50 protein-coding genes, 1 tRNA gene and 2 pseudogenes (2 of these 53 only partly in view) are annotated in these 57671 nt (G+C 61.1%); 27 read left to right on the plus strand and 26 right to left on the minus strand.

What is annotated here, in order from left to right:
• Together V8P77_RS27670 and V8P77_RS27675 are read left to right on the plus strand one after the other, a co-directional pair.
• Nucleotides 1-90, plus strand: partial view of an HpcH/HpaI aldolase/citrate lyase family protein gene (locus V8P77_RS27670; protein ID WP_335915250.1) — the 3' end only. Its footprint begins 831 nt before the window's first position; the window shows 90 of its 921 coding nt (coding positions 832-921); its start codon lies off the left edge, out of view; the stop codon is at nt 88-90.
• Entirely contained in the window at nt 90-296 is a 207-nt protein-coding gene (locus V8P77_RS27675; protein ID WP_017962591.1) for a DUF1737 domain-containing protein, read from the plus strand. The genes V8P77_RS27670 and V8P77_RS27675 overlap by 1 nt, the downstream gene beginning before the upstream one ends.
• A gap of 104 nt (nt 297-400) precedes the next feature.
• Here V8P77_RS27675 and V8P77_RS27680 read toward each other — a convergent pair whose 3' ends face one another.
• Complete coding sequence (locus tag V8P77_RS27680; protein WP_003543974.1) at nt 401-838, minus strand: metallopeptidase family protein; 438 nt, start codon at nt 836-838, stop codon at nt 401-403.
• Between the two features lie 161 nt (nt 839-999).
• On the opposite strand from V8P77_RS27680, the gene V8P77_RS27685 reads away from it, so the two are divergent.
• From V8P77_RS27685 to bfr, 5 genes are all read left to right on the plus strand, one after another.
• Nucleotides 1000-1944 carry an ImuA family protein gene (locus V8P77_RS27685; protein ID WP_335915251.1) on the plus strand — a complete coding sequence of 315 codons (945 nt, stop codon included), beginning with the start codon at nt 1000-1002 and terminating at the stop codon, nt 1942-1944.
• Nucleotides 1945-1954: 10 nt separating this feature from the next.
• Entirely contained in the window at nt 1955-3400 is a 1446-nt protein-coding gene (locus tag V8P77_RS27690; RefSeq protein ID WP_335915299.1) for a Y-family DNA polymerase, read from the plus strand.
• The gene (locus V8P77_RS27695) at nt 3397-6861 is read left to right on the plus strand and encodes an error-prone DNA polymerase (protein WP_335915252.1); all 3465 of its coding nucleotides are present in this window, start codon (nt 3397-3399) and stop codon (nt 6859-6861) included. Before V8P77_RS27690 ends, V8P77_RS27695 begins: the two co-directional genes overlap by 4 nt.
• 123 nt (nt 6862-6984) lie before the next feature.
• The gene (locus tag V8P77_RS27700) at nt 6985-7383 is read left to right on the plus strand and encodes a (2Fe-2S)-binding protein (RefSeq protein ID WP_246764279.1); all 399 of its coding nucleotides are present in this window, start codon (nt 6985-6987) and stop codon (nt 7381-7383) included.
• A complete protein-coding gene (gene bfr, locus V8P77_RS27705) occupies nt 7349-7834 on the plus strand; it encodes a bacterioferritin (protein WP_003543950.1) in 486 nt (161 codons plus the stop codon). Before V8P77_RS27700 ends, bfr begins: the two co-directional genes overlap by 35 nt.
• A gap of 134 nt (nt 7835-7968) precedes the next feature.
• Here the strand turns inward: bfr and V8P77_RS27710 are convergent, their stop codons facing one another.
• The 6 genes from V8P77_RS27710 to rsfS all read right to left on the minus strand — a co-directional run bounded on the left by V8P77_RS27710 (nt 7969) and on the right by rsfS (nt 13747).
• Nucleotides 7969-8502 (minus strand): RNA pyrophosphohydrolase, encoded by a 534-nt coding sequence (locus V8P77_RS27710; RefSeq protein WP_335915254.1) that lies wholly within the window; start codon nt 8500-8502, stop codon nt 7969-7971.
• Between the two features lie 38 nt (nt 8503-8540).
• Nucleotides 8541-9737 carry a divergent polysaccharide deacetylase family protein gene (locus V8P77_RS27715; RefSeq protein ID WP_335915255.1) on the minus strand — a complete coding sequence of 399 codons (1197 nt, stop codon included), beginning with the start codon at nt 9735-9737 and terminating at the stop codon, nt 8541-8543.
• 77 nt (nt 9738-9814) lie between these two features.
• Nucleotides 9815-11137 (minus strand): S41 family peptidase, encoded by a 1323-nt coding sequence (locus V8P77_RS27720; RefSeq protein WP_335915256.1) that lies wholly within the window; start codon nt 11135-11137, stop codon nt 9815-9817.
• A complete protein-coding gene (locus V8P77_RS27725) occupies nt 11127-12530 on the minus strand; it encodes a murein hydrolase activator EnvC family protein (protein ID WP_335915257.1) in 1404 nt (467 codons plus the stop codon). The genes V8P77_RS27720 and V8P77_RS27725 overlap by 11 nt, the downstream gene beginning before the upstream one ends.
• A 172-nt stretch (nt 12531-12702) precedes the next feature.
• Nucleotides 12703-13185, minus strand: coding sequence for a 23S rRNA (pseudouridine(1915)-N(3))-methyltransferase RlmH (gene rlmH, locus V8P77_RS27730; RefSeq protein WP_335915258.1), 483 nt, complete (start codon nt 13183-13185; stop codon nt 12703-12705).
• A 118-nt stretch (nt 13186-13303) separates the two neighbouring features.
• On the minus strand, nt 13304-13747 hold the full coding sequence (gene rsfS / locus V8P77_RS27735; RefSeq protein WP_032984631.1) for a ribosome silencing factor: 444 nt from the start codon (nt 13745-13747) through the stop codon (nt 13304-13306).
• 210 nt (nt 13748-13957) lie between these two features.
• Between rsfS and V8P77_RS27740 the strand changes: the two genes are divergently transcribed.
• Nucleotides 13958-14332, plus strand: coding sequence for a winged helix-turn-helix domain-containing protein (locus tag V8P77_RS27740; protein ID WP_131708599.1), 375 nt, complete (start codon nt 13958-13960; stop codon nt 14330-14332).
• A gap of 3 nt (nt 14333-14335) precedes the next feature.
• Here V8P77_RS27740 and modC read toward each other — a convergent pair whose 3' ends face one another.
• The 7 genes from modC to obgE form a co-directional block, all read right to left on the minus strand.
• Nucleotides 14336-15403 (minus strand): molybdenum ABC transporter ATP-binding protein, encoded by a 1068-nt coding sequence (gene modC / locus V8P77_RS27745; protein ID WP_335915259.1) that lies wholly within the window; start codon nt 15401-15403, stop codon nt 14336-14338.
• A complete protein-coding gene (gene modB / locus V8P77_RS27750; protein ID WP_027668018.1) occupies nt 15400-16101 on the minus strand; it encodes a molybdate ABC transporter permease subunit in 702 nt (233 codons plus the stop codon). Before modB ends, modC begins: the two co-directional genes overlap by 4 nt.
• Nucleotides 16102-16365: 264 nt before the next feature.
• On the minus strand, nt 16366-17157 hold the full coding sequence (gene modA, locus V8P77_RS27755; protein WP_335915302.1) for a molybdate ABC transporter substrate-binding protein: 792 nt from the start codon (nt 17155-17157) through the stop codon (nt 16366-16368).
• Nucleotides 17158-17654: 497 nt separating this feature from the next.
• Entirely contained in the window at nt 17655-18317 is a 663-nt protein-coding gene (locus V8P77_RS27760; RefSeq protein ID WP_335915260.1) for a nicotinate-nucleotide adenylyltransferase, read from the minus strand.
• The gene (locus tag V8P77_RS27765; RefSeq protein ID WP_335915261.1) at nt 18292-19575 is read right to left on the minus strand and encodes a glutamate-5-semialdehyde dehydrogenase; all 1284 of its coding nucleotides are present in this window, start codon (nt 19573-19575) and stop codon (nt 18292-18294) included. The genes V8P77_RS27760 and V8P77_RS27765 overlap by 26 nt, the downstream gene beginning before the upstream one ends.
• Nucleotides 19568-20737 carry a glutamate 5-kinase gene (gene proB / locus V8P77_RS27770; RefSeq protein ID WP_335915262.1) on the minus strand — a complete coding sequence of 390 codons (1170 nt, stop codon included), beginning with the start codon at nt 20735-20737 and terminating at the stop codon, nt 19568-19570. The genes V8P77_RS27765 and proB overlap by 8 nt, the downstream gene beginning before the upstream one ends.
• Entirely contained in the window at nt 20724-21812 is a 1089-nt protein-coding gene (gene obgE / locus V8P77_RS27775; RefSeq protein WP_335915263.1) for a GTPase ObgE, read from the minus strand. The genes proB and obgE overlap by 14 nt, the downstream gene beginning before the upstream one ends.
• Nucleotides 21813-21896: 84 nt before the next feature.
• On the opposite strand from obgE, the pseudogene V8P77_RS34835 reads away from it, so the two are divergent.
• A pseudogene (locus V8P77_RS34835) lies at nt 21897-22274 on the plus strand (endonuclease/exonuclease/phosphatase family protein); the annotation flags it as partial.
• Between the two features lie 208 nt (nt 22275-22482).
• A complete protein-coding gene (locus tag V8P77_RS34840) occupies nt 22483-22764 on the plus strand; it encodes an exonuclease/endonuclease/phosphatase family protein (protein ID WP_373696480.1) in 282 nt (93 codons plus the stop codon).
• Between the two features lie 50 nt (nt 22765-22814).
• Here V8P77_RS34840 and V8P77_RS27785 read toward each other — a convergent pair whose 3' ends face one another.
• The 4 genes from V8P77_RS27785 to rplU all read right to left on the minus strand — a co-directional run bounded on the left by V8P77_RS27785 (nt 22815) and on the right by rplU (nt 24803).
• The gene (locus V8P77_RS27785; protein ID WP_335915265.1) at nt 22815-23402 is read right to left on the minus strand and encodes a GNAT family N-acetyltransferase; all 588 of its coding nucleotides are present in this window, start codon (nt 23400-23402) and stop codon (nt 22815-22817) included.
• Nucleotides 23399-24055, minus strand: coding sequence for a GNAT family N-acetyltransferase (locus tag V8P77_RS27790; RefSeq protein WP_335915267.1), 657 nt, complete (start codon nt 24053-24055; stop codon nt 23399-23401). Before V8P77_RS27790 ends, V8P77_RS27785 begins: the two co-directional genes overlap by 4 nt.
• A gap of 126 nt (nt 24056-24181) precedes the next feature.
• Entirely contained in the window at nt 24182-24451 is a 270-nt protein-coding gene (gene rpmA, locus V8P77_RS27795) for a 50S ribosomal protein L27 (protein WP_003543909.1), read from the minus strand.
• A 34-nt stretch (nt 24452-24485) separates the two neighbouring features.
• On the minus strand, nt 24486-24803 hold the full coding sequence (gene rplU, locus V8P77_RS27800) for a 50S ribosomal protein L21 (protein ID WP_003543907.1): 318 nt from the start codon (nt 24801-24803) through the stop codon (nt 24486-24488).
• 304 nt (nt 24804-25107) lie between these two features.
• On the opposite strand from rplU, the gene V8P77_RS27805 reads away from it, so the two are divergent.
• Nucleotides 25108-25197: transfer RNA gene (locus V8P77_RS27805), tRNA-Ser, on the plus strand.
• 123 nt (nt 25198-25320) lie between these two features.
• Here the strand turns inward: V8P77_RS27805 and V8P77_RS27810 are convergent.
• The 5 genes and pseudogenes from V8P77_RS27810 to V8P77_RS27830 all read right to left on the minus strand — a co-directional run bounded on the left by V8P77_RS27810 (nt 25321) and on the right by V8P77_RS27830 (nt 31283).
• Nucleotides 25321-26769 (minus strand): adenylate/guanylate cyclase domain-containing protein, encoded by a 1449-nt coding sequence (locus V8P77_RS27810; RefSeq protein WP_335915273.1) that lies wholly within the window; start codon nt 26767-26769, stop codon nt 25321-25323.
• Between the two features lie 427 nt (nt 26770-27196).
• Nucleotides 27197-27308: pseudogene (locus tag V8P77_RS27815) on the minus strand (thioredoxin); the annotation flags it as partial.
• Between the two features lie 6 nt (nt 27309-27314).
• A complete protein-coding gene (locus tag V8P77_RS27820) occupies nt 27315-28946 on the minus strand; it encodes an ArnT family glycosyltransferase (RefSeq protein WP_335915274.1) in 1632 nt (543 codons plus the stop codon).
• A 303-nt stretch (nt 28947-29249) separates the two neighbouring features.
• Nucleotides 29250-29810 (minus strand): DsbA family protein, encoded by a 561-nt coding sequence (locus V8P77_RS27825; RefSeq protein WP_335915275.1) that lies wholly within the window; start codon nt 29808-29810, stop codon nt 29250-29252.
• A 36-nt stretch (nt 29811-29846) separates the two neighbouring features.
• On the minus strand, nt 29847-31283 hold the full coding sequence (locus V8P77_RS27830; protein ID WP_335915277.1) for a DUF6880 family protein: 1437 nt from the start codon (nt 31281-31283) through the stop codon (nt 29847-29849).
• A 200-nt stretch (nt 31284-31483) separates the two neighbouring features.
• Here V8P77_RS27830 and V8P77_RS27835 point away from each other — a divergent pair, with 200 nt between their 5' ends.
• Nucleotides 31484-31738 carry a DUF2934 domain-containing protein gene (locus V8P77_RS27835; protein WP_025396445.1) on the plus strand — a complete coding sequence of 85 codons (255 nt, stop codon included), beginning with the start codon at nt 31484-31486 and terminating at the stop codon, nt 31736-31738.
• A 33-nt stretch (nt 31739-31771) separates the two neighbouring features.
• Here the strand turns inward: V8P77_RS27835 and V8P77_RS27840 are convergent, their stop codons facing one another.
• Nucleotides 31772-32341, minus strand: a complete 570-nt coding sequence (locus V8P77_RS27840) for a GNAT family N-acetyltransferase (RefSeq protein ID WP_335915278.1) — start codon at nt 32339-32341, stop codon at nt 31772-31774.
• An 88-nt stretch (nt 32342-32429) separates the two neighbouring features.
• Nucleotides 32430-33074, minus strand: a complete 645-nt coding sequence (locus tag V8P77_RS27845; protein WP_335915279.1) for a ThuA domain-containing protein — start codon at nt 33072-33074, stop codon at nt 32430-32432.
• A 237-nt stretch (nt 33075-33311) separates the two neighbouring features.
• Between V8P77_RS27845 and galE the strand changes: the two genes are divergently transcribed.
• Entirely contained in the window at nt 33312-34295 is a 984-nt protein-coding gene (gene galE, locus V8P77_RS27850; protein ID WP_335915281.1) for a UDP-glucose 4-epimerase GalE, read from the plus strand.
• Nucleotides 34273-35832, plus strand: a complete 1560-nt coding sequence (locus V8P77_RS27855) for an alkaline phosphatase family protein (RefSeq protein WP_335915282.1) — start codon at nt 34273-34275, stop codon at nt 35830-35832. Before galE ends, V8P77_RS27855 begins: the two co-directional genes overlap by 23 nt.
• A gap of 6 nt (nt 35833-35838) precedes the next feature.
• Here the strand turns inward: V8P77_RS27855 and V8P77_RS27860 are convergent, their stop codons facing one another.
• The gene (locus V8P77_RS27860; protein ID WP_335915283.1) at nt 35839-36336 is read right to left on the minus strand and encodes a DUF1993 domain-containing protein; all 498 of its coding nucleotides are present in this window, start codon (nt 36334-36336) and stop codon (nt 35839-35841) included.
• 371 nt (nt 36337-36707) lie between these two features.
• Here V8P77_RS27860 and V8P77_RS27865 point away from each other — a divergent pair, with 371 nt between their 5' ends.
• The 13 genes from V8P77_RS27865 to V8P77_RS27925 all read left to right on the plus strand — a co-directional run.
• The gene (locus V8P77_RS27865) at nt 36708-37637 is read left to right on the plus strand and encodes a sugar ABC transporter substrate-binding protein (RefSeq protein WP_335915284.1); all 930 of its coding nucleotides are present in this window, start codon (nt 36708-36710) and stop codon (nt 37635-37637) included.
• A 69-nt stretch (nt 37638-37706) separates the two neighbouring features.
• Nucleotides 37707-39248, plus strand: a complete 1542-nt coding sequence (locus V8P77_RS27870; RefSeq protein ID WP_335915285.1) for a sugar ABC transporter ATP-binding protein — start codon at nt 37707-37709, stop codon at nt 39246-39248.
• Between the two features lie 34 nt (nt 39249-39282).
• Nucleotides 39283-40308 carry an ABC transporter permease gene (locus tag V8P77_RS27875; protein ID WP_017962559.1) on the plus strand — a complete coding sequence of 342 codons (1026 nt, stop codon included), beginning with the start codon at nt 39283-39285 and terminating at the stop codon, nt 40306-40308.
• Nucleotides 40309-40556: 248 nt separating this feature from the next.
• A complete protein-coding gene (locus tag V8P77_RS27880) occupies nt 40557-41615 on the plus strand; it encodes a dipeptidase (protein ID WP_131620057.1) in 1059 nt (352 codons plus the stop codon).
• A gap of 37 nt (nt 41616-41652) precedes the next feature.
• Nucleotides 41653-43296, plus strand: a complete 1644-nt coding sequence (locus V8P77_RS27885) for an ABC transporter substrate-binding protein (protein WP_335915288.1) — start codon at nt 41653-41655, stop codon at nt 43294-43296.
• An 18-nt stretch (nt 43297-43314) separates the two neighbouring features.
• Nucleotides 43315-44382, plus strand: coding sequence for an ABC transporter permease (locus V8P77_RS27890; protein ID WP_335915289.1), 1068 nt, complete (start codon nt 43315-43317; stop codon nt 44380-44382).
• Nucleotides 44379-45314: an ABC transporter permease gene (locus V8P77_RS27895; protein ID WP_168268714.1), complete on the plus strand. Its 936-nt coding sequence runs from the start codon at nt 44379-44381 to the stop codon at nt 45312-45314. Before V8P77_RS27890 ends, V8P77_RS27895 begins: the two co-directional genes overlap by 4 nt.
• Nucleotides 45311-46144, plus strand: a complete 834-nt coding sequence (locus V8P77_RS27900) for an ABC transporter ATP-binding protein (RefSeq protein WP_335915293.1) — start codon at nt 45311-45313, stop codon at nt 46142-46144. Before V8P77_RS27895 ends, V8P77_RS27900 begins: the two co-directional genes overlap by 4 nt.
• Entirely contained in the window at nt 46141-46890 is a 750-nt protein-coding gene (locus tag V8P77_RS27905; protein WP_027668550.1) for an ABC transporter ATP-binding protein, read from the plus strand. Before V8P77_RS27900 ends, V8P77_RS27905 begins: the two co-directional genes overlap by 4 nt.
• 162 nt (nt 46891-47052) lie before the next feature.
• Nucleotides 47053-47241: a hypothetical protein gene (locus V8P77_RS27910; RefSeq protein WP_020052143.1), complete on the plus strand. Its 189-nt coding sequence runs from the start codon at nt 47053-47055 to the stop codon at nt 47239-47241.
• Nucleotides 47242-47370: 129 nt separating this feature from the next.
• Nucleotides 47371-47535, plus strand: coding sequence for a hypothetical protein (locus V8P77_RS27915; RefSeq protein ID WP_003543858.1), 165 nt, complete (start codon nt 47371-47373; stop codon nt 47533-47535).
• A gap of 648 nt (nt 47536-48183) precedes the next feature.
• Complete coding sequence (locus V8P77_RS27920; protein ID WP_335915295.1) at nt 48184-56703, plus strand: glycoside hydrolase family 94 protein; 8520 nt, start codon at nt 48184-48186, stop codon at nt 56701-56703.
• A gap of 100 nt (nt 56704-56803) precedes the next feature.
• On the plus strand, nt 56804-57671 hold the 5' portion of the coding sequence (locus tag V8P77_RS27925; protein ID WP_335915296.1) for an OpgC family protein. Its footprint extends 371 nt past the window's final position; only the first 868 of its 1239 coding nucleotides appear in the window; its start codon is at nt 56804-56806; the stop codon falls past the right edge of the window.

Raw genomic sequence — 57671 nt, forward strand, 5'->3', positions numbered from 1 at the left:
GAGCGGCTGCATCTTGTCCAGGCGGAAAGTCTGGTCCATAAAGCGCGCCTGATCGCAGCCCGCCAGGCTGCAGCACGAAAGACGATGTGATGAAACTCTACCGCTTCCTGACCGGTCCCGACGATGCTTCCTTCTGCCACAAGGTCACCGCCGCCCTCAACAAGGGCTGGTCGCTGGAGGGCTCGCCGACCTATGCCTTCAATGCCGCAACCGGTGCGATGCAGTGCGGCCAGGCCGTCGTCAAGCATGTCGAAGGCAAGGATTACGATCCCGAGATGAAACTCTCCGAGCAGTGAGGTTCAGCGCATAACCCCGAAAATTGTAATCGATTTTCGGAAAGGATTATGCGTGATTGAAAGTGATAGAGCGTCCTTAGCGCGTCCTTTGGACGCGTGGCGCTCTAGCGCTCGGCGGCTTCCTCGGCGCTTGCCTCGATCCGCTCCATGTCATCGTCGCTCAGCCCGAAATGGTGGCCGATCTCGTGGATCAGGACGTGGGTGATGATATCGCCGAGCGTCTCGTCGTTCTCAGCCCAGTAGTCGAGAATGGGACGGCGGTAGAGGCGGATGCGGTTCGGCATCTCGCCGGTTTCCACCGTGAAACGTTCGGAAATGCCCCTGCCCTCGAAAAGGCCGAGCAGATCGAAAGGGGTTTCCAGCGCCATGTCCTCGAAAACGTCGTCATCGGGGAAATCCTCAATCTCGATCGTGAGGTTGGTCGTCAGCTGGCGGAATTCATCCGGCAGATGACTATAGGCCTCCATCGCCAGCGACTCGAAGGCGCTGATCGTCGGCGCATGGCGATCCCGCCAATCATCGCTCTGGTCTATGCGGGCCATGAATATTCCTTCCTTTGCGGGCCCATATAGAACCTTTATCGCCGATTTTCGAGTGCGGAATCAAAGGCAGGAATATTTTCATAGAAAATGGCCGTTGACTCTTCATTAGCTCTCTGGAATCTATAAGAACATAACAGGAACAAGACGGATCGGAGAACGCCATGGCGCAGCACGCCCTGGCGCGCGAGCGGCTTTTTGCGCTCCGCGAAACCATCGCCAGACTGGAGGGACGGCCCGCGCCGGCGCTTGCCGCAGCGGAACGGGAAGCCCTGGCGGAAGGACGTAAGGCCCGCCAGGAGCGCACGCTGCCGCCCCTGCCGTTTGGGGTGGAGTTTCTCGACGGGGCGCTTGAAGGGGGCCTGCCGCTCGATGCGATCACCGAATTCCGTTCCGCTCTGTCTCGCGATGCCGGTGCTGCAAGCGGGCTGGCGATGGCTGTTGCCGCGCGGCTGCAAAAACAGGAAGCGGATGCCGGCCGCCTTCTGCCGTTGCTCTGGATCGGCGATGCCGTCGGCACGCTGGAGGCAGGCCGTCCCTATGCCCCCGGGCTTCGGGATTTCGGGCTGAGCCCGGAGCGGTTTCTCCATGCGGCGCCGCGCAAGCTGGACGAGGCGCTCTGGCTGGCGGAGATGGCGGTGGAAAGCGCTGCCTTCTCGGCCATCATCTTCGAAGTGCGGGGCAATCCTGCCCATTTCGGCCTGACCGAAAGCCGCCGGCTTAGTCTCAGGGCGCATGCTGCCCGCCGTCCGCTCTTTCTTGTCCGTCAGGCCGGGGCGGAGGAGGCAAGCAGTGCGGCCTTGCGTCTGCATGTCGAACCGGCCCCGTCCGCTCTGCGGCCGTTGCCGGATGGATCGAAACTTTCCGGCAGCATCGGCAATCCAATTTTCCGTCTGACGCTGGAGAAGAGCCGCAATCCGGCCCCGCTGTCCTTTCTTCTGGAGTGGAATCCCCATGAACGCGAATTTCTCCCTGTCGCCGAACCAAACCTCGTTCGTCCTCCAGCCGAACAGTCAGCGCATTCTGGCGCTCAGCTTCCCGCATCTGCCAACGGACCGCATCGCCCGCAGGCGATGGGGGCTCTCCTGGCGTTCGAAAGGGCGTCCTGAGACGCCGCCTATCGTCTGTTCCGGCAAGCTCAACAATGCCATGCGGTTGACGGCACTGGACGAGTTGGCCGAGAGGCTGGGGCTGAAGAAGGAGTTGGGCGTTGCCGAAGCGCGCGCCATGTACCCGCTGCTCGAGGTCGCGGAAGAGGATCCGGCAGCCGACCGCCGGTTGCTGGAGGCAATTGCCGACTGGTGCGACCGTTATACGCCGCTGGTGGCGTTCGACGGCAAGGACGGCCTGTTTCTCGACATTAGCGGCTGCGCCCATCTTTTCGGCGGTGAAAAGGCGCTTCTCAAGGATGTGCTGTCGCGGCTTTTTCATATGGGGTTCGATGCCCGCGGCGCGATCTCATCGTCTCCTGGTCTTTCCTGGGCCGCGTCCCGCTTCGGGCAAAGCGGCGTGATCGAGGACGAAGAGACGGAACATGTGCTGATGTCCTTGCCGGTTGCAGCCTTGCGGCTGGAAGGACAAACCGTCGATGCCCTGAAGAAGCTCGGTCTGAAATATATCGGCGACGTCATCGACGCACCGCGAGCGCCGCTGACCCGCCGGTTCGGCCCGGAGCTGCTTCTGCGTCTCGACCAGGCGCTGGGACGTGAAGAGGAGCCGGTCTCGCCCCGGCGTCCTGTTGCCAGCCTCTCGGCCGAAAGCCGGCTGATCGAGCCCATCGGGACGGAAGAGCAGATCCTTGCCGTCACCAGACAGGTCGCCTTATCGCTGCAGCCGTCGCTGGAGGCGCGGGGGGCTGGCGGGCGGGTGTTCGAACTGGTCCTGTTCCGCGTCGACGGCAGGGTCTTTCGTATCTCCGTCGGCGCTTCGCAGCCGCTTCGCGAACCAAAGTTCATCGCCGGACTTTTTTCCGAGCGATTGCAGGCGGTCTATGACGATCTCGATGCCGGCTATGGCTTCGAAATCCTGCGGTTGAATGTGTTGCGGCACGATCCCTTCAACGAGGCGCAGGGTGATTTCGAGGGCGACCGGCAGGGAGAGATCTCGCTTTCGGCCTTCGTCGACCGGGTCTCGGCCCGACTTGGTGCGGATTGCCTGCAAAGCTTCCAGCTCCGCGAGAGCCATGTTCCGGAACGCGCTGTCATCGCGGTTCCTGTGATGGAGAGCCTTCCCAGGCGGAAGGCAGCGCAGGACATCCAGCTTCCTTTCCGCGAAGAGCGCCCGCTGCGGCTCTTTGCAACGCCGGAGCCGGTCGAGACCATACTTGCCGAAGTGCCCGATGGTCCGCCGCAGATCTTCCGCTGGCGGCGGATGCAGCATCAGGTGGCAAGAAGCGAAGGGCCGGAACGGATTGCCATGGAGTGGTGGATCGATGGGGATGATACCGAGGCGCGTGACTATTTCCGCATCGAGGATGAGACCGGACATCGCTTCTGGATCTATCGGCGGGGCTTTTATGGTCAGGAGCTTGATCCTCGCTGGTTCATGCATGGCGTGTTCGCATGACAACCACGCGCGCATTCTTCGAGATCGGCACAAGGACGAATTTCTCGTTTCTTGAAGGCGCCTCCGGCCCGGAAGAGATGGTCGTACAGGCCGCTTATCTGAAGCTCGGCGGCCTCGGCATAGCGGACCGGAATTCGGTTGCTGGCGTGGTGCGGGCACATGCGCAGGCGGAGCAGCTTGAGGAGAGATACAAGAACAAGGATGCGATTTTAGCCGAGGCGAAGAAGCAAGGAAAAACGGAGGTCATCCTCGATCCTATCCGGGTTCAGCCGGGCGCCCGTCTCGTCTTTTCCGACGGAACGCCTGATATCCTTGCCTATCCGCAAAACCGGCGAGGCTGGGCAAACCTCTGCCGCCTTCTCAGCGCCGGCAATCTGAAGGAGGAAGCGGTCAAGGGAAGCTGCATTCTGACGGAAGCAGAGTTATTGGAATGGGGAGACGAGATGATGCTTGCCTTCGTTCCCGATCGCACCCTTGTCGATCATCAGACGGGTCAGTCGTCGCTGGAAGATTATCTGGAACGGTTTCGCAGACGCTTCCGCAAGGCTTTTTTTATGGCGCTGGCGCCAGCCTATGACGGCCGCGACAGGCAGGTCTTTGCGGTGCTTGCCATGCTTGCTGCCCAAAACCGTGTGCCGCTGATTGCCACCAACCAGCCGCTTTACCATCATCCCGAACGCCGGCCGCTTTCGGATGTCGTGATCGCGATCCGGGAGCACGTGCAGATAGCGCAAGCCGGATTCCTGCTGGCGCCGAATGCCGAGCGCTACCTCAAGGATTCACGTGAAATGGTCCGGATCTTCCGGGACTATCCTGGTGCGGTCGAGAACACGCGGGTTTTTTTCGACAGGCTGAGCTTTTCGCTGAAGGAACTGGAGCACAATTACCCGCCTGAAAACGATCCCGGCGAAACACCGCAGGAAACTCTCGAAAGGCTGACGAGAGCAGGAGCGACAAAACGTTATCCTGATGGCATTCCAGAGAAAGTTGCAAAGCAGATCGATTACGAACTGAAGCTTATCGGTGATAAGAATTACGCCTCCTATTTCCTAACGGTTCACAGGATCATCCAGCACGCCCGCTATACACTTAAGGTCTTGTGTCAGGGCCGCGGATCGGCGGCAAACTCGGTCATCTGCTATTGCCTGGAGATAACGGAAGTCGATCCCGAAAAGAGCACACTGCTCTTCGATCGTTTCATTTCCATGGACCGCGACGAACCGCCGGATATCGATGTCGATTTCGAGCATGACCGACGTGAAGAGGTCATCCAGTTTATTTACAAAAACTACAAAAGAGAACATGCGGGACTGACGGCGGGGGTGACCACCTACCGCACCCGTTCGGCCGGCCGCGAGGTCGCCAAGGCCTTCGGGCTTTCGGAGGATGTCCAGTCGGCGATCAGCAGCCTCGTTTGGGGCTGGTCGGAGGATAATCTCTCCGAGCGGGATGCCAAGGCGGCGGGTCTCGACATCAAGGATCCGGTGACGCGGAACGTGCTGAAATATGCCTCCGAGCTTCTCGGCTTCCCGCGCCACCTCACCCAGCATGTCGGCGGCTTCGTCATCACGCGGGACAGGCTCGACGAGGTGGTGCCGATCATGAAGACGGCGATGCCGGATCGCTACATGATCGAGTGGGACAAGGACGACCTCGACAACGTCAAGATCCTCAAGGTGGATGTGCTGGCGCTCGGCATGCTGACCTGCCTGCGAAAGGCCTTTTCGCTGCTTGAATTGCATTACGACGTGAAGAAGACGCTCGCAGACCTCGGCAACAAGGAGCATGGGAACGAAGGCGAGCCGGTCTACAACATGATGGGCCGGGCCGATACGCTCGGGGTCTTCCAGATCGAAAGCCGGGCGCAGATGAGCATGCTGCCGCGTCTCAAGCCGAGGCGCTTCTACGATCTCGTCATCGAGGTGGCGATCGTGCGGCCAGGGCCGATCCAGGGCGACATGGTGCATCCTTACCTGAAACGCCGGGAGCAGCGGGCCAAAAACATCCCGATCGAATATCCGAGCAAGGAACTGGAAGTAGTCCTTGAAAGAACCCTAGGCGTGCCGCTGTTTCAGGAACAGGCCATGCAGATCGCCATCACTGCGGCAGGATTCAAGCCGGCGGAAGCCGACAAACTTCGCAGAGCGATGGCGACATTCAAGAGAACGGGTACGATCGGCAACTTCGAAAAGCGGTTCATCGAAGGAATGGCCTCAAAGGGTTATGCCCAGGAATTCGCACAGCAGTGTTTCAACCAGATCAAGGGATTCGGCGAATACGGTTTTCCGGAAAGCCATGCCGCCTCCTTCGCGCTGCTCGTCTATGCGTCCTCATGGCTCAAGGCCTATTATCCCGACGTCTTCTGCGCGGCGATGCTGAACTCCCAGCCGATGGGCTTTTATGCGCCGGCGCAGCTGGTCCGGGATGCACGCGAGCACGGGGTAAGAATCCTGCCGGTCGATATCAATGAATCGAACTGGGATTGCGGTCTTGAAGAGGCCGCTTTCGATCGGAATGCTATCGATTTTCGGCATCATGAGATGCGCGAAATCATCAAGACCCGGCATGCGGTGCGGCTCGGCTTCCGGCAGATCAAGGGTCTCTCGACAGACGATATGGAACGGCTCGTCAGCCATCGAGGCGAAGGCTACAGCTCGGTACGCGATCTCTGGCTACGGTCCGGTCTGCAGAAATCGGTCATCGAGCGACTGGCGGATGCCGATGCGTTCCAATCTCTCAAACTGTCACGACGCGACGCGCTCTGGGCGGTGCGGGCGCTGGATGTGAGGAGTGCTGCCGAGGAGTTGCCGCTTTTCGAGCAGGTCCGTCATATCGACCTCCAGGCCGAGCCTGTAGCGAAGCTGCCGGAAATGCTGCCCGGAGAGCAGGTCATCGAGGACTATCGTTATCTCTCTTTGTCGCTGAAGGCGCACCCCGTCTCCTTCCTGCGTGAGGAGTTATGCAAGGCCGGAGTGACGCGCAATGTCGATCTGTTGAAGGTCGCGAACGGAAAGAGGGTGACGATCGCGGGCCTCGTGCTGGTGCGCCAGCGGCCGGGTTCGGCCAAAGGCGTGATCTTTATGACGCTGGAAGACGAAACGGGCGTCGCCAATGCGATCGTCTGGTCGAAAATGTTCGACAAATACCGCTCGGTCGTGATGGGCGCCCGACTGGTGAAAATCCGCGGCAGGCTGCAAAGCCAAAGCGGGGTGATCCATACCGTCGTCGAGCATATCGAGGACATGACGCCGGCGCTCGGTATCCTGCAACGCGAGGCCCGGCGTTTCGGCGTCTGCGAGCGGGCAGACGAGGTGCTGAGGCCGGGTGCCGATCAGCGGCAGAAAAAGCTTGCGAATGTGCAGGAGAGGGCCGAGCTGGAAAAGCGGATGGTTGCCACAGGCCGCCATGCTGGCGCGGCGGAAACCGCTGAGGTGATGCCGCGCGGACGCAACTTTCATTAAAAATGCATCGCACCGATCAAGACCATGCGACGCGCCGTCATTGCCTTATGGCGTCATCCTCCTGAAACCGCAGCATAATCCCGGACGATATGCATCGGGGCCTTATCCGCACACCGTTCTTTGATGCTGCGCGACTCGAATTTTTTCTTGACAGCCACCATCTTCTTTAGCAGAAAACACGATAGTCAGTGTCATGTTTGGAATGAAGACGTGCTCGTCTGCAGCTGCAATTATATAACCGATAAAGAAATCCGGGAGGTTATCACCAACCTTCTCGATGAAGACTGTTGGCAGCTTATCGTGCCTGCGAAGGTCTACCACGCTATGGAAAAACGCGGCCGCTGCTGCGGCTGTTTCCCAAACGTCGTCGACCTCATTATCCAGACAACCGAGGACTATCACGCCCGTCGCCACTCGACGGAGGCCGAAATATTTGATTTCATGTCCCGCTTGAAACAATTCCATGAGGAAAACAGGAGAGCGGACATTGAAAGGCGACAAAAAGGTCATCGAGCGGCTTAACGAGGCGTTGTTCCTCGAACTCGGTGCGGTCAACCAATACTGGGTTCATTATCGTCTTCTTGAGGACTGGGGTTACACCAAGCTCGCCAAGAAGGAGCGCGCCGAATCCATCGAAGAGATGCACCATGCCGACCGGCTTGTTGCACGCATCATCTTCCTCGAAGGCCATCCCAATCTGCAGACCCTTGCACCTCTGCGCATCGGCCAGAACGTCAAAGAAGTTCTGGAAGCCGATCTTGCCGGCGAGTACGACGCCCGCGCGGCCTACAAAAAGTCGCGCGATATCTGTCATGACGCAGGCGATTACGTTTCCATGAAACTTTTCGAGGAGCTGCTGGCGGACGAGGAAGGTCATATCGACTTCCTCGAAACACAGATCGACCTGCTCGAGAAAATCGGCGAGAGCAAATACGGCCAGCTCAACGCCGATTCCGCCAACGAAGCCGAATAATATTCGAACGAGATGCCGGCCGCCTATGGCGGCCGGTGTTCCCGATCTGACGCCGTTGAACGCGAATCGGTGCGGTCGGCATTCTTCGGAGGCATCATTGCCGAGCGCAAACGGAGGCGGTCATCCCGCCGTGATCAATCTTCCGATTGAAGTGTTTCCAAGTGCTGGAACTCGGCCACCACCTGGTCGTAGACGGCGCGCTTGAAGGGGACGATCAGCCCCGGCAGTTGCCGCATCGGCTTCCATTCCCAGGCATCAAACTCCGGCTCGTGGCCGCCAGGCGGCGGATTGATGGCGATCTCGCTGTCGTCGCCGTCGAAGCGGAAGGCGAACCAGCGCTGCGTCTGGCCGCGGAATTTCCCCTTCAGCCCGATGCCGATCAGTGCCGGCGGCAGATCATAGTTGATCCAGTCTCTCGCTTCGGCAAGCAGGGTCACCGTCTTGATGCCGGTCTCCTCGTAAAGCTCACGATAGGCTGCGTCCAATGGATCCTCGCCCTTGTCGATACCCCCCTGCGGCATCTGCCAGAGCTGCGGCGAGCCGTCATATTCGGAATTGCCGTCGGCGATGCGTCTTCCCGCCCAGACGAGGCCATCGCGGTTCAGGATCATTACGCCGACGCAGGGGCGGTAGGGCAGATCCTCGGCTTTCACGGTCGCCTGGCTCATCTTCTTCTCCGTTCCGGGATTCTTCTCAAGGATATCTTTCAGGGATTCCGGGGGTCGTTGGAAAGGGCGGCGACGCCGACGATCTCGATGCCGCGCATCGCGGCTTCCTCGCTCCATTTGGCGATGGCGTCAACGCTCTCATCGAAAGCCGAGGCGACGCCGATCGCCTGGCCGTTCTTGCGGGCGATGCGCTCGAGCTCGTCGAGCTTCTTCAGGACGGCGTTGATATCGAGCTGGCCGTCGAGCTGCAGGTCGGCGAAGGCATAGGGCAGTTCGGTTCCCTTGGCGATCGCCGCCGTCTTCGACTGCGCCGATGTGCCGTCGTCGAGAAACAGCAGCCCGCGCTTGCCGATGTCGCGCATGACAGGTTCCATGGCGGCCGGATCAGACAGGAAACGGCCGCCGAGATAATTCATGACGCCGGTATAGTTGGTGATCTCGCCCATCGCCTTGTGCAGGTTCTCGATGTTGCGGGCGGCCGGTTTCGTGGTCAGCAGCGTTTCCGGGCCCGGATCATTCGCCGGATAATCAAAGGGCTCGAGCGGCACTTGCAAAAGGATCTCGTGACCGCCGCGGCGGGCTTCCTGCATCCAGCGCTGCAGGCTGTTGCCGCTTGCGGCAAAAGCGAAAGTGATCTCTTCCGGCAATTCCGCGATGGCGCGCTGCGTTCCGGTCTGGCTGAGCCCGAGGCCGCTGACGACGATGGCGATGCGGACGCCGCGCGCGCCAGACGAGGGACGCGCATATTGATCCATCGGCCGCCGGCCATCGGGGCCGACAATCGGCAGCCTGCCAAAAGGCGTCTCTTCGAGCAGTGCTTCATTGGGCTGGGCTGCCATGCGCGGATCCTGGCCGATCTGCATGGCGTCGACCAGCACCGGCCCGTCGCCATCGCGCGGGCGGGGGCTGTATTTGGTGACGACCGAGCCGTCGCCGGTGACCGTCTGCTCGACATTGGCACCCGAGCGCGGGTCGGCGCGGGGCATACCGTCTGCCGCTTGGCCCGTGGTGGCCGTCGGCGGCTGAGGGGTATCGGCAGGGGGTGTTGCGGCTTGTTCGTCCGCCGGCGGTTTGGTGCGTTCGAACTCATCGCCGCGAAATGCCGTATAGAGGGAAAAGCCGCCTATCGCAAAAAGGCAGAGACTGGCGGCGATACGGCCGAGGCGCAGGATACCTGGGCGCCGGCTGCCGGTTTTGCGGTTGCGGCCCAAAGGCGCATGCAGGTCCGTTCCCAATTTTTCGCCCGCTCCAAAACCGGGAAACAGCAGAAAGGCTCAAGGCCGGGCGAGGTGCCCGGCCTTGAGCTGATCGATCACTTGGCGACGACGGCCTTGTCCGGGTTCGGCGGGAAGGCCGGATCGGTCTTCTTGCCGCGCAGAAGGTCGAGCGCGTAGTTCAGCTGAACGTCGTCCTTCGGGTCCGGCGGAACATAGGCAACAGAGCCTGAACCTTCGTCCGTCTCGCTCTGGCCCTTGATGTGGCCGCGCAGGCTGGATTCGCCTTCGGTCACCATCTTGCCCTGCAGTTCCTCCGGCAGCGGCTCCTCGACCTTGATGTCGGGGGTGATGCCGGTGCCCTGGATCGAGCGGCCCGACGGCGTGTAGTAGAGCGCCGTGGTCAGGCGCAGCGCGCCGTTTTCACCGAGCGGGATGATCGTCTGGACGGAGCCCTTGCCGAAGGAGCGCGTGCCGAGAACGGTGGCACGGCGCAGATCCTGAAGAGCGCCAGCGACGATTTCCGATGCGGAAGCCGAACCGCCATTGATCAGCACGATCACCGGCTTGCCATCCGTCAGGTCGCCCGGGCCGGCATTGAAGCGGCGGGTTTCATCCGGATTGCGGCCGCGGGTCGAAACGACTTCGCCACGCTGCAGCAGGGCATCGGAGACGTTGATCGCCTGGTCGAGCAGACCGCCCGGATTGAGGCGCAGATCGAGAACATAACCCTTCAGCTTGTCAGCCGGAACGGTGTCCTTGATCTTCTTGATCGCCTTTTCCATGTCAGGATAGGTCTTCTCGGTGAAGGAGATGATGCGGAGATAACCGACATCGTCCTCGACACGCGACTTGACTGCCTGGACGGCGACGACGTCACGGACGATCGTCAGCTCGATCGGCTTGTCGGCACCCTTGCGGATCAGCGTCAGCTTGATCGGCGTGTTGACGGCGCCGCGCATCTTCTCGACTGCGTCTTCCAGCTTCAGGCCGCGCACGGACTGGCCGTCGATCTCGGAGATGTAGTCGCCGGCGAGAACGCCGGCCTTGGCGGCGGGCGTATCGTCGATCGGCGTGATGACCTTGACGAGTTCGTCTTCCATCGTGACTTCGATGCCGAGGCCGCCGAACTCACCCTTGGTCTGGGTGCGCATATCTTCGGCGTCCTTCGCATTCATGTAGCTCGAATGCGGATCGAGCGAGGAGAGCATGCCGTTGATGGCGTTCTCGATCAGCTTGTCTTCCGCAGGCGGCGTCACATATTGCGCACGCACACGCTCGAAGACATCTCCGAAAACCGAAAGTTCCTTGTAGGTCGAGGATCCGGCCGCTTCTGCCGGCACACTCGCCGAGTAAATGACGCTCATTGCGGTCGCACCCATCAATGCGCCGACCAGAACAAGAGATGCCCTACGAATCATTGCGTGCCTTTCCAGTGTCTTTGGCGGTCCACCACGGCCGGGAATCGACCGGTTTACCGTCCTTTCGAAATTCAATGTAAAGCGTTGGCCGGTTCGTTTCCAGCGCCAATGCAGTTGCGCTTGCCACTCTTTTCGCGCCCATCACGGCAAGGGGTTCGCCGGAGAAAACGAATTTTCCCTGACGGGTATTGATCATATCCATTCCCGAGAGAACCAAGTGGTATCCATCGCCCGTGTCGAGGATGATCATCTGGCCGTAACTGCGGAATGCGCCGGCGAAAACCACCAGACCATCCGCAGGCGCCGTCACCACCGTCTCCGGATTGGTGGCGACCGTCATTCCCATGGCCTCGTGCCCGGTGCCGTCGGCATCGCCGAACTGGCGCAGGATATCGCCCGTAACGGGCACCTCCAATTTCGCCTTCAATTCTCCGAAGGGATATGCGGGCGCAATGCGGTTTTTATCGGGCACACCGCTGTCGGCAAGCGCCTTGGCCTGGGCGCGCTGCTCGTCCGTCAGCAGCTTGCGGTTCTCCTCCGCCTGGCGGGCGGCAGCGGCGGCGTCGCGCACCGAAGCGATCTCGGATTCCATCGAGGCGACGAGGCCTTCAAGGCTCGTCGCCTTGCCCGCCAGCTCCTCGGAACGTTTCCTTTCGGCCTCGAGTTCGGCGGCGTTGCTGCGGCTGAGCTTGTCGTTTTCGGCAAGCAGAAGATCCATGCGTCGCTCTTCCTCGATGCCGTTGGTCATCGTCCCGGTTAGCGAGATCTTCTCGGCAGCACTTGCGGTCTGCAAGGCGGCGAGGCTTGCGAGGTCCGCGGCAAGCTTGTCGGTCTCCTTGCGGATGCCGGGCACGACGGCGCCGAGCAGGATGGCGCTGCGCACGGAGCCGAGTGCGTCATCGGGGGTGACCAGCAAAGCGGGCGGCGGGTTGCGGCCCATGCGCTGGAGCGCTGCCAGCACCTCGGCCAGCAGGCCGCGGCGCTCATGCAGGGAACGGCGGATGCCATCCTCCCTGACGCCGAGATCGGCAAGTTTCCTCTCGCTTTCGAGGATCTGCTTTTCGAGGGCCTTGCGGCGGGCAGCGGAATCGATCAGCGCCTGGCGGATGCTTTCCGTGCTCTTTTCGAGATCGGCGATGCTCTGCTGAAGCGCGCTCACCTTGTCGGTGGAGAGGCTGATCGTTTTCGACAGGGTTTCGAGTTCTGTGCGGGTCTGATCACGCTTGGCGGCAAGTTCGGCAGCCGGATCGGGCGGCGGCGCGGGCTCGGCTGCCGGCTGCGGCGCAGATTGTGCCGCCTCGGGCGCGGCATCCTGCGCCCGGACGATGAACGGGTTTGCCGACATGACAATCACCGCCACACCGACGCCGGCCGCGATAGCCGGCAGGATCATGCGGTGTCGCCTGGTGGATGCTCTCGTCATGCGTGTTGGGGCACTTTCTCAAATCGCGCGGAGACTAAGCTGATTTGGTACGCTTTGCCATACGTTTGCAGGAGAACGGGCTGCCTAGCAAAACACGGCTGCGTGACATTGCGATTGCCGAAGCATCAGGCCGACGCGGCCCTCAGACGCGGTGATAGGGGTGGCCGGAGAGGATGGTGACGGCACGATAGAGCTGTTCGGCGATCAGCGTACGCACGAGCTGATGCGGCCAGGTCATCTTGCCCAGGCACAGGGTGGCGTCAGCACGGTCGTACAGCGAGGGATCGAGGCCATCGGCGCCGCCGATCGCGATGGTCAGCTCGCGTTTGCCCTGGTCTCGATAGGAGCCGAGCAGGTTTGCGAAGGCTTCGCTGTCGAGCGCCTTGCCGCGTTCATCGAGAAGGATAAGGATGCTGCCATCGCCAAGCGATTTCAGAAGCATCGCCGCCTCTTCACGCTTGCGGGTCTCCGCATTGGAGGCCCGGCTTTCGGCAACTTCGGCAACGCGGGCCAATTCGAGGCCGACGGCAGGGCCGGCCTTGGCGAAACGGTCGAAATAACGGGCGGCAAGATCCTTTTCCGGGCCGGACTTCAGCCGTCCCACCGCAAAAAGACCTATTCGCATTCATCCGCTCCCGCTCATGCGGCACATCGGGCGCACACCGCGCCACCGGCCGGCTTATGATGTTTGCCGGCCAGCCACTGCCACGTCTCAGGCGCCGGACAGAATGCCGGCTTGCCTGTCAGTGCCGTGTTTCTTCATCCATATCCGGAGCCGCCCACATCTTTTCGATGTTGTAGAACTCGCGGATTTCGGGACGGAACACATGCACGATAATGTCACCGGTGTCGATCAGGACCCAATCGCCGCCTTCCTGACCTTCGACGCGGGCCGTACCGAGGCCGTCGTCCTTCAGGTCGGTGAGCAGATGATCCGAGATCGCCATGACATGCCTGTTCGAGCGGCCGGAGACGACGATCATGTAGTCTCCCAGCGCCGATTTTCCGGCAATGTCGATGGTGACGATATCTTCAGCTTTGGAGTCCTCGAGGCTGGCGAGGACGGTTTCTAGGGCACGGGCGGCGGCATCGGCGCCACGTTCCGCACTCTTCGGGATAACGGCGAGCGTTTTTCCCTTGGCGTGTACTGTTGTCAGTGCTTTCCCTTTCCTGGAATGACAAACTATGCACAACACAGATCCGATCGCGACCGGATCATGGTTAAGATAGGCATCAAACCATTAATGTTTCAAGACATGCTAAGGTACAGAACGGCCGAAAATCCGATCTGCCGTTCGAATTGAAGTATTTGACCGCTCGGGGCGGCCTCGTGCGGGCGGTGTACAGTTTCCATGCCGCAGCGTAAAGTGCGGCAAATTTCACGATCTCCAGATTCAATGACCGACTCAGCCGCAAAAACACTCGTGCCCGTCCTGCGAATCAGCTTCCCGGACGAGGATCGTCTCGGCCATGGCAAGATGGAACTGCTGGAGCATATCCGCCAGACCGGATCGATCTCGGCTGCCGGGCGGGCGATGGACATGTCCTATCGACGGGCATGGCTGCTGGTCAGCGAGATGAACCGGATGTTTAACGAACAGGTGGTGGAATCGCAGCGCGGCGGGCAGAAGGGCGGCGGTGCGGCGCTGACGCCGTTCGGCGAGGAATTGCTCGGGCGTTTCCGCCGGATGGAAAGGACGATGCGCACGAGCCTTGCCGAAGATCTTGCCTGGCTCGAGGCCAAACGCAACCTGCAGCAGGGCGAGCGCTGATGATCAGGCCTCCAGGGCAACTGTCTTGATGACGGCGAAGACCGCTCTTCCCGGTCGAAGATCCAGACGCTCGCAGGACAGTGTCGTGATCCGGGAAAGAATGATATCGCCGCCGCAATCGAGCCGGATTTCTACTGTTTCGTCCTCGGCCGACGACATCCCGTCTATCCTTGCTTCCAGGATATTCAGCGCGCTGAGCCCCTCGGGCTTTGCGGTCGCCAGCATGACATCGCGGGAGGGGATGCGGATGCGGACCGATTTGCCGGGCGCAAGCGCGGCTCCCGGAATATGGAGCCGACAGGATTTCAGCGCGATCGTCGATAGACGGTGCCGCGCATCGAAGCTTTCCACCGTGCCTTCCAGCAGTGCGCCGGCCTCGCGCCGGTCGGAGGCGGTGGAGGGGCGGCTCAATATGTCGATGGCGGGGCCGGTCGCTTCCACCTTGCCGTCGCGCATGACGACGACCTGGTTTGCCAGCCGCGCCACCTCGGCGATCGAGTGGCTGACATAGACGATCGGTATGTCGGTTTCGTCGCGCAATCGCTCGAGATAAGGCAGGATCTCAGCCTTGCGCGCATCATCGAGGGCAGCGAGCGGCTCGTCCATCAACAGCAGGCGAGGGGATGAGAGAAGCGCGCGGCCGATGGCGACGCGCTGCTTCTCGCCGCCGGAAAGCTTCGCGGGGCTGCGCTCCAGCAGCGTCTCGATGCCGAGCAGGTCGACGATGTGGTCGAAGCTCTCGCCGCGCGCCGTTCTCGCCGCGAACCAGCGGCCGTAGAACAGATTGGCGCGAACGCTGAGATGCGGGAAAAGCCGCGCCTCCTGGAAGACATATCCGAAGCGGCGGCGATGCTTCGGGACGAAGATGTCGGTTTCGGTTTCGGTCAAGACCTCGCCGTCGAGAACGACGCGGCCTTGGTCCGGGCGTGCGAGGCCGGCGATGATGCGGATCATCGAGGTCTTGCCGGAGCCGGAACGGCCGAACAGCGCGGTGACGCCGCGCTCGGAGGTGAAGGCGGCATCGAGCGAAAAGGCGCCGAGCCTCTGTTTTGCCTCGACGATCAGCGTCATTCCGGATCGATTCTCCGGCCGGCGAGACGGGCGAGGAATTCGGAGGCGAGCAGGGCGGCCATGGAAATGACGACGGCGACAAGCGTCAGGCGGAGCGCGCCGGCATCGCCGCCCGGCACCTGGGTGAAGGTGTAGATCGCCGCCGACAGCGTCTGGGTTTCGCCGGGAATGTTGGAGACGAAGGTGATCGTCGCGCCGAATTCGCCCATCGCCTTGGCAAAAGAGAGGATCATGCCGGCGATGATGCCGGGCAGCGTCAACGGCAGGGTGATCGTCAGGAAGACCCAGACAGGGCCGGCGCCGAGCGTTCCGGCCGCCTCTTCCAGCTTGCGGTCGACCGCCTCGATCGACAGGCGGATGCTGCGCACCATCAGCGGAAAGGCCATGATGGCGCAGGCCAGTGCAGCACCCGTCCAGCGGAACGACAAGACGATGCCGAAATACTGGTCGAGCAGGCTGCCGATCGGACCGCGGCGGCCAAACAGGATGAGGAGAAGAAAACCAGTGACGACCGGGGGCAGGATCAGCGGCAGGTGAACGACGCCGTTCAGCACCGACTTGCCCCAGAAGCGGCCGCGGGCAAGCAACAAGGCGACGAGGATGCCGAAGGGCAGGCTTGCCAGCATGGCGACGATCGAGACGCGCAGGCTGAGCAGGATCGCCGTCCATTCCTCATTGCTCAAACCAAGAGCGTCCAGCAAGCGCTTCTATTCCTCTCAAAAATGAAGGCTCGCACATGCAAGCCGTTTGTTAACAAATCTTGCTCTTTACTCGGCGTCATCCTCGGCCTTGTGCCGAGGATCTGTTGCCTATCCAAAATCGACCGGATGCAGATGCTCGGGACAAGCCCGAGCATGACGATAGAGCAGTTGGCGGTCTTCGTCAGCAGACTGAAGTATCGTGATGTGAGCCTCAAGTCAGGCACACTGACGTGCAAATCCGCAATCATTTCAGACTCCCGACTATTTCAGGATGGTGAAACCCTGCGCCGTGAAGAAGGCAGCAGCCTTGTCGGATTTCAGGAAGTCGAGATAGGCTGACGCATCCGGGTTCTTGCTCTCGGCGAGGATCGCGATCGGATAGACGATCGACGGATGCGAATCGGCGGGGAAAGTGCCGACGATGGTGACACCCTTATCGGCTGCGGCATCCGTCTGATAGACGATGCCAAAGGGCGCTTCGCCGCGCGAAACGAGGGCCAGGGCGGCGCGCACGCTTTCGGCGCCGGCGACCTTGGTTTCGACCGATTTCCAGACGCCGAGCTTTTCGAGCGCGGCCATGCCGTATTTGCCGGCCGGAACCGATTTCGGCTCACCCATGGCAAGCCTGCCGTCACCGAGGAGCCCGGCGAGATCGAAGCCGTGCTTGATCTCGACCGCTTTTGCCTTGTCCTTTTCGGCAACGAGCACGATGCGGTTGCCGAGGAGGTCGGAACGGGTCTCGGCCTTGATCAGGTTCTTCGTGGCGAGATAATCCATCCAGTCGAGGTCGGCCGAGATGAAGATATCGGCGGGTGCGGCATTTTCGATCTGCTTGGCCAGCGCGCCGCTTGCCGCATAGGAGACGACGGCTTCCTTGCCGCTTTCCTTCGCCCAGGCGGCATTGGCGGCGTCGAGCGCATCCTTGAGGCTCGCCGCCGCAAAGACGGTAAGTTTTTCGCCTGCGGCGGCAGGCGCCGGAAGCGCTGCTGCGCCAAGCCAGAGGGCTGCGATCGCGGCGGTTGCCAGTTTCATCCATTGGCGGCGCTTTTGCATCATTCAATTCCCCGGAATTCGAGATATTGCGACGAATATAACGGGTGAGGCGCCTTGGCTAGGGATATATCCAGGAAAATATAACCATATTGGATCGCTGTCTCCGCAACGACCCAATAGTGACGCATTGTTGAGTGCATGGCTTGAACCGCAGCGTGAGATCCACAGGGTGGAAATACCCGAGCGACAGGTTGGCAGACCGCAAGGACTCCCGGCGGCAGAGCATGCTCCGTTGATTTCTGCTAAGAAAAACGGCAATACCAAAGCCACAAGACTGCGCAGGATTGCACGCAATGCATTGCTGCAATGCAACAATCGATATTCATCTTCCTGCGAAATATGGTATAACACACTCATCGAAACGGCTTCTCCTCCTCCCATAGCCGTTCGATAGGATCGACAGCACTCCTCCTCCCAGTTGTCGATCGAGTTTATAAGCCCGACGGATCTCCTCCCCCGTCGGGCTTTCTCGTTTTCGGGATTTTCTGAAAATTAGGCTATTCGGCGTCGCTGTGCGACGAGCCGTTGCGGATTGCAGTCGAGCTTAGGCCGGAGCGCGGTCCGTGGATGAAGGTCCAGGCTGGCGCACGTTTCTTCCAGAGAACACGGGCATCATCCTCGTCGACACGGGCGAAATCGAAGGTCCTTGCCATTTTCGAGGAGAGGAAGGACAGCGTCGCGCCCGGCCGATCGATCACCGCGATCGGGAAGGTGCGGGCAATCTCCTGCCATTTCTGCCATTTGTGAAAGGACTGCAGGCTGTCTGCGCCCATGATCCAGATGAAATGCACATGCGGATTGCGCGCCTTGACGCGGGCAAGCGTGTTGGCGGTGTAGCTGGTGCCGAGCGTCTGTTCGAAGGCGGTGACCTTGACGCGCGGGTCGGCGGCAACACGCTCGCTCTCAGTGATGCGCTCGGCAAGCGGAGCGAGCTGGTTGCGGCTCTTCAGCGGATTGCCCGGGGTGACCATCCACCAGAGCTGGTCGAGGCCGAGCCGCTTGATGGCGATTTCGGCGACGAGCGCGTGGCCTTGATGCGGCGGATTGAACGAACCGCCGAACAGGCCGACGACCATGCCGCGCTCGCTGTGCGGCATGCGGAGATAGTGCCGGTCCACATTCTCGGTCGTCACGTCAGGGCCGCGTCTGTCCGGCACCATGCACCCGATATTTGAAAGAGGTGAGCTGTTCGACGCCGACGGGGCCACGGGCATGCATCTTGCCGGTGGCAATGCCGATTTCCGCACCCATGCCGAACTCGCCGCCATCGGCAAACTGCGTCGAGGCATTGTGCAGCAGGATTGCCGAATCGACTTCGGTAAAGAAACGCGCGACGACGGCGGGGTCCTCGGCGATAACAGCCTCGGTGTGGTTGGAGGAATATGTCTGGATATGGGCAATGGCGCCCGATATGCCGTCGACGACGGCAACCGAGATGATCGCGTCGAGATATTCGGTCGACCAGTCCTCCTCGGTCGCGGGCTTCAAGCCGGGTGCGACCTTCAGCACCGTTGGCGAAGCGCGGATCTCGCAGCCGGCTTCCGTCAGGACCTCGAGCAGCGGCGTCAGATGCGTGCCGATCGCGGCGCCATCGACGAGCAGGGTTTCGGCTGCGCCGCAGATGCCGGTGCGGCGCATCTTGGAGTTGACGATGATCTTCTTGGCCATTTCGATATCGGCCGAGGCATCGACATAGATGTGGCAAAGGCCTTCGAGATGGGCAAAAACCGGCACACGAGCCTCGCTCTGCACGCGGGCAACCAGGCTCTTGCCGCCGCGCGGCACGATGACATCGATCGCCCCGTCCAAGCCGCGCAGCATGGCGCCGACGGCGGCACGGTCGGTGACCGGCACGAGCTGGATAGCATGCTCTGGAAGTCCCGCCGCCTTCAGGCCCTCGACCAGGCAGGCATGGATAGCCTGCGATGAACGGCGCGAATCCGAGCCACAGCGCAGGATGACAGCATTGCCCGCCTTGAGGCAGAGCGCGCCGGCATCCGCGGTAACGTTCGGCCGGCTTTCGAAGATCACGCCGATGACGCCGAGCGGCGTGCGGACGCGCTCGATCTTCAGGCCGTTCGGCCGGTCCCAGGCAGAAATGACTTCGCCGACCGGATCGGCAAGGGCGGCGATGGCGCGGATTCCCTCGGCCATCTCGGCGACGCGCTTGTCGTTCAGCGTCAGCCGGTCGACGAAGGAAGCGAGCGTCTCGGTGCCTTCGATATCCTTCAGGTCCTTGGCGTTCTCGGCAAGAATATGCGCCTTGTTGCCCAGGATCGCATCGGCCACGGCGTTCAACGCGCTGTTCTTCGCCTCGGTGGATGCAAAGCCCAGCGGTCGTGCGGCAGCCTTTGCCTTGCGGCCGATGTCGTTCATCAGCACGTCAATGTCAGGGCCTGGCGCAACGGTATCAAGCATAGCTTGCGTCCTTCTTCTGCCTTTCCGATTTCGAACCAGTCTGCGCGGTCATCACCATGTCGTCGCGATGAACCATGGCGGCGCGCCCGGCATAACCGAGAATGGCCTCGATCTCCGCCGACTTGCGGCCGGCGATCCGGCGGGCATCGTCGGCATCGTAGCTTACTAGGCCGCGGGCGATCTCGCGGCCGGCCGGGCCGATGATCGCCACCGTGTCGCCGCGGCTGAAGAGGCCTGAAACGCTGCGTACGCCGGCAGGAAGCAGGCTCTTGCCGGCGCCCAGGGCGACAACGGCGCCGTCATCGACATGCAGTTCGCCGGCCGGCTGCAGCTGCCCGGCAATCCAGGTCTTGCGGGCGGTAACGGGTGTGCCCGATGGCGCAAACCAGGAGGAACGCGCGCCGTTTTCGATTGCCGACAGAGGGTTGTCGGTCTTGCCGGAGGCGATGATCATGGCGCAGCCTGATGCCGTCGCAATCTTGCCGGCATCGATCTTGGTGCGCATGCCGCCACGCGAAAACTCGGAGGCGGCACCCCCGGCCATCGCCTCGATCTCGGGGTTGATTTCGGCGACCGTCTCGAGGAACGTTGCGTTCGGATCGAGATGCGGCGGCGCGGTGTAGAGACCGTCGATATCGGAGAGAAGAATGAGCAGATCGGCGCCGGTCATCGTCGCGACGCGGGCGGCCAGCCGGTCGTTGTCGCCATAGCGGATCTCGCTGGTGGCGACCGTGTCGTTTTCGTTGATGATCGGCACGGCGCCGATCTTCAAAAGCTGATTGATGGTGGCGCGCGCATTGAGATAACGGCGGCGCTCCTCGGTATCGCCGAGTGTCAGCAGGATCTGGCCGGCGACGATCTCGTCGCGCGACAGGCTTTCCGACCAGGCACGCGCCAGCGCAATCTGGCCGACGGCGGCGGCCGCCTGGCTTTCTTCCAGCTTCAGCGCGCCTGACGGCAGGTCGAGCACCGAGCGGCCGAGTGCGATCGCGCCCGAAGAGACGACGAGCACATCGATGCCCTTGGCCTTCAGGCCGGAGATATCGGCGCACATGGCGTCGAGCCAGGCCTTCTTCAGCCCGGCCTTGCGGTCGACCAGAAGCGCAGATCCGATCTTGATGACGATGCGGCGGTAGCGGCCAAGCGGCTTACGGCTGGTCATCGTCCTCGTCCTTGTCCCCGCCCTCATCGGTGACGACCATGTCGCGATGGCGCAGCTTCGGCACCTTGGCCGGCTTCTCCTCGGTATTGGCTTCGACGATGATGTCGCGCAACGCGCGCAGCACCTCGGTCATGCCCTTGCCGGTGACGGCCGAAATCTGGAATGGCGTCTTGCCGCAGGCCTTGGCCAATTCCTTGGTCTTCTTCTTCAGTTCGGCATCGTCGAGCACGTCGATCTGCGACAGCGCTACGATCTCCGCCTTGTCGGTCAGCTCGTTTCCGTAGGCTTCGAGTTCGTGCTTGACCGTCTTATAGGCCTTGCCGACCTTTTCTTCCTGGGCGGAGATGAGGTGGAGCAGCACGCGGGTGCGCTCGACATGGCCGAGGAAACGGTCGCCGATGCCGACACCTTCATGGGCGCCTTCGATCAGGCCCGGGATGTCGGCCAGGATGAATTCGCGTTCGTCGATGGTGGCAACGCCGAGATTGGGATGCAGCGTGGTGAAGGGATAGTTGGCGATCTTCGGCCGGGCACGGGTGACTGATGCCAGGAAGGTCGACTTGCCGGCATTGGGCAGGCCGACGAGGCCGGCATCGGCAATCAGCTTCAGGTGCAGCCAGATGGTCTTTTCCTCGCCGGGCAGACCGGGATTGGCCCAATCCGGCGCCTGATTGGTCGAGGTTTTGAAGTGGGCGTTGCCGAAGCCGCCATTGCCGCCATGGGCGAGACAGTAACGCTGGCCTTCGACGGTCAGGTCGCAGATCAGCGTTTCCTGATCTTCCTCGAAGATCTGGGTACCCACGGGAACCTTCAGCGTCACGTCGCTGCCATTGGCCCCGGTGCGGTTCCTGCCCATGCCATGGGTGCCGATCGTCGCCTTGAAATGCTGCTGATAGCGAAAATCGATCAGCGTGTTCAGGCCGTTGACGGCCTCGACCCAGACGTCTCCGCCGCGCCCGCCATCACCGCCATCCGGGCCACCGAACTCGATGAATTTCTCACGTCGGAAGGAAACGCTGCCGCCGCCGCCGTCCCCGGACTTGATATAGACCTTTGCTTCGTCGAGAAATTTCATTTTACTTCCAATATTCAGTGGCAGTTGGACGGCCCGTCTTGGCCCATTCGATATAGGCGGTTCCGACGGAGGTCAAAGATTATCATGAATTTTGCGAGCTATAACATACAGTACGGCTTCGGTCTCGACGGCAGATACGATCTGGCGCGCATTGCCCGGAGCCTCGAGGGAGCCGATGTCATCGCATTGCAGGAGGTGACCCGCGGCTTCTCCCGCAACGGTTTTGCCGACATGGCGGCCGATATTGCAGCTTTCTTTCCCGACCATTTCTGGGTGTATGGGCCGGCCTGCGACATGCATGTCGAAGCGGTCGAAGGCGGACTGCAGCCAGCGCGCGGCACGCGATTCCAGTTCGGCAACATGGTGCTGTCGCGCTGGCCTGTTGTCTCGAACCCCGACGCTGCTTCTGCCGCGCAGCCGCACGATCGGCAAGATCAACCTGCAGCGCGGCGCAACCGAGGCTGTGATCGCCGCACCCGGCGGTGCGATCCGCGTCTATTCCGTCCATCTCGACCATGTCTCCGCCGAGGAGCGCATCCGCCAGCTGCAATTCCTGAACGCGCATATCAACGCCTTCGTCCAGGAGGGCGGGTCGCTGACCGGGGCCGGCGAATTCGATCTGCCGGAGCCGCCGCTGCCGGAGGATTACGTCATCATGGGCGATTTCAACATGGAGCCGGAATCGCCGGAATATTGCGCGCTTGCCGGCGCGGCCGGCGGATATTACGGCCGTGTGGCGAGGATCGGCACACCGGTCGACGCCTTTGCGGCACTGAAGGCTTACTCTCCGGAGAGCTACAGCTGGATGGATCCCGGGGATAACGGCAAACGCATGCATCTCGATTATTGCTTCGTCAGTTGCGGCCTCGAGGGCCGGTTGAAGTCCGCCCGGATCGATACGCAGTCCGAGGGCTCCGATCATTTCCGTGTATGGGTCGAGATCGGCGGTTAAGGGAGAGACGCCGCCGGTGCGGCGACCTCTCTTTTCTAGTCCATGCTCTATCAGGCGACCTTCCGCGGCTGCAGCATGCCCGGCTGCAGCACGGTTTCGATGTGCGAGACCATGGTGTTGCGGGCGAAACAATAGATTTCGCCGCAACCCGTCATGCGGAAACCGAGCTTCTCCTGCAGTCGCAGCGAAGCCGGGTTGTCGGCGAAGACGCCGGAATGGATCGGCGTCTCCGGCATGCGGCGCGAGAAGCGCTCGATGATCGCTGCCACCGCCTCGCTCATATAGCCGCGCCGCCAGTAATAGCGGTTCAGCCAGTAGCCGAGGTGCCAGCGGCCGTGGCGTAGCTCGATCGAGACGTTGCCGATATGGACATCGTCCTTGCCGGTAATCGCCAGCGGCCAGTCGGGCAGGATGCCCGAGGTGACCGGGATCAGCCAGTCCAGCGCATCCTGCCGGTCGAACGGTGCCGGTACGCGGGACAGCATGCGCGTGACCGCGAAATCGGAAAGCGATTCCGCGATCGCAGGCGCATCGCTCAGCCTGTGGGGGCGGAGCGTCAGCCGGGCGGTCGAGATGACAGGCGCGGGGCCGGGCATCATCGGCTTGGCCTCCGGCCTTTGCAGTGCCGTCGTGCTCATGCGATGTTCCCCCAGCTTCGGAGGGACATCCAGGTCTTGCGGTCGAGCCTGTACCATTCGACCGGCACGTTGCTGCCGAGCGCCAGCGAGGCGGCGAGCCCCGAACCCTGGAACTGGAAGCCGCACTTCTGGATGACGCGGCGCGAGGCGACGTTCATCACCCGGCAACGGGCGTCGATCTGATCGACGTCCTGACGGGTCCTGAACACCATATCGACCAGGGCATGGCAGGCCTCGGTCGTATAACCCTTGTTCCAATAGGGCTCGCCCAGCCAGTAGCCGATCTCGACGGTCTTGCCGTCTGTCTGCGGCTCCACGCCGCAGCAACCGATAAAGGCGCCGTTTTCGGCCTTGGTGATCGCATAGACGCACTTGCCAATCTCGCCATTTTTCGTGCGACGCACGAAGTCGGCAGCATCATCGGCGGTATAGGGGTGCGGCATACGCGATACCATGGTGGCGACTTTGGCGTTATTGGCGAGATGGGCAAGGGCGTCGATGTCTTCTTCGTGGGGCGCGCGCATGACGAGCCTTTCCGATAACAAGACAGGGCAATCGGTCCTTAACCGTTCCGGCCTCAGCCGCTCCGTGGAAGACCGCTGGTCTTCCCGGGGAGACCGTGATTGGTCTTCCCTTAACAATTCGCCTTGCATGGTTCAGTCCTCCTTGAGGGGTAAAGAAAAAGGGGAGATGGCGCCCCATCTCCCCTGTTTTCTAGACTGAACCTGATACGGCCAGCCGGGTCGATGAGACGCCGGCTGTTTTTGAGCGCTACCGGCTTATTCCGCTGCTTCCGCTTTCGGCATGACAGACACGTAGACGCGACCGTTGGCCTTGGTTCGGTAGTTCACATTGCCGGCGGTAAGCGCAAAAATCGTGTGATCCTTGCCGAGGCCGACGTTGGAACCCGGATGCCACTCAGTACCGCGCTGACGCACGATGATGTTGCCTGCGATGACGGCTTCGCCGCCGAACTTCTTCACGCCAAGGCGCTTGGACTGAGAATCGCGACCGTTGCGCGATGAACCGCCAGCTTTTTTGTGTGCCATTGGAGTTCTCCTTTAAAACCTTGTCCCGTTGATCTTACTTGGCAGCCACGATGTCCGTGATACGGACGACCGTGTGATGCTGACGATGGCCGCGCGAACGCTTCGAATTCTGACGGCGGCGCTTCTTGAAGGCGATGACCTTCTTGCCGCGGTTCTGTTCGACGACTTCTGCCTTGACAGAGGCGCCGGTTACGAAGGGCGCACCGATCGCAGCGTCGGCGCCTTCGCCGATCACGAGCACTTCGGTGAATTCAATGGAATCGCCAGCGGTGGCTTCCAGCTTTTCGATGGTCAGCACGTCGTTGGCTGCCACACGGTACTGTTTACCGCCGGTCTTGATGACTGCGAACATTTTTTATCCTTTCATGTTCGTTCCAGCGCTCCCCGCTAATTGAGCAGGTGGCCGTCTTTTTATCAGTCGAAGTTAAGCAGGGATTTCAGAGGTGTAATCCTCGAACTCGTCCTGCCGGTGAAGCCCCGCGCAAGCGCAGGACAAGCTAGGCGCGGATTTCTCCAAACCTATTGCGCAGCCGAGATAGCCGAGTGGCAAAAAAGTGTCAAGGCAAAAGGATGGAATGGTTCGACTTTTCGGCTTGCCAGCCTGTCATTTGCCCGTTATGAGAACGCCCGCGCCGAACAAGCGCCGACCAGACCGCGGAGAGGTGGCAGAGTGGTCGAATGCACCGCACTCGAAATGCGGCATACCTGCAAGGGTATCGTGGGTTCAAATCCCACCCTCTCCGCCATAAAACATAATTATCATGCAATGGAGCACGTGCGAAAACGCCCGGTTTCGCGTGCGTTACATTGCACGGCTACATCTGCGGCGCGGCTGAAGCAACCCGTCCCCAAAAGGCCGACGCAGGTGGTTATGGTCTGTTGATGATGCGATACACGGAAGCATTGCCCTCAACGCCGTGGAGTGGGGAACCAAACTCCACAACATGGTGGCCAGTCAGGAGATGAATGACACCTGGCGCGGTGTAGAGCGCTTCCGAGATACAAATCTCGCCGGCATCTGCCAGAGATTGCACGCGGGCGGCAACATTTACGGTCTGACCAAAATAGTCGAGATTATCGTTTAGTGTGACAGCTATCGATGGGCCGCAGTGTGCACCGATTTTCAGGATGATGCCCGGCTCACCATGTTCGAGATTGAAACGCTCGATTTCCTTTAAGATCTGCAATGCCGCCGAAACTGCGTCTATCGGACGAGAGAAGACGGCCATCACCGCGTCGCCGATCGTCTTTACGATGGCGCCGGAATGTTGCTGTGCCGTCAATTCGAGGAGAGCAAAATGCTCCCTCACCAAGGCGTAGGCGTTCAGGTCGCCCAGGCGCTCATACAGAGCCGTTGAACCTTTTAGGTCTGTGAAGAGAAAAGTCACTTGGCGAATGCCGAGCCCTTCCCACTCGTCGACGCGCTCGGACCGGAACAGGCGCCTGAAGGTCTGCCTTGCTAGCAACATCCCGCCGGAGATATACGGCTCAAATTCGAGCTGCGGCTTGATTGTTAGGGCTGCCACCTCGGGCGGCCAGTTTATCAAAAGCAGCGAGCCACGAACGGGTCCTGTATTTTCCACCTCGATAATACAGGGACCCGGCGGTAAAACGGCCAGGGCCGGGGAAAAGCGTTGCCCATCATACCTGACCCGCAGCAGCGTGGGCGCTGTGGCCGGCTCACCTGATATCGGCGTCATGAAGGCGGCTTGCGTTTGGACATTCACGCCGGAGAGAACACCAGGACCCAGTTCCGCCCGTAGCGTGACGCTCGAGCTCGGCGGCAGATAGGTGAGGCCGCGGACCAGTCCGCGTAGGTAGTCGAGAAATCGAGCTTGCTGGCCGGGCAGCCTCCCGTCGTTGGCGAAGCGAAGCTTCCAGTGGAAGTCTTCGACCGAGAGCGAGTCGGGATCATGAAACGGCAGCCGCCGAAGATGCGGCGACACGGAGAACGTAACTTCGATGAAGTCATCGAGGTCAGTTTCGCCCGATACATCGCACAAGCCGCAGACATAATGAGTCTTGAGCGTGCGCAAGGCGCCGAAGCTGTCGAGCACCATTCCAGATTGGGGACAAAGCACATCCCAGGTCATCTCGAACAGGCCGCATCGGGTGGCATGGAGGAACAGGTCAATGGATTCCGTCTCAGTTATCGCGCGGTCACGTGCGAACGCCAGCGGATTGACACGATAAAGGGAGAGGTCGTTGCCGTCCCTGATTAGCGCTTCGAACTTAGAGATCACGCGCGGGTTCCAGGATCGGGCCTGCTCGATCTGGATCATCTTGCTTTCGAGAAGCCGATCGTCGACGCCAGTCATGGTCAACTTGTCCGAAGGCGTTACGAGCGGAATTTCGGTGCCCACCGGGATCGAGTTCCCAATGACCTACATACTCGAACCCGCCGTAGATTGCCGGCCCCAATTCTACCGAATGAACCCTGCTGACACAAGGTCGTGACCAGAGCGGGGTTTTGCGAATACGCTTCCGGAGGCGCCCTATGCAGATCTTCACCAAGTTTTTGGAGACCAGATGGCGGACGATCCGAAAACTCAGAGACCGCTGGCAAGCCTGGGTCCGGCGGCGTGGCACGCAGCTACATGTCTATATGGCTGTTTAGCTTGCGAAACCAGTCTTGAACCAGGGAATAGGCAGATTGGGAAGATCGCGACACATGGATATTCATGGCGGTCGAGAACTGGCAGCAGACAAATGGGCGGGGAGATAGTCTCTGGCACCCGGTCGGCGTCAGTTGCCCAGCGCCTTCTTCACCCAGGCTCCAACCTCATCGCCGCTACTCATGTCGCCGCGCCAGCCCGTCTATCATGAAGGTCGGCGCGACATGGATGCCAGACCGTCTCGGTTCTCATGGACGAGTGATCCTATAGACCAGTAAATTACTCGAATCCACAAGCTTGGTTGCGGTCCTGTCCAGATGGTCGATAACCCCATCATGATGCTCGACGAACAGCCGGCCCTCCTTGTCGGTGGCGTTCTTGGCCACGCCGAACAGATCCGCGCCCTGCGCGCGCAGTTCTTCGAGCTGCGCGATCGCCGTGGCGTCATCGGCAACGAATTTCGACCATTCGGCATCGCCTCCGCCAGGCGGAAACACCCAGCCGCGCGCCCTGCTGTAGTAGACTGCGACCGGATCGCCGACCTCAGGCGCGATGGCGACGACGAGGTCGCCCGGTTGCGCCAACCGCGCCAGTTCCTCGCCGAGCAGCTTGCCGTTCATGGCGATTGGCTCCTTCATCGTCCTGACGAGGGGCAAGGTCGACCAGGCAAGCGCGATGGCCACGATGAAGATCGAGCGAAGCATCACTGCCGGCGTCAGAACGGTTCTCGACCCAAGCGTTGCCAGAAGAAGCGCGCCGTGGCCGCAGAACATCGCGATAGGCACATGGAAGATGTGGAGATTCCACACATTGCTGGTGATCTCGCCCGCCGCCGCCAGATAGAGGATGATGGCCGCAGCCAGCCACACATAGGGAATGGCCGAAAGGACGCGTTGCTTCGGGTCTTCGGCGGGGCTGCGCGGCATCCACAAGCCGACGGCCAGCAGCACCAAGAACGGATAGCCGTAGAACCACAAGACCGAGGTGTTCCACAAGGAATTGAAGTAGAACCTGTCCCTGACATAAGTCCAGAAGCCGTCATCCCAGATATAACCGCCGGTGCCGGCGATATGAAACGGCGGATAGCTGCGGCCGAGATAAATCGCCCAGATGTAATAAGCGCCGATGATGGCCAGGCTCAAAAGCCCCGACAGCAAAACCCAGCTTGCCTGCTTTCGCTTCTTCTCCCGAATCCAGCAGACCATCAGATAGAAGATGACGGCGCCGGCCGCGATGCCTGGCAGCTTTGACAGCACGCCGAGCGAGAAGCTGAGCGTGGCGAGCGGCAAGAGCCAGCGGCTGCCGCCGGCCCAGTATTTGACGAACAGCCAGACACCAAGAGTGACCAAGGCCAGCATCGCGGGATCGGGAAGAAACGAGCTGTCGATCATGATCGCCGCCGGCATCAGCGTGTAGGCCAGCGTCGCCGCGTGGGCGTGCATCTCGCCCCAGCATAGCGCTGTCAGCCTGTGCAGCGAAAAAACCGTCACCAGACCGAAGAATGCCGCAACCGTGCGGCCGAACCAGTCCTGCCAGCCGAAGAGTTGGTAGAGCAAGGCCGTGAGATAGCTGACGATCTGGAACTCGCGGCCCTGATAGCTTGGCGCGGGCCCGGTCCAGCTGACCTCCGGAAAGAAGATGTTCCAGCTGCGCTGCTGGAAATTGTCGGCCATCATTGCGGTGCTTATCTCGCGCCAGCTGAAGCCGTCGACCAGCGGCAAGGTGATCTTATGGAACCTGAAGACGATGGCAATAAACAGGATCCCCAGCAAGATCGCAGTGTCGAGGCTCGGGTATTTGCGAGCAACCATGTCCCAGTCGCTCGTCTGCTGCCGACATTGCTGACCTTCGGCACGATTCAATTTCGGGTCGTCGCTCACCTGAACCGTGTCCTTCCCACTGACGCCCGACACGGCGCGATACGCGCCGGCATCTGGTCGAGAGGAAGATTTGGTTGAGCGGGATTCGGCCGTCGGCGCTGTCGGCTGCGAAGTGGCTCGTAGGCTTCACCGAGCAGCGGTTTGAAAGGCTTGCGGGGCGGCTTTGTCATGAGGGCAGTTCACCAGCAAAGCCTTAAAAAGCAATTAGCCCAGATTCATTACTGATTCCCATCCCCGTACGAACACAATAAGGGCATCGGTGAGAGACGGCTGACCTTGATAGTCTCTGACACATGGCCAGCGTCAGCTCCCCAGCGCCTTCTTCACCCAGGATCCAACCTCATCGCCGCTGCTCATGTCGGGCTGCACCAGCCCGTCGATCATGAAGGTCGGCGAGACGTGGATGCCGTTCTGCCGGGCATATTTGCAGTGCCATTTGATCTGCCGGTCGAGATCCGGAATTGCGAAGGCCTCTTTCAGCTTGATGCCGCTGTAGTCTTCCAGGCGCTCGATGATCTGGTTCGGCGTCACATCCATATTCGGGCCGCCGGCATGGCGTTCAAACTCGAACTCCTCGCGATGGGCTGCAATGGCGGCCATCACCTTCTTTGCTGTCTGCTTGCCGCCTTCCAACGTCGAGGCTGCGATGATGCAGCGGACGAGGACGCCCGAAAACATATGCCAAGGTTGCGACTGCAGGCGGATCTTCACGGTGATCTTGTCTTCGCCGGCCTGGCCGAGCAGGTCATCGAGCTTTTTGAACGTTTTGACGGAATAGGGGCAGGTCGGCTCCAGAAAGACTTCGAAGATGCGGGGTCCATTGCCCCAAGTGAGCGGATCGGCATGCCAGGAAGTGGTCGTCATGGAATTCCTCTCTGAAGGTTAAGGCATCGAAGCGACTTAAGTCACCCGGCTCCAGAAGCCATGCTTCTTGCCGTGCCGACGCTTAAGTTCCGCGACATAGGCGTCATGCGATCTTGTGTTGCCGAAGTCATCGATATGAGGCGCAAGCAATGCGCAGTCCGCAAGATGCCTTGCCGCGTGCTTATAGCGGCTGGACCGACCGCTATCGAGCGTGAAGTCGATCATGGAGCGCAGGACGATGGTTGCCGCAAGCGGATGCTTCTCCGCCAGAGCTTCGGCCGCCGCCGGCATCAGCTCATAGCGATCGCCGTCCAGTTCCGCCTTCCGCCTCATCACGAGTCTTGCTGCCTCGGCAACAGCCGGCCAACGCAGGAAAAATACAAGCGCCTGGTGGACGTCCGGGAAAGCCTGGGCATGGGCGAATGCCTTCTCCTCTGCCTCCAGATCGTCGAAGTCCGGCAGTTGCTTGAGGAAGCCGCGGAGATGTTGGTCGTGCAGCGACTGCTCGAAGCACGTCCATCGATAGGTTTGAGCCTCCTCTCCCCGCCCCAGGGCCTCGAGCGTCTCGACGCGCGCGAGCTGCCATTCGAATGGCATGCCGGCCCGGCCTGTCGCATCGACCTCATTCAGCACCTTAAGTGCTTCCTTTGCCCGGCCGGCCGAGACTAGGCGATTGGCGATATCGGCCGCAGTCATCGGCATCCTGCGCGTTTTCTCGGGGTGCTGGGCGATGTAGGCATCAACATCGCCCTGGGCGTCGGCAATTTCCTGCAAGGCTATGCGCACCGTCAGATCCCGGTGCGTGCCGAAGATCTCATCCTCGTAAAGGGGGCTTGCGCTGCCCCAGCCGATGACCTTGCGCTCATCCCTGGCCGGCTTGTCTTTCGGCTCCTTGGACCATTGGACGAAGAGCGTTTTCAGGCAATCGAGACCATCCTTGCCGAGGGCTGGCACCATCGCCGCAATCAGGCTCTCGTACTGACCGTAACCATCGTCTTGCACGGCTTTGAACACCTTCTCGGCCAGAACATTGGAGTCGATCCTGGCGGACGCGGCGATTGCGGCAGCATCCTCGCAAGCCTGATGAAAACTTTGGATGAGAGAACTGCTGCTGTCGCTGGATCTCTCAAAGATCGGATTCGCCAGTGCGAGGAACTGCCATATCAGTTCGAACGCCTCCTGGGGATCATCGGCGGCAACCGTCTCTGCGATCGTCTTGCGCTGGATTTCCAGATCGCTTTTCAGCGCTTTCACTTTGTGCCAGTTGATGACGGTGCGGGCGCGGGCAATGCTGGAAAGCCGCTTTCGTACCTCACGCGCCACCTCGTCGCTGCCGTGATTGCCGGCAAGCTCCATTCGAAGCCGTCGCTTGTGGGCTGCACTGCCCATGCTGACCTCGATCAGCAGCTCGGCAAGGCGCTGCGCACCAAGGGATTCGAGATTCTTCGCATTGAGTGTCGTCTTGGCTGCCATCGGTCATCGCTGTCGTTTCTGCGGGTGACCCTACCCTGCAGACGGTACGAGGCCAAGGTCCGGGAATGGGTGCACGGAATAATCTCTCGGCACCTCGGATTAGCTAAAAACTAACGCTGCCTCGTAACGACTCCTAAAGCCGGTTTTGGCACCTTGTTGCCTGTCGAATATTGCTTCCAAATTTCTCGCTGGGGTTGATTATGAGTCATAATAAAGACGCCTGGGTCAGCCAGCGCGCTTATTCGCTATGGGAATCGGAAGGCAGGCCGGATGGGCGTGGGGAAAGCCACTGGGCGCAGGCGCTGAGGGAGTTCGAGCAGCTGGAGCTGACGAAGGCCTCGCCTGATGGAAACGACCTCATCGAGAAGCTCAAGGCAGCCGGGCGGCTGATGCGGATCTATGACGAGGCGGCTCCCGCCTTGGAGAACGACCGGCAGATCAAGGCGGCCCGCTAAGCCATATTATCAATCCCTGGGTTGCCGAAATATTCAGCGGCATTCCAGGCGACCGACCGGTCTTGCAGGCAGGCGTCTTGCCACTTCGGTGAAACCGGCATCCAGAAACATCGAGAGCGTTCCCGGATAAAGCTCGGCTCCGTTCGGAGCACGGGCAGCCTGGTCGACAGGGTAGGCTTCGAGACATTCGGCGCCGTTCGCGTTTGCGAATTCAACGGCGTGTTTCAATAACAATCGCGACAGACCCTGCCGCCGGAACGGCTTGCGGACGATGAAGCAATTGATCGACCAGACCAGCCTGTCATCGACCGGCGCAAAGGGTTTTGAGCGGCGCAGCCGATCGAATACGGCGCGTGGCGCGACACCGCACCATCCGGCCGGCTCATTCTCGTGATAGCCGAGAATGCCGGGCGGGCGCCGTTCGGCGAGCAGGCTTCGGAACCAGTTGCGATTTCCTTCGCCCCATCCTGCCTTGTAGTCGGCATTCGGAAGATACCAGTAGGCGCAGCGACAATTCCGGCCGTCGGCGCAATCGTCGAAGACCGCTTCTATGTCGGCCAGGCGGTCGGCGGTGGCGGGGAAGAAAGAGAAGCGATCCTGCATCCGGGCAAGTTATGGCGCGGGCAGGTGATCGGCAAGCGGTCGCCCGGCCGATCAGGCGAGGCTGCCCTCCAGGCGGCTCGTCCTGACGTTACTGGCGTGCGGCCCAGCTCAGGCCCCGCCTTAAGATGAGCGGCATATAGGGATGGTCGAATTCGGCTGCGACGTGGCCGAGGGCGGAATAGAAGATGCGTCCGGCGCCGAAATGGCGCTTGAAGACGACGGGCATCACCACATTTCGGGCTGCCGGATCGTAGGCGCCGGTGAAGGTGGTGGTCGCAAGGATTTCGACGGTCGGATCGTAATGGAGGTAATATTGCTCCGAACGATAGTCGAAATCGGGAATGCCCTCCATGACGGGATCGTCCTGGCGGGTAACGGCGACGCGGAAGTCGATGATGTTGCCGGGATGGGCGACCCAGGTGACGCCGGAGACGTAACGGAAAGGCGCGCTTTCCTTGAAGGACGTAGCGAGCGCGCCGTGGTGACCGGCAAGCCCGAGCCCGCCGCGCACCGCTTCGACCAATCCAGCGGCATGCTCCTTCTCAAGCTTTTCGCCGGTGATGATCGGTACCAGCAGATCGGCCTTCGCCAGCGTCGGAGATCCGAACACGCCGAGATCGCCGGTCACCTCGACCGCAAAATCGTCTTCGCGCAGGAGATCGGCGACGATATCGGCACATTGCTCCGGCTCGTGGCCTTGCCAGCCGCCCCAAACGATCAATGCCTTTCTCATTCGCGCTCTCCTAGACCGTTGATCATCACATGGTGGTGGGAAGCCCATTAGATCGGGCGACTGTGCAAATCACGCGAATAATTCAAGGCTACTTGCTGATCCGGAACAAACCACACGAATGGGGCGACTTCGGCATTTGACGTATTGTCCATTGACGCCGATCGCAGTTCCTTCTTTTTATTGACGTATATCTCGTCTAGGTTTCTCCCATTTCTCAATGAATAATAAGGGTGGTGCATGGCAGGTGAAACGGTTCTTGTCGTCGGCGGTGCCGGCTATATCGGCTCGCATACGTGCCTCGACCTGGCGAACAAGGGCTATACGCCTGTCGTCTTCGACAATTTTTCGAACGGCCATCGCGAGTTCGTCAGATGGGGGCCGGCCGAGGAAGGCGATATTCGCGACCGCGCCCGGCTGGATGAGGTGCTGGCCAAACACAAGCCCGCGGCGATCCTGCATTTCGCGGCGCTGATCGAGGTCGGCGAATCGGTCAAGGATCCGGTCGCCTTCTACGAGAACAATGTGATCGGCACGTTGACGCTGCTTTCGGCGGCGCAGGCGGCCGGCATCAATGCCTTCGTCTTCTCCTCCACCTGCGCGACCTACGGCCTGCCGCAGAGCGTCCCGCTCGATGAGACGCACCGGCAGGTGCCGATCAATCCCTATGGACGGACGAAATATATCGTCGAACAGGCGCTTGCCGATTACGACCAGTACAGGAGCCTGCGCTCGGTCGTGCTGCGCTACTTCAATGCGGCCGGCGCCGATTTCGAGGGCCGGATCGGCGAATGGCACCAGCCGGAAACGCATGCGATACCGCTGGCGATCGACGCGGCGCTTGGCCGCCGACAGGGTTTCAAGGTGTTCGGCAGCGATTACGAGACCCGCGACGGCACCTGTGTGCGCGACTATATCCATGTGCTGGATCTTGCCGATGCGCATGTGCGCGCCGTCGAATATCTGCTGAAGGGCGGCGATTCCGTTGCGCTCAATCTCGGTACCGGCACCGGCACGACGGTCAAGGAATTGCTCGGCGCGATCGAAGACGTGTCGAACCGGCCTTTCCCGGTCGAATATATCGGTCGCCGCGAAGGCGATTCGCATACGCTGGTCGCCAATAACGACAAGGCGCGCGACGTGCTCGGCTGGGTGCCGCAGTATGATCTGTCCGAGATCATCCGCTCCGCCTGGGACTGGCATGCAAAATCCAACCAGCATTGAGCCAACCAGCATTGAGAAAGCCCGCCGGCCGAACATCCTGCTGATCACGGCGGACCAGTGGCGCGGTGATTGCCTGTCGGCCGTCGGCCATGCTTGCGTAAAGACGCCTGCTGTCGATGCGCTGGCGCGCGAAGGCACGCTCTTCCGGCGGCACTATGCCGGAGCGGCGCCCTGCTCGCCGGCGCGGGCCACGCTCTATACCGGTCTCTATCAGATGAACCACCGCGTCTGCCGCAACGGTTCGCCGCTCGATGCCCGTTTCGACAATCTGGCGCTGGCCGCCCGACGGGCGGGATACGACCCGACGCTGTTCGGCTACACGGATACGGCGCCCGATCCGCGCAGGATGGATGCCGGCGATCCGCATCTGACGACCTACGAAGGCGTGCTGCCGGGTTTTACCGCCCGCCAGCTTTTGCCGGAGCATGAGAATCAATGGCTTTCCTGGCTCAGGTCTCGCGGCCATGCCGATGCCGTCAGCCGCGATGTCCATATTCCCTCCGGTGCTGGAGCCGGAGAAATTTCCGATGCGTCACCGGCCTATTCGCGCGACGAGACCCAGACGGCGTTCCTGGCCGGCGAGTTCATCCGCTGGATGGGCGAACAGGACAGACCGTGGTTCGCGCATATCTCTTTCCTGCGGCCGCATCCGCCATTCTCCGTGCCGGAGCCGTTCAACCGGATGTTCAAGCCGGGCGAGGGGCCGGCTTTTGCCCGCGCGGAAAACCGCGAAGTGGAAGAGGGCTGTCACCCCTATCTCGCCTATGCCATGCCGCGCTCCGACAGGGGCGACTTCATCCGCGGCGCAACGGGGCCGCTCAGCGGCTGGAACGACGAGGATTTCGCTGCGATCCGGGCGATCTATTACGGCATGATATCGGAGGTCGATGCGCAGCTCGGCCGTATCTGGCAGGCCTTGAAGGATGGGGGCGCCTGGGACGATACGCTTATTGTCTTCACCTCTGATCACGCCGAGATGGCGGGCGATCACTGGATGCTCGGCAAGGGCGGCTTCTTCGACGGCAGCTATCATATTCCGCTTGTCATCCGCGATCCCGCAAGCAGTGCTGCGGGTGGGGTCGTCGACAAATTCACCAGCGCTGCGGATATTTTTCCGACACTTTGCCAAAGGCTCGGCATCGACACGAAGAACGGGCTCGATGGAAAGTCGCTCATGCCGTTTGTCAGGGGTGGGAGCGGACAGGGCTGGCGGGATGCGGCATTCTGGGAATTCGATTTCCGCGACATTGCGCATGGCGAGGCCGAGCGGCATTTCCAGCTGCGGCCCAACGAATGCAATCTCGCGGTGATCCGCGACGCCCGGTTCAAATATGTGCATTTTGCCGCCTTGCCGCCGCTGCTCTTCAATCTTGCCGACGATCCGATGGAGCTCGACAATGTCGCGGCGGATCCGGCCTATGCGGCGATACGGCTCGACTATGCCGAGAAGCTGCTGTCGCTCCGAGCACGCCATCTCGATCAGACGCTCGCCTATACAGAGCTGACGGAAAGAGGGCCGGTGACGCACCGGCCCTGATATCACTTAGCCGAGATAATCGCGCTTGCCGATCGGCGCGCCTTGATTGCGCAGGATGGCGTGGGCTGTCGCGACGTGGAAATAGAAGTTCGGCAGGGCGAAGGTGGCGATATATTCGTCACCCGGCAGCACGATACCACTCTTTCCCGGCAGGGTGATCTGGCGGGTTTGCGTACCTTCCAAGGCTTCCGCCGAGAAGCCGGCGAGATAGGCGTCGGTTTTTGCCAGGCGTTCGCGCAGGTCGTCGAATGTCGTTTCGTTGTCTTCGAATTTCGGGGCATCGGTCGCGGTCAGGCGGGCGAGCGCAAATTTGGCGCTGTCGCTGGCGCGCTGATACTGGCCGGAGAGCGGCAGCATGTCGGGCGCCAGGCGAGCGTAGACCAATATGGTGGGATCGATATTCTTTTCCTTCGCATAGGCCTCGGCCTTGTCGAGGTAGGTTTTCAGGCTGGCGAGGCCGCGCTGGAACATCGGAACGGTGAGGCGATACATCGAAATGGACATCTGTCCTGTCTCCAAAATCTTCAAATGATTGGGTCGCGGCGAGAGGTCGAAGGCGTCTGCGGCCGTGAGCCCGTCTTCGACCCTCCCATAGATGGATGCTCGCCTGGTCTTTCACAACAGAATGCGGGCGTCGGTCGTGAAGTCCGCATGGCATTGCGCTCTCATCCATATCTCGTCGCCGCTAAAGATACTTGACGCCGTTCGCAGAAAATGGAATGAATATTCCGCAGAACAGATTTAACGGTTTGTTTGTTCCGTTTTGCGGAGCGCCGCGGGAGAGGCGGCGCAGGGAATTGCGGCTTCAGAGCAAATGCCTGGAGCTCCGGCGTGAGGAGGGTGCAGCCGGGCACCGCTTTGTGGAGGAAGTGAAAATGAAAAAGTTTATCCTGGGCACTGCGATGGCGCTCGTCCTGTCGACGGCCGCTCACGCAGAAACGGTCGGCGTCTCGATGGCGAAATTCGACGACAATTTCCTGACCGTTCTGCGCAATGGCATGACCGATTATGCAAAGACACTGAGCGGCGTAACGCTGCAGATCGAAGACGCGCAGAACGACGTTTCCAAGCAGCAGAGCCAGATCCAGAATTTCATCGCCTCCAAGGTCGATGCAATCATCGTCAACCCTGTCGATACCGATGCGACCACGGCGATGTCGAAGCTCGCGGCCGATGCCGGCATTCCGCTGGTTTACGTCAATCGTCAGCCGGTCAACGTCGACACGCTGCCGGACAAGCAGGCCTTCGTCGCTTCCAACGAGCTGGAATCCGGCACGCTGGAAACCAAGGAAATCTGCCGTATTCTCGGCGGCAAGGGTAAGGCCGTCGTCATCATGGGCGAACTCTCCAACCAGGCTGCGCGCATGCGGACCCAGGACGTCCATGACGTCCTCAAGACCGATGAGTGCAAAGGCATCGAGATCGTCGAAGAGCAGACGGCCAACTGGGACCGCACCCAGGGCGCCGACCTGATGACCAACTGGCTCTCCAGCGGCATCGAATTCGACGCCGTGATCTCCAACAACGACGAAATGGCGATCGGCGCCATCCAGGCGCTGAAGGCGGCCGGCAAGGATATGAGCAAGGTCGTCGTCGGCGGTGTCGACGCCACGCAGGACGCGCTTGCCGCCATGCAGGCGGGCGATCTCGACGTCACGGTGTTCCAGGATGCCGCCGGCCAGGGCAAGGGCTCGCTCGATGCAGCGCTCAAGCTCGCCAAGGGCGAAAAAATCGAAAAGAAGGTCTACATTCCCTTCCAGCTCGTCACGCCTGCCAACGTCAAGGACTTCGTCGCCAAGAACTGAGGCGAACGCCACACTGGATGCGGGCTTTGCCCGCATCCTTTTCGCCTACCTGTATCCGGAGGAGATGATATGGCCGTCAGCCCGACAACCATGGCCGCGGTGCGTGCAAGCGGCGCCGTCCCGAATGCGGAATATCTCTTGAGCGCCGAGGGTGTCCGCAAGGAATTTCCTGGTGTCGTCGCACTCGACGACGTGCAGTTCCGGCTGAAGCGCGCTTCCGTGCATGCGTTGATGGGCGAAAACGGCGCCGGCAAATCGACCTTGATGAAGATCCTCGCCGGCATCTACACGCCCGATAAGGGCGACATTCGCCTGAAGGGGATCGAGATCCGGCTGAAATCTCCACTCGACGCGCTGGAGAACGGCATTGCCATGATCCACCAGGAACTGAACCTGATGCCGTTCATGACGGTCGCGGAAAATATCTGGATCCGCCGCGAACCGAAGAACCGCCTCGGCTTCATCGATCACGGCGTGATGCATCGAATGACCGACGAGCTGTTTGCCCGGCTCAATATATCAATCGATCCCGATATCGAAGTCCGGTTCCTGTCGGTCGCCAACCGGCAGATGGTCGAGATCGCCAAGGCGGTTTCCTATAATTCCGACGTGCTGATCATGGACGAGCCGACTTCGGCGCTGACGGAGCGCGAGGTCGAGCATCTTTTCAGTATTATCCGCGACCTCAGGGCCCAAGGCATCGGCATCGTCTACATCACCCACAAGATGAACGAGCTTTTCGAGATCGCCGACGAGTTCTCCGTCTTCCGCGACGGCCGATATATCGGCACCCATGCCTCGACCGACGTCACCCGCGACGACATCATCCGCATGATGGTCGGGCGCGAGATCACCCAGATGTTTCCCAAGGAAGAGGTGCCGATCGGCGAAGTCGTGCTCTCCGTCAAGGATCTTTGTCTCAAGGGCGTCTTCAACAACGTCTCTTTCGAGGTCAGGGCCGGCGAAATCCTCGGCGTGGCCGGCCTCGTCGGCTCCGGCCGGTCCAATGTTGCCGAAACGCTGTTTGGCGTGACGCCGGCAAGCTCCGGCTCGGTCGAGCTCTACGGCAAGCCGGTGACCATTTCTTCGCCGACCGAGGCCATCCGCAATCGGATGGCGTTCCTGACCGAAGACCGGAAAGATACCGGCTGTCTGCTGATCCTCGATATTCTCGAGAACATGCAGATTGCCGTTCTGCAGGACAGATACGTCAAGGGCGGCTTCGTGCAGCAGGGCGCGATCGAGGCAACCTGCGAAGACATGGCAAAAAAGCTGCGCGTGAAAACGCCCAATCTTTACGAGCGGGTGGAAAATCTTTCGGGCGGCAATCAGCAGAAGGTGCTGATCGGGCGCTGGCTGCTCACCAATCCGCGCATCCTCATCCTCGACGAGCCGACGCGCGGCATCGATGTCGGCGCCAAGGCGGAAATCCACCGGCTGGTCACGGAGATGGCGCGAGACGGTGTGGCGGTGGTCATGATCTCGTCCGAGATGCCCGAGGTTCTCGGCATGAGCGACCGCATCATGGTCATGCACGAGGGACGCGTGACCGGTTTCCTCAATCGCGACGAAGCAACGCAGATAAAGGTGATGGAACTGGCTGCGCAGTGATGCGCCGCCGGCGATTTCCCAAGGGAGGTTTGACATGACTACCAAGGCAGCAGAGGGCGCGGCCCCGCTCGCAACCCGGCAAAGGCGGCGGCGCATACCGACGGAACTCAGCATTTTTCTCGTGCTCGTCGGCATCGCGCTCATCTACGAAGTGCTCGGCTGGATGTTCATCGGCCAAAGCTTTCTGATGAATTCGCAGCGTCTGACGATCATGATCCTGCAGGTCTCCGTCATCGGCATCATCGCCGTCGGCGTCACGCAGGTCATCATCACCGGCGGCATCGATCTTTCGTCGGGTTCGGTCGTCGGCATGACGGCGATGATCGCAACGAGTTTCGCCCAGTCCTCGACCTGGGGGCGAGCCGTTTTTCCCTCGCTGACCGACCTGCCGGCTTTCGTGCCGATCGTCGTTGGTCTGCTGATTGGGGCGGCGGCCGGTCTCGCGAACGGCGCTCTCATCGCCTACACGAAGATCCCGCCTTTCATTGCAACACTTGGCATGTTCGTTTCGGCCAGAGGTGTCGCGAAGTGGTATACGAAGGGGCAGCCGGTTTCCGGGGTTACCGAGCAGTTTCATTTCATCGGAACGAAAGCTTGGCCGGTTGTCGTCTTCCTGGTCGTTGCGCTGATCTTTCACATTGCGCTACGCTACACCCGTTACGGAAAGTTCACCTATGCCATCGGCGCCAACCCGCAGGCTGCGCGTGTTTCCGGCATCAACATCGAGGCGCATCTCGTCAAGGTGTATGTGATTGCCGGATTGCTCGCCGGCCTTGCCGGTATCGTCACGGCGGCGCGTGCGGAAACCGCACAGGCCAGCATGGGTGTCGGATATGAGCTCGACGCGATCGCTGCGACCGTCATCGGCGGCACCTCGCTCACCGGCGGCGTCGGGCGCATCACCGGCACCGTCATCGGCACCATCATCCTCGGCGTCATGACCTCAGGCTTCACCTTCCTCAGGATCGACGCCTACTACCAGGAGATCGTCAAGGGCCTCATCATCGTCGCGGCTGTCGTCATCGACGTCTACAGACAGAAGAAACGCCGCAAACACTGATCTCTGGCATGCGATGGTTTTTGCGGGGGCTTCGGCCCCCGTTTCATTTCAACACCCACGGATTTCTGAAAAAAGAGGTGGCGAATTCCGTCAGCTTTTCTATTCTGACCGCTTCATTCGCCCTCTACAGCGCCGCACGTCTGAAAAGACGCGCAAAGGACGCTGTAGCACTTTGAATGCTGCATAATTTTGTTCTTAAATCGATTCCGATTTAAGGAATTATGCAGTAGGGCAGCGCAGGAAGACAGATGCAATTCGTATTTGACGGTCACAACGACGTTCTCCTTCGGCTCTGGACACATTCAAAAGACGGCAGCGATCCGATCGCGGAATTCGCAGACGGCACGACGGTCGGCCATATCGATGCGCATCGCGCCAGAGAGGGTGGCCTTTCGGGCGGTCTCTGCGCCATTTACATTCCCTCGGGCGATCTCGTCTTCGCCGACCCGGATGCCGATGGCCGTTATGTGACGCCGATGGCCGCCCCTCTCGATCCGCTGCCTTCCCTTGCCATCGCCAATGAAATGGCGGCAATTGCGTTGCGGCTCGACCAGGCCGGCGCCTGGCGGCTCTGCCGGACGGTGAAGGATATCCGCAGCGCCATGGCGGACGGCATTTTCGCCGCCGTCATGCATATGGAAGGCTGCGAGGCGATCGGCGCCGATCTCTCGGCGCTCGAGGTATTCTATGCGGCAGGGCTGCGGTCGCTCGGTCCGGTCTGGAGCCGGCACAATGTCTTCGGTCACGGCGTGCCTTTCGCCTTCCCGATGTCGCCGGACACGGCGCCGGGCCTCACCGATGCCGGCTTCGCGCTGGTCAGGGAATGCAATCGCCTCGGCATCCTGATCGACCTTGCCCATATCACCGAGAAGGGTTTCTGGGACGTGGCGAAGAAGACGGATCAGCCGCTGGTCGCCAGCCACTCCAATGCCCATGCCCTGACGCCGGTCGCGCGCAACCTGACAGACAGGCAGCTCGATGCGATCCGCGAAAGCCGCGGGCTCGTCGGCATCAATTATGCCACCGCCATGCTGCGTGCCGACGGCCGCTCGGACAGCGATACGCCGCTTGCCGACATGATCCGCCACATCGACTATCTTGTGAACCGCATCGGCATCGACTGCGTGGCGCTCGGATCGGACTTCGACGGGGCCACCATTCCCGAGGAAATCGGCGATGCAGCCGGTAATCAGAAGCTGATTGCCGCTCTCAGAGAGGTTGGCTATGCTGATGCCGACCTGGCAAAACTCGCCCGTGAAAACTGGCTTCGCATTCTGGCCCAGGCTTGGCGGGAGGACCACGCCTAAGCCTTTCGTATCCAATCAAAAAACAGGGGAACAGACCATGATGATGACCAAACTCAGCCGCAATTTTCGCATGCTTTCGGCGGGAGCCGCCCTTTCGCTCCTGATGATGGCGCCACCCTCCGCCTTCGCCGAGACGCCGAAGGATACGCTGGTCGAAGGATTTGCCATCGACGATATCATCACGATGGATCCGGGCGAGGCTTTCGAGCTTTCGACGGCCGAAATCACCACCAACAGCTACAGTCTGCTCGTCCGTCTCGATATGGACGACACGTCCAAGGTGAAGGGCGATCTGGCGGAGAGCTGGAGCGTATCCGATGACGGCCTTACCTATACGTTCAAGCTGAAGTCAGGCCTGAAATTCGCCTCCGGCAACCCGATCACCGCCGAAGACGTCGCCTGGTCATTCGAGCGCGCCGTCAAGCTCGACAAGAGCCCGGCCTTCATCCTCACCCAGTTCGGCCTGACCGGCGACAACGTCACGGAAAAGGCCAAGGCGACCGATGCCGGCACCTTCGTCTTCACGGTCGACAAGGCCTATGCGCCGAGTTTCGTGCTCAATTGCCTGACGGCAACGGTCGCTTCCGTCGTCGACAAGAAGCTGGTGCTGGAGCATGTGAAGGCGGTGACGCCCGATGCCGACCACAAATACGACAACGACTTCGGTAATGAATGGCTGAAGACCGGCTATGCCGGCTCCGGCCCCTATAAGATGCGCGAATGGCGCGCCAACGAAGTCGTCGTGCTGGAGCGCAACGACAATTATTATGGCGACAAGGCAAAGCTCAACCGCGTCATCTACCGCTACATGAAGGAGAGCGCTGCCCAACGCCTGGCGCTCGAAGCCGGTGATATCGATATCGCCCGCAATCTCGAGCCGGGCGATATCGACGCGGTTTCGAAGAATGCCGATCTCGCGATAACGAGTGCGCCGAAGGGCACGATCTATTATGTCAGCCTGAACAACAAGAACGAGAACCTTAAGAAGCCGGAAGTCCAGGAAGCCTTCAAATATCTGGTCGATTACGATGCGATCAGCGCAACGCTGATCAAGGGTATCGGCGAGATCCATCAGACCTTCCTGCCAAAGGGCCAGCTCGGCGCACTCGATGAGAATCCCTACAAGCTCGATGTCGCCAAGGCCAAGGAACTGCTTGCCAAGGCCGGCGTACCCGACGGTTTCTCGATCACCATGGACGTGCGCAACAGCCAGCCGGTGACCGGTATCGCCGAATCGATGCAGCAGACGCTGGCGCAGGCCGGCGTGAAGATGGAAATCATCCCCGGCGACGGCAAGCAGACGCTGACCAAGTACCGCGCCCGTACCCACGACATGTATATCGGCCAATGGGGTTCGGACTATTTCGACCCGAATTCCAATGCCGACACCTTTACCGGCAATCCGGACAATTCCGATGCCGGCACGGTGAAGACGCTCGCGTGGCGCAACAGCTGGGAAGCGCCGGAGCTCGACAAGCAAGCCAAGGCGGCACTTCTGGAGCGCGACGCCGCCAAGCGCGCCGCCATATATCAGGACATCCAGAAGAAGTATCTGGCAAACAGCCCCTTCATCTTCATCTTCCAGCAGATCGAGGTGGCCGGCTACCGCAAGAGCCTGAAGGACTTCAAACTGGGTCCGAGCTTCGACACCAATTTCGTCGGTCCGATCGCCAAGGAATAGTCCGGCAGGATTTGTCGCTTGAGCACCGTCGAAACAACGCAGGAGGTGCGGCCCCGCAAGGGCCGTGCTAGGGCCTTTGCAAAGGCGTTAGGGCGGTTTCTGTTTGCCGCCGTCACCACCTATCTCGGCCTTCTGGCCGTCACCTTCTTCATCGGCCGCGTCGTGCCGATCGATCCCGTGCTCGCCATTCTCGGCGACCGCGCGCCCAACCACGTCGTCGAGCGCGTACGCCAGGAAATGGGCTTCAACCTGCCGCTTTACCAGCAATTTTTCATTTATATCAAAGGCGTCCTGTCCGGCGATTTCGGCAATTCGGTGCTGACGACCAATCCCGTCATGGTCGATATCCGCCGTGTCCTGCCGGCGACAATCGAGCTCGCAACGTTCGGAACGCTCATCGGCGCCTTCGTCGGCGTACCGCTCGGCGTTCTCGCAGCGGTGCGCCGCGGCAGCATTGCCGACCAGGTGGTGCGCGTCGTCGGCCTCGTCGGTTATTCGGTGCCGATCTTCTGGCTGGCGCTGATCTCGCTCGTCATCTTCTATGCGCGGCTGCGCTGGGTGGCCTTTCCCGGCCGCATCGACATCGTCTTCGAATATACGTTCACGCCGATCACCGGTCTCTACCTGCTCGACAGCGCCTGGCAGGGGCAATGGGACGTCTTCTATGATGTCTTCCGCCACATCATCCTGCCTGCCTCGCTGCTCGGCTATTTCTCGCTCGCCTATATCAGCCGCATGACGCGCAGCTTCATGCTGAACGAGCTTTCCCAGGAATATATCGTTGCCGCGCGGGCCAAGGGGCTTTCGGAAACGCGGGTGATCTGGGGCCATGCGTTGCGCAATGCCGCCGTGCCTTTGGTCACCGTCATTGCGCTTTCCTATGCCGGCCTGCTCGAAGGATCGGTGCTGACGGAAACCGTCTTTTCCTGGCCGGGCATCGGGCTCTACATCACCAATTCGCTGCAGAACGCCGACATGAACGCCGTACTCGGTGGCACGATCATCATCGGCACGGTCTTCATCGGCATCAACCTTCTGTCCGATCTTCTTTACCGGACGCTCGACCCGAGGACGCGAAACCGATGACGGTTCCCGCCAACCCATCCCCGCCGATGAGCCGCCGCGAATGGCTGCTCTCCGACCGGCCGCAATCGCGCCTGCAGGCCCGCCTCGGCCGCACCTATGTCACATGGCGGCAGTTTACGGCAAACAGGCTCGCCGTCGTCGGCCTGCTGATCATCGTGGCGCTGCTTTTCATCGCCGCCTTTGCCGATGTGCTCGCCACGCATAATCCCGTTGTCGGCGATCTGCGCAATGCTCGGCTGCTGCCGCCCGGCACGGGGGAATTCTGGCTCGGTTCGGACGATCAGGGTCGTGATATTTATTCGCGGCTGATCTACGGATCGCGATTGACGCTGCTCGTCGTCGTGCTGGTCGCCGTCATCTCGGCGCCGGTCGGGCTGATTGTCGGTACGGTCTCCGGTTATGCCGGAGGCTGGGTGGATGCGACACTGATGCGCATCACCGATATCTTCCTCGCCTTTCCGAAGCTGGTGCTGGCGCTCGCCTTCGTCGCAGCCCTCGGTCCCGGCATCCAGAATGCGATCATCGCCATCGCCATCACATCCTGGCCCCCCTATGCCCGCATTGCGCGCGCCGAGACGCTGACGGTCCGGCGTTCCGACTATATTTCGGCGGTGAAACTGATGGGCGCCTCGCCGCTTCGCATCATCGTGCGCCATGTCATGCCGCTCTGCATTTCCTCGCTGATCGTGCGCGTGACGCTCGACATGGCGGGGATCATCCTGACGGCGGCCGGTCTCGGTTTCCTCGGTCTGGGGGCGCAGCCGCCGCTGCCGGAATGGGGGGCGATGATCGCCTCGGGACGGCGCTTCATCCTCGATCAATGGTGGGTCGCGGCGATGCCCGGCATCGCCATCCTTATCGTCAGTCTCGGCTTCAATCTCCTCGGCGACGGCCTGCGCGACGCGCTCGATCCGAAGGAGAGCGGCCAATGACGACACTTCTGACCGTGGACAAGCTCAAGGTCAGCTACCCCACGCGCACAGGCGTGATCGAAGCCGTGCGCGGCGTCTCCTTCACGCTCGGCAAGGAAAGGCTCGGCATCGTCGGCGAGTCCGGTTCCGGCAAGTCGCAGACCGGGCGGGCAATCATGGGCCTGACGCCGAAACACGGCATCGTCACGGCCGAGAGGCTTAATTTCAACGGCATCGATCTGATCAATGCGTCTGCCGGCGAAAGGCGCAGGCTGCGCGGCAAGCGCATCGCCATGATCCTGCAGGATCCGAAATACTCGCTCGATCCCGTCATGTCGATCGGACGGCAGATCTGCGAAACGCTGCGCACGCATGAGAAGGTCGGCAAGACGGAGGCGCGCGAGCGCGCGCTCGCCATGCTGGAAGCGGTGCAGATCCGCGACCCGCAACGTGTCTTCGACCTGCATCCGCACGAGGTCTCGGGCGGCATGGGGCAGCGCGCGATGATCGCCATGATGCTGATTGCCGGTCCTGAACTGCTGATTGCCGACGAGCCGACCTCGGCGCTCGACGTGACGGTGCAACTCGACGTGCTCCGGATCATGGACAGACTGGTGTCCGAGCGCGGCATGGGGCTGATCTTCGTGTCCCACGATCTGAGGCTGGTCTCTTCCTTCTGCGATCGCGTCATCGTCATGTATGCCGGAAAGATTGTCGAGGAGCTGGCGGCGGCCGATCTCAAACATGCGCAGCATCCCTATACGCAGGGACTGCTGAACTGCATGCCCGAGATCGGCGCAAACCGCCACCCGCTGCCGGTGCTCGACCGCAAGCCGGAGTGGGCGGCATGAGTGCAGCTCTCGAGATCGACGATCTCAGCGTCGTCTACGACCATTTTCATGCCTTGAAGAATGTCAGCATCACTGTCGAACGCGGCGAATCCTTTGGTCTCGTCGGCGAATCCGGCTCGGGAAAATCGACCTTGCTGCGGGCCGTTGCCGGACTTGCGCCCGTCAGCGGCGGCGCGATCAACATCGATGGCGAGCCGCTGAAAGGTTCGAAACGCAGCAAAGTCTTCTACCGGCGCGTGCAAATGGTCTTCCAGGACCCTTATGGTTCGCTGCATCCGCGCCAGACGATCGACCGGCTTCTGCTCGAACCGCTAGCAATCCACGGCATCGCCGACGGCGAGAAGCGCATCGCCCGCGCGCTTGACGAGGTCGGCCTCGGCAATGGTTTCCGTTTCCGCTATCCGCACCAGCTCTCCGGCGGCCAGCGCCAGCGCGTGGCGATCGCCCGGGCGCTGATCGTGGAACCGTCGATCCTGCTGCTTGACGAGCCGACATCGGCGCTCGACGCCTCGGTGCAGGCAGAAGTGCTGAACCTGCTGGAAGAGATCCGACGCGACCGCAAGCTCACCTTCGTGATGGTCAGCCATGATCTCGGTGTCGTCACCCATATGTGTGAAAGGCTCGCCGTGATGCGCAACGGCGCCGTCGTCGAGCGGCTGAGCTCGCAGGAACTGGCGCAAGGCGCGGTTCACGAGGACTATACGAGAAATTTGATGATTGCGAGCAAGGGTTTCGTCAAAGCCTGAAAGTCAATCTTTTCAAACCGTTGAAAAGGAAGGACCGACGGCGGTGTTAAGGATAATGCTTCCCTAAAAGACGACCATTCAGCTAGACTATTGACAGCTGCCTCGCTTCTGTCATGATCCCGTTAACGATTGTTAGCTTTCGTGATCGATGGAGGTTGATGCATGTTCTTTCTCGGTGGGATGACCATGGGTTACCTCGATCCTCCTGTTCGAGCCGATCGTCGGGAACAGATTTCGGCATCCATTCCTGCGGAAAAGGACCGTCGGCTGATCGAGACTTCCTCCAACCCGTCGCAGAACGAGAACGCCGTCGAGCGCTCGTTGATCTGGGCATGGCGCACGCTCTGCTAAAAGGGGCTGGTTGAATTTTCTCTTCCGTTGGCTCTGGACGGAAATTTATCTCTACCTACTTGATAGAGAAAATAAGAACATAACCGCGAGCCGCACAACCGGCCGCACGAGAAACAACGGAGGCGACATATGGCAGATCTGGGTATTTCGCATGCTCACGTGAACCAGTATGGTTCCGTACCGACCAAGAAGCCGCTCACCACGCGCCACAGGCTTCAGACGATGCTTCATGGCGCGATCTTCACCGCGGCATTCCTGTTCGTCGTAGCCATGGTTTGCGGCGTCGTCGGGTAATCCGGCGTGATCAAGCGTCGGCAGATGCCGGCGCTGCGGCGGTTTCCGCCTTTATAGAACTTCGGAACATTTCATTTGTCTCGGCACTCTCCTGACACTCTAACCTCAAAGGAGAGTGGTCATGAGAGGCATTTCGTTATGGTTGGTCGGCATTCCGACCCCCATCGTTCTTCTGTACTTTTTTCACGCCAACCAAAACACGCCCGAGCGACCTTGATCTCGAGCGGAAGCGGCATGGGCCACAACCGCCCAAACCGCCGCCAGACGCATGGTCAGGCGATCATGCGTCTTTCGTTTTTCTGACATCGAAGAACTCTTGCATTGCCGGAACCAGGTGCCGGCATTTTCGTCATTTCCGCCGCTCAGACAAGATCGCCGGGCGGCGGCGCATGCCGCTTGACTTGAATTTTCCCGAGGGTGTCCAAATTTTCGCCATGGCTTTCGCAGAGAGGGTATCGATGGTCTTGATCCCGTCGGGTTAGGTCCTCAACAGGGCTTAGCCCGTTTGCATCGCTTGGCCCGAGTGTCGCTCACCCCGGCTTCATCGATCTTTGAAGAATAGGGCTCCGTTCATGTAGCAGTCATGATAAGCAGTGCAAAAGGCTGAGCAAAACAGCCATAACTTTGTTTGGATCCAGAACCGAACCCATGTCTATTTCTCATCTTTCTCCGAGCTTTCCGCGCGAACCCGAGACGAAGCAGATCGATCACAATGGTTCGATCCGCTCGACCTATCTTTCGAACGAGGACATCAAGGCGATGGGCGATGCGGTCGCCCGCAATGGCGTCGACAAGCTGCCGGCCTTCGCCCCCTTCGATTTCTTTGCGCGTCATAAGGAAAACGAGAAGGAAATCCTGCGCGTCTACCGGACCACGGCGACCGATGTCGAGGCCGGCGATACCATCACGCCGGCGGCAGAATGGCTGCTGGACAATCACTATATCGTCGAAGAGGCGATCCAAGAGGTGCGGCGCGACTTCCCCCGCCGCTTCTATCGCGAATTGCCGACCATGGTCGTCGGCGGCGTCGAGGTGCCGCGCACCCTCGTGCTTGCCTGGCTCTATGTCGCCCATACCCACAGCACGATCTCGCAGGAAAGTCTGACGGCGCTGGTCGACGGCTTCCAGGCCAGCGAGACGCTCAGGATCGGCGAACTCTGGGCTTTACCCTCCCTCGTGCGCTACGTGCTCGTGGAAAACCTCCGCCGCATTTCGAGCCGTGTCGAAGCCAGCCGCCGCCTGCGCCGCCGCGCCAACGAGGCGGCCGACGAATTGGTGCGCCTTACCGATCCAGCCGCGGCGGCCGCCTATCTGAAGACGCTGGAACCGCTTGCTGAGGACAATACCTTCTCGACGCAGTTCCTCTATCGCCTGCGCGACGGCTCACAGACATCGAGCCTGGCGATTACCTGGCTCGATCAGCGGCTGGAGGAACTCGGCCGCAACACCGAAGAGGCGACGACGGCCGAACACAGCCGGCTCTCTTCCGGCAACGTGACGATGGGCAACATCATCCGCAGCCTTCGCGAGATCGACGATGCCGAATGGTCCGTCTGGGTCGAGCAGGTCAGCCATGTCGACAAGCTGCTTTGGGAGCATTCGGATTACGGCATCCTCGATTCCGGCTCGCGCAACAAATATCGCAAACAGATCGAGAAGCTGGCCAAGCGCTCGCCGCTGTCGGAAATGGAAATCGCCCAGCTGGCGCTCGACATGACCGATGCCGCCAAGGCCTCCGACGAGCCGCAGCCGCATGAACCGAATGTCGGCGGCTTCCTGTCGGGCGCGCAGCGGCCGAAGCTTGAGGCGCGGGCGAACTATCGCCCGACGGTCATCCAGCATTTCGTGCGCGCCGTGCGCCGGTTCAACTGGCTGGCGATTGCCGTGCCCGTCATGCTGCTGACAGTCATCGCCATGGCGATCGTCGGCAAGTTCATGGCGAATGCCGGCATGGGTGCGTTTGAAATCGCCCTGCTGCTGATCATGTTCTCAGTGCCGGCGTCGGAGGGGGCGACAGGCCTCTTCAACACCTTGCTATCCTTTTTCGTGACGCCGGCGCGCCTCGTCGGCTACGAGTTCAAGGAAGGCATTCCGGAAGATGCGCGTACGCTACTCGTCGTGCCCTGCCTGATCTCGAACCGCGACAGCGTCGACGATCACGTGCGCAATCTCGAAGTCCATTATCTCGCCAATCCGCGTGGCGAGATCTATTTCGCGATGCTGAGCGACTGGCCGGACAGCGAGGCCGAGGAAACGCCTGCCGATCTCGAGGTTCTCGACTATGCCAGGCGCGAGATCGCCAATCTCTCCGCCCGCTATGCCTATGACGGCAAGACGCGTTTCTATCTGTTGCATCGCCGCCGCCTCTACAATCCCTCGGAAGGCGTCTGGATGGGCTGGGAGCGTAAACGCGGCAAGCTGCATGAGCTGAACATGCTTCTGCGCGGCGACCGCGACACGACCTACCTGCCGGGCGCCAATACCGTGCCGGCCAATGTGCAATATGTTATGACGCTCGATGCCGATACGCGCCTGATGCGCGATGCCGTCACCAAGCTCGTCGGCAAGCTCTATCATCCAATCAACCGCCCGGTCATCAATCCGAAAACCGGCCGCGTCGAAAGCGGCTATGGTGTGCTGCAGCCGCGGGTCACTCCGTCGCTGACGACGGGCAAGGACGCGTCGGTCTTCCAGCGCGTCTTTTCGATCAATCGCGGCCTCGATCCTTATGTCTTCACCGTTTCCGACGTCTATCAGGATCTCGCCGGCGAAGGCACCTTCACCGGCAAGGGCCTTTACCATGTCGACGCCTTCGAAACGTCGCTGAAGGGCCGGATCGACGAGAACTCCGTGCTCAGCCACGATCTTCTGGAAGGTTCGATGGCGCGTTGCGCGCTCGTCACCGATCTCGAACTGGTGGAGGATTTCCCGATCCGCTATGAGGTGGAAACCTCGCGCCAGCATCGCTGGGCACGCGGCGACTGGCAGCTTCTCCCCTACATGTTCAATCCGAAATACGGCGTCACGGCACTCGGCCGCTGGAAGATGTTCGACAATCTGCGCCGCTCGCTGACACCGATCGCCTGGTTCTTCGCCTCGGTGCTCGGCTGGTATTTCATGAGTCCGCTCGGCGCACTCATCTGGCAGATTCTGCTGATCTTCTGCCTCTTCGTCGCGCCGACGTTGTCGCTCATCAACGGCATCATCCCGCGCACCAGCGATATCATCGCCCGCGCCCATCTCTATACGGTCTGGTCCGATATCACCGCTGCCAATGCGCAGGTTGCGCTGCGCATCGTCTTCATCGCCGATTCGGCTTGCATGATGGCGGACGCGATCGGCCGTTCGCTCTACCGCCTGTTCGTCAGCCGCAAGCTGATGCTGCAGTGGCGGACCGCCGCCAGCGTTCAGGCCGGCGGCCAGGGTACGTTGATCTCCTATTACAAGGCGATGTGGCATGCACCGGTGCTGGCACTGCTGGCGCTCGGTTTTGCTGCCCTTCCCGGCGACAACGCCTTCCTCGTCGGCATTCCCTTCGCGCTGCTGTGGATCCTGTCGCCTGTTGTCGCCTGGTATGTCAGCCAGTCGGCGGAGACCGAGGATCGGCTCGAGGTCGCCGATTCCGTGTCGAGCGAACTGCGCAAGATCGCCCGGCGCACCTGGCGTTATTTCGAGACCTTCACGACGGCCGAACAGAACTATCTGCCGCCGGACAATATCCAGGAAACGCCGCATGTGATCGTTGCGGCGCGCACCTCGCCGACCAATATCGGTGTCTATCTGCTTTCCGTCGTTTCCGGCCGGCATTTCGGCTGGTTCTCCTTCGAGGAGACGCTCGAGCGGCTGGAGCAGACGATCGCGACGATCGACAAAATGGAGAAATTCCGCGGTCACCTGTTCAACTGGTACCACACCGATACGCTGCAGACGCTTGGTCCCCGTTACGTCTCGGCTGTCGACAGCGGCAATCTCGCCGGCCATCTGATCGCCATTTCGTCGGCCTGCCGCAATTGGGCCGAGGCGCCGTCCGCCCATATGCAGGGCAATCTCGACGGCGTCGGCGACACGGCCGGCATTCTCGGCGAAGTGCTGGCGGACCTGCCCGACGATCGCAAGACCGTGCGTCCGCTGCGCCGACGCCTGGAGGAGCGCATCGTCGGCTTCCAGAACGCACTCGCCGCCGTCAAGCGCGAGCACGAATTCGCCTCCATCCGCATCATCAACCTCGCCGTTCTCGCGCGCGACATCGAGAAGCTCGCCGCCAATCTCGACCATGAGGTCAAGTCGAAGCAGAGCGAAGAGGTCACCTTGTGGGCGGCATCGCTGGTGAAGGTCTGCGAGGCGCATATTTCCGACAGCACCTTCGATCTTTCCAAGGTCGATGCGCTGAGGCCGCGGCTGGTGGCGCTGCGCGACAAGGCGCGCGATCTCGCCTTCTCGATGGATTTCGGCTTCCTGTTCCGGCCGGAGCGGCGTCTGCTGTCGATCGGCTACCGCGTCGAAAGCGGTGAACTCGACCAGGCCTGCTATGACCTTCTCGCCTCGGAATGCCGCCTGACCAGCCTCTTCGGCATCGCCAAGGGCGACCTGCCGACGGAACACTGGTACCGCCTCGGCCGCCAGGTCGTGCCTGTAGGGTCTCGCGGCGCGCTGGTTTCCTGGTCCGGCTCGATGTTCGAATATCTGATGCCGCCGCTCGTCATGCAGGAGCGCGGCGGGGGTATTCTCAACCAGACCAACAATCTGGTCGTCGTCGAGCAGATGAATTACGCCCGCAAGCTCGGTATTCCCTGGGGCATTTCGGAAGCGGCCTTCAATGCCCGCGACCACAACCTCAATTACCAGTACACGAATTTCGGCGTGCCGACGCTCGGCCTGAAGCGTGGCCTCGGCCACAATGCCGTCATCGCGCCTTACGCGTCGCTGCTCGCCGCCCAGTACGACCCCCCGGGGGCGCTCGAAAACCTGCAGAGGCTGCGCAAGGTCGGTGCGCTCGGCAAGTTCGGCTTCCACGACGCCGTCGACTTCACGCCGACGCGCGTGCCGGAAGGCAAGAAATGCGCGGTGGTATACAATTATTATGCCCACCATCACGGCATGTCGATCGCGGCGGTCGCCAACGTCGCCTTCAACGGTCATCTGCGCGAGCTCTTCCACTCCGATCCCGTCATCGAGGCAGCGGAGCTGCTGCTGCAGGAAAAGGCGCCGCGCGACATTCCGGTCATGAGCGGCAAGCATGAATCCGACACGCCGGCCAGCATCCAGGACGATCTCCTGCGGCCGGAGATCAGGAAGATCAGCGATCCGGCGTCGCGCGACCGCGAACTGGTGTTCCTGTCGAACGGCCATTATTCGCTGATGCTGACGGCGACCGGCGCCGGTTATTCCCGCTGGAACGGCCTTGCCGTTTCGCGCTGGAAAGCCGATCCGACCGAAGACCGCTGGGGAAGCTTCATCTTCCTGCGCGACACCGCCACCAATGAATGGTGGTCGACGACATCGGAGCCGAAGGGTGTCGAGGGCGAAAAGATCAAGGTCGAATTCGCCGACGAGAAGGCGCAGTTCACCAAGACGGTCGGCGACCTCACCAGCGAGGTGGAGTGCATCATTGCGACCGAGCATGATGCCGAGGCCCGCCGCGTCACCCTGCTCAACATGGGTACGGAAGACCGTTTCATCGAGGTCACCTCCTACCTCGAACCGGTGATCACCTCCGACGATACCGACAATGCGCATCCGGCATTCGCCCGGATGTTCGTCAAGACAGAGATCGGCAAGCGCGGCGACGTCATCCGCGCCGAACGCAACAAGCGCGACCCGAACGAGCCGAACATCAGCATCGCACATCTGATCGTCGACAATGCCGGCGACACTCGGCACACCGAATTCGAGACCGACCGGCGCAAGTTCATCGGCCGTGGCCGCAGCCTTGCCGATGCGGCGGCCTTCGATCCGGGTGCGACACTTTCCGGCAGCGACGGCTTCATGCTTGATGCCGTCATGTCGCTGCGCCGCACCGTCCGCGTGCCGGCCGGCAAGAAAGTCAGCGTGATCTTCTGGACGATCGCGGCGCCGAGCCGTGACGAAGTCGACAAGGCGGTCAACCGCTATCGCCACCCCGACGCCTTCACCCACGAGCTGGTCCAGGCCTGGACGCGCACGCAGGTGCAGATGCGCCATGTCGGCGTCACCTCGCAGCAGGCGGCGGCCTTCCAGCACCTCGGACGCTACCTCGTCTATCCCGACATGCAGCTGCGCAAGGACGAGGCGACCGTCGAGGCCGGCCTGCAGTCACAATCGGCGCTCTGGCCGCTGGCGATCTCCGGCGACTTCCCGATCTTCACGCTGCGCATCAACGATGACATGGATCTCGACATCGCCCGCGAGGCGCTGCTGGCGCAGGAATATCTGCGCTCTCGCGGCGTCACCGCCGATCTCGTCATCATGAACGAACGCGCCTCTTCCTATGCGCAGGACATGCAGCATGCGCTCGACGCTATGTGCGAAAACGTGCGCCGCATGGGCCAGGCCGACGGGTTGCGCCAGCATATCTTCGCGGTTCGCAAGGACCTGATGGAGGAGAGCACCTATCATGCGCTGATCGCGGCTTCCCGCGTCACGCTGCATACCAAGAACGGCAAGGTGGTCGACCAGATCAACCGCGCCGTCGCGCTGTTTGCACCTTCCAAGGAGGAGTTGCAGGAGATGGAACGGGCCGAGCGCAACAAGGCCCCCGTCAAGCGTGTTGCGCCGGTGCCGCCACCTGTCGTGCCCGCCGTCGTCATCGAGGAGGAAGGCGATCTCGACTTCTGGAACGGCATTGGCGGCTTTGCCCGCGACGGACGCGAATATGTCGTTCGGCTGCCCGGGGGTCACGCGACGCCGCAGCCCTGGATCAATGTCATCTCCAACGACAGATTCGGCTTCCACGTTTCGGCCGAGGGCTCCGGCTTCACCTGGAGCGTCAATTCGCGCGACTATCAGCTGACCTCCTGGTCGAACGATACCGTGGTCAACCGTTCGGGCGAGGCGTTCTATCTCGCCGATCTCGACAGCGGTGCGATCATGACGCCGTTCGCAGCGCTTTCCCGCAGGCCGGACATTCGTTTCGAAGCCCGCCACGGGCTCGGTTATTCCGTCTTCTCCAGCGTTCAGCACGAGATCGCGCTGGAACTGACGCAGACGATCGATCGCGAAAAGCCGGTGAAACTGCAGCGCCTACGCCTGCGCAACACCGGTTCGACCGGCCGCAAGCTGCGTCTCTACGGTTATGTCGAATGGATCCTCGGCAGCAATCCGGGACGCACGGTGCCTTTCATCCTGTCGAGCCATGATGAGGAGACGGGCGCGCTGTTTGCCACCAATCCCTACAGCATCGATTTTTCCAACCGCACAGCCTTCTTTGCGGCGAGCGAGACGCTTTCGAGCTTCTCGGCAAGCCGGCGCGAATTCATCGGCAAGGCGGGAACGATCCAGGCACCGCTGGCCGTCACTTCCGCCGCCGCCCTTTCCGGCGCGACGGAACTCGACGGTGATCCGGCCGCGGCGCTTGCAATCGACATCGAGCTCGGCGCCGGCGAGGAGCGCGACTTCACCTTCTTCCTCGGCGATACGCCGACGGAAGAAGATGCGCGCACCGTCATCGCCGATATCCGCAAGGCTTCGTTCGACGAGACCGTCGAGGCAAACCGCGCCTTCTGGCAGGATTTCACCGGCAGGCTGCAGATATCGACGCCGGATCGCGGGATGAACAATCTCGTCAACACCTGGCTACCGTATCAGAGCCTCGGCTGCCGCATCATGGCGCGCACCGCCTTCTACCAGGCAAGCGGCGCCTTCGGCTTCCGCGACCAGCTGCAGGACACCTTGGCCTTCGTGCTGCACGAACCCTCGCTTGCCCGCCGGCAGATCCTGAATGCCGCTTCGCGGCAATTCCGCGAAGGCGACGTGCAGCATTGGTGGCTGCCGGGAACGGGTGCCGGCGTGCGCACGCTGATCTCCGACGACGTCGTCTGGCTCGCTTACGCGATCCATCACTATTGCAGCGTCACCGGCGACAAAAACGTGCTTGACGAGGAGATCGCCTTCCTCGAAGGGCCGGCACTGCTCGAAGGCCAGCACGACTCGTTCTACAAGCCGGAAATTTCCGAGGACACGGCGAGCGTCTACGAACACGCGGCGCTGGCGCTTGATCTCGCCATCGCTCGCAAGGGGACAAACGGTCTGCCGCTGTTTCTTGGCGGCGACTGGAACGACGGCATGAACCGCGTCGGCATCGGCGGGCGCGGCACCAGCGTCTGGCTCGGCTGGTTCCTGGCGGGGGCATTGCGCTCCTTCATTCCCTATGCCGAAGAGCGTGGCGACACGCTCCGTTCAGAGCGCTGGTCAACGCATCTTACCGAGCTGAAGAAGGCGCTCGAAACCGCGGCCTGGGACGGCGGCTACTATCGCCGCGGCACATTCGACGACGGTATGCTGCTCGGCTCCAGGGAAAGCCCGGAATGCCGCATCGATTCGATTGCGCAGTCCTGGAGCGTTCTGTCGGGCGAGGGCGATCCGGTCCGCGCCGTCACGGCGATGGATGCCGTGCTCGATCAGCTGGTCGACGAGGACGCTCGCATCATCCGGCTGTTCACGCCGCCTTTCGCCAACTCCGCCAAGGATCCCGGCTATATCAAGGCCTATCCGCCGGGGGTGCGCGAAAACGGCGGGCAATATACCCATGCCGCGACCTGGGTGGTGATGGCGCTGGCGGAGCTGAAGCGGGGCGACGATGCCTTCCGCTGCTTTCAGATCCTCAACCCGATCACCCATGCGCTCGACAAGGCTTCAGCGGAGCAATACCGCGTCGAACCCTATGTCGTGGCGGCTGACGTCTACGGACATGAGCCCTATACGTCGCGCGGCGGCTGGACCTGGTATACCGGGTCTGCCGGCTGGCTCTACCGCGCCGCCGTCGAGGGCATCCTCGGCATCCGGCTGAAGGACGGCCGGCTCTATGTGCGCCCGTCGCTCCCGTCGGAATGGGACGGTTTTGCGGCAGAGGTGGAGCAAGGCGACGGCAAATACCGCATTTCGGTCTCAAAAGCGTCCAATGACAGCGGCTACACTCTGTCGATCAACGGCTGCGAAGTCACCGATCCCGAAGAGGGATATCCGCTCGGATAACAGCGTTCTCCACGCTGTAAAACACGGCGATTCGCGACGGCCAAAAGGGAACCCTTTTGGCCGTCGTCGCGTTTGCAAATCGGATAATAAGGAGACACCCATGGCAAGCACGCCGACCGAAGCCATCGTCGCGGGGCGCAGTTCCCTATCCGCAACTGCGCCGGCGCGCGACACGAGGCTTGACGTCTTGCGCGGCGTGGCCCTGATCATGATCTTCATCAATCATGTTCCCGGACAAATCTTCGAATATGTGACGACGAAGAATTTTGGTTTTTCCGATGCCGCCGAGGCCTTCGTGCTGATCTCGGGTATTGCCGTCGGCCTTGCCTATGGCTCCCGCTTCCAGCCGGGCAACCGGCTGACGGTGGCGATCAAGGCGGTAAAGCGCGCCTTCACGCTTTATCTGGCCCATATGATCACCACCTTCATGACGCTGGCGCTCTTTATCTGCGGCGCCTGGCTGTTCCATCGGCCGGGATTGCTGGTCGAAATCAATATCCTGGCGGTTCTGATGAACCTGAAGGAAGGCATTCCGGCGCTGCTGCTGCTCGGCCACCAGATCGGCTACAACAATATCCTGCCGATGTACGGCGCGCTGATGCTGATGGTGCCGATCATCCTGCTGTTGAATGCGCGCAGCCCGTGGCTGGCGCTCGGCGTATCGGCCGCGGTCTGGCTGCTGGCGGGCATCTACCAGGTGGCGCCGCACAACATGCTGATTGAAGACTATTGGTTCCTCAATCCGCTTTCCTGGCAGTTCCTGTTTTCGATCGGCATCGTCTCGATGCTGCATATCAAGCGCGGCGGCACGATCCCGCGGCATCCGCTGCTGCTTGCGGCCGCTGCCGGTTACGTCATGTTGTCCTTCATCTGGGTCACCGGCCATCTCTGGATCTGGGGCAATTCGCTGGCGGCCCTCGGCCTGCCGGCTGTTATCACCGGTTTCGACAAGACCTTCCTGTCGCTGC

Source organism: Rhizobium aouanii (assembly GCF_037002925.1).
Taxonomy (GTDB): domain Bacteria; phylum Pseudomonadota; class Alphaproteobacteria; order Rhizobiales; family Rhizobiaceae; genus Rhizobium; species Rhizobium aouanii.

Coding starts and splice junctions, on each gene's coding strand:
- V8P77_RS27675 (WP_017962591.1), top strand. CDS start 90: ATGAAACTCTACCGCTTCCTGACCGGTCCCGACGATGCTTCCTTCTGC.
- V8P77_RS27680 (WP_003543974.1), bottom strand. CDS start 838: ATGGCCCGCATAGACCAGAGCGATGATTGGCGGGATCGCCATGCGCCG.
- V8P77_RS27685 (WP_335915251.1), top strand. CDS start 1,000: ATGGCGCAGCACGCCCTGGCGCGCGAGCGGCTTTTTGCGCTCCGCGAA.
- V8P77_RS27695 (WP_335915252.1), top strand. CDS start 3,397: ATGACAACCACGCGCGCATTCTTCGAGATCGGCACAAGGACGAATTTC.
- V8P77_RS27700 (WP_246764279.1), top strand. CDS start 6,985: ATGCTGCGCGACTCGAATTTTTTCTTGACAGCCACCATCTTCTTTAGC.
- V8P77_RS27710 (WP_335915254.1), bottom strand. CDS start 8,502: ATGAGCCAGGCGACCGTGAAAGCCGAGGATCTGCCCTACCGCCCCTGC.
- V8P77_RS27720 (WP_335915256.1), bottom strand. CDS start 11,137: ATGATTCGTAGGGCATCTCTTGTTCTGGTCGGCGCATTGATGGGTGCG.
- V8P77_RS27725 (WP_335915257.1), bottom strand. CDS start 12,530: ATGATCCTGCCGGCTATCGCGGCCGGCGTCGGTGTGGCGGTGATTGTC.
- rlmH (WP_335915258.1), bottom strand. CDS start 13,185: ATGCGAATAGGTCTTTTTGCGGTGGGACGGCTGAAGTCCGGCCCGGAA.
- V8P77_RS27740 (WP_131708599.1), top strand. CDS start 13,958: ATGACCGACTCAGCCGCAAAAACACTCGTGCCCGTCCTGCGAATCAGC.
- modC (WP_335915259.1), bottom strand. CDS start 15,403: ATGACGCTGATCGTCGAGGCAAAACAGAGGCTCGGCGCCTTTTCGCTC.
- modA (WP_335915302.1), bottom strand. CDS start 17,157: ATGCAAAAGCGCCGCCAATGGATGAAACTGGCAACCGCCGCGATCGCA.
- V8P77_RS27760 (WP_335915260.1), bottom strand. CDS start 18,317: ATGGTGCCGGACAGACGCGGCCCTGACGTGACGACCGAGAATGTGGAC.
- V8P77_RS27765 (WP_335915261.1), bottom strand. CDS start 19,575: ATGCTTGATACCGTTGCGCCAGGCCCTGACATTGACGTGCTGATGAAC.
- proB (WP_335915262.1), bottom strand. CDS start 20,737: ATGACCAGCCGTAAGCCGCTTGGCCGCTACCGCCGCATCGTCATCAAG.
- obgE (WP_335915263.1), bottom strand. CDS start 21,812: ATGAAATTTCTCGACGAAGCAAAGGTCTATATCAAGTCCGGGGACGGC.
- V8P77_RS34840 (WP_373696480.1), top strand. CDS start 22,483: ATGGAGCCGGAATCGCCGGAATATTGCGCGCTTGCCGGCGCGGCCGGC.
- V8P77_RS27785 (WP_335915265.1), bottom strand. CDS start 23,402: ATGAGCACGACGGCACTGCAAAGGCCGGAGGCCAAGCCGATGATGCCC.
- V8P77_RS27790 (WP_335915267.1), bottom strand. CDS start 24,055: ATGCAAGGCGAATTGTTAAGGGAAGACCAATCACGGTCTCCCCGGGAA.
- rpmA (WP_003543909.1), bottom strand. CDS start 24,451: ATGGCACACAAAAAAGCTGGCGGTTCATCGCGCAACGGTCGCGATTCT.
- rplU (WP_003543907.1), bottom strand. CDS start 24,803: ATGTTCGCAGTCATCAAGACCGGCGGTAAACAGTACCGTGTGGCAGCC.
- V8P77_RS27810 (WP_335915273.1), bottom strand. CDS start 26,769: ATGACTGGCGTCGACGATCGGCTTCTCGAAAGCAAGATGATCCAGATC.
- V8P77_RS27825 (WP_335915275.1), bottom strand. CDS start 29,810: ATGACGACCACTTCCTGGCATGCCGATCCGCTCACTTGGGGCAATGGA.
- V8P77_RS27830 (WP_335915277.1), bottom strand. CDS start 31,283: ATGGCAGCCAAGACGACACTCAATGCGAAGAATCTCGAATCCCTTGGT.
- V8P77_RS27835 (WP_025396445.1), top strand. CDS start 31,484: ATGAGTCATAATAAAGACGCCTGGGTCAGCCAGCGCGCTTATTCGCTA.
- V8P77_RS27840 (WP_335915278.1), bottom strand. CDS start 32,341: ATGCAGGATCGCTTCTCTTTCTTCCCCGCCACCGCCGACCGCCTGGCC.
- V8P77_RS27845 (WP_335915279.1), bottom strand. CDS start 33,074: ATGAGAAAGGCATTGATCGTTTGGGGCGGCTGGCAAGGCCACGAGCCG.
- galE (WP_335915281.1), top strand. CDS start 33,312: ATGGCAGGTGAAACGGTTCTTGTCGTCGGCGGTGCCGGCTATATCGGC.
- V8P77_RS27855 (WP_335915282.1), top strand. CDS start 34,273: ATGCAAAATCCAACCAGCATTGAGCCAACCAGCATTGAGAAAGCCCGC.
- V8P77_RS27860 (WP_335915283.1), bottom strand. CDS start 36,336: ATGTCCATTTCGATGTATCGCCTCACCGTTCCGATGTTCCAGCGCGGC.
- V8P77_RS27865 (WP_335915284.1), top strand. CDS start 36,708: ATGAAAAAGTTTATCCTGGGCACTGCGATGGCGCTCGTCCTGTCGACG.
- V8P77_RS27870 (WP_335915285.1), top strand. CDS start 37,707: ATGGCCGTCAGCCCGACAACCATGGCCGCGGTGCGTGCAAGCGGCGCC.
- V8P77_RS27875 (WP_017962559.1), top strand. CDS start 39,283: ATGACTACCAAGGCAGCAGAGGGCGCGGCCCCGCTCGCAACCCGGCAA.
- V8P77_RS27880 (WP_131620057.1), top strand. CDS start 40,557: ATGCAATTCGTATTTGACGGTCACAACGACGTTCTCCTTCGGCTCTGG.
- V8P77_RS27885 (WP_335915288.1), top strand. CDS start 41,653: ATGATGATGACCAAACTCAGCCGCAATTTTCGCATGCTTTCGGCGGGA.
- V8P77_RS27895 (WP_168268714.1), top strand. CDS start 44,379: ATGACGGTTCCCGCCAACCCATCCCCGCCGATGAGCCGCCGCGAATGG.
- V8P77_RS27900 (WP_335915293.1), top strand. CDS start 45,311: ATGACGACACTTCTGACCGTGGACAAGCTCAAGGTCAGCTACCCCACG.
- V8P77_RS27905 (WP_027668550.1), top strand. CDS start 46,141: ATGAGTGCAGCTCTCGAGATCGACGATCTCAGCGTCGTCTACGACCAT.
- V8P77_RS27910 (WP_020052143.1), top strand. CDS start 47,053: ATGTTCTTTCTCGGTGGGATGACCATGGGTTACCTCGATCCTCCTGTT.
- V8P77_RS27915 (WP_003543858.1), top strand. CDS start 47,371: ATGGCAGATCTGGGTATTTCGCATGCTCACGTGAACCAGTATGGTTCC.
- V8P77_RS27920 (WP_335915295.1), top strand. CDS start 48,184: ATGTCTATTTCTCATCTTTCTCCGAGCTTTCCGCGCGAACCCGAGACG.